Below are 44,393 nucleotides of genomic sequence, written 5' to 3'. Positions count from 1 at the left end.
GGGACGGGGGCGGCCCCCCGTCCCGGGCACCGCCGCCCCCGACGGTGCCCGCCGTGCGCTCATCCCGTCGTCGGCAGCGCCTTCTTCATCACCTTGCCCATGTCGTTGCGGGGCAGTGCGTCGAGGTAGCGGACCACCCGGGGGCGCTTGTGCGGGGCGAGCAGCCCCGCCACGTGGTCGACGAGCTCCGACGCGGCGGGCGGCTTCCGTCCGTCCAGCGGCACCACCCAGGCCACGATCCGTTCGCCCAGGTCCGGGTCCGCCTCGCCCGTGACGGCGGCCTCCCGCACCCCGGGGTGGTCGAGCAGCGCGTTCTCGATCTCTCCCGCGCCGATCTTGTAGCCGCCGCTCTTGATGAGGTCCGTCGCCTTCCGGCCCACCAGGCGCACCCCGCCGTCCTCCTCGCGGACCGCCACGTCGCCGGTGCGGAACCAGTCGCCGTCGAAGGCGGCGGCGGTCGCCTCCGGCCGGTTCAGGTATCCGGAGAAGAGGTTCGGCCCGCGCACCTGCACCTCGCCGACCGTCTCCCCGTCGCGCTCCGCCCGTACGGAACCGTCCTCGTCCACCAGTCGCAGCTCCACGCCCGCCAGCGGGACGCCGACGGTCCCCGGGCGCGGTTCCGCGCCCGGCAGGACGCTCGTGTTCATCAGGGTCTCGGTCATCCCGTACCGTTCCACCACCGTCCGGCCCGTCGCGGTCGTGATCCGCTCGTGGTCGTGCAGGGGCAGCGCGGCCGACCCCGAGACGAGGAGCCGGGCTCCCGCCAGGGCCCGTACGAGGGGCTCGTCCCCGGCGAGCGCGTCCGCGAGCCGGTGGTACATGGTCGGCACGCCGAACAGCAGGGTGCCGCCGTCCCCGAGCTCCCGCGCCACGCCCGCCGTCGAGAACGCGCCCAGGTGCCGCAGCTCGCCGCCCCGCCGCAGCGGGCCCAGGACGCCGAGCACCAGCCCGTGGACGTGGAACAGCGGGAGGGCGTGCACGAGGACGTCGTCCGCCGTCCAGGACCAGGCCTCGGCCAGGGCATCGAGCGAAGCGGCGACGGCCCGGTGCGAGAGCAGGACGCCCTTCGGGGCGCCGGTGGTGCCCGAGGTGTAGACGACCAGGGCGGGGGTCTCCGGATCGACCGGTCCGGGCGGCGGGGCGACGGCGGGCCCGGTGAGCTCCACGGCGATCCGGGGCAGCCCCGCGAGTGCGACGGGCAGTTCGTCCTCCGGGCCGGCGAGCACCGCGTCGGGCGTGCTGTCGCCGATGACGTGCGCCAGTTCCCGCGCGCCGGTGCGCGGATTGAGCGGCACGGCGGGGACCCCGGCGAGCAGGGCGGCGACCACCGCCACCGCCGTACGGGCGGTCGGCGTCGCCCACACGGCCACCCGGCCGGCGCCGCCGATGCGGTCCGCGAGGGCGCCGGCGGCACGGCCCAGCTCCGCGTAGGTCAGGACGTCCGGACCGAAGCGCAGTGCGGGGCGGTCGGACGGGTTCGTCAGGGCGGGGAAGAGCGCACTCACCGGGCGTACTCCTGGGGCGTCGGGGACGGGCCTGCCGGGACGCATTCTGCCCCGCGTCTCCACCAGGGAACGCCGGACTGCTCCGCGCGGGATCCCTCAGGGCCAACTCACCGTGGCGGGAGGGGTGCCGTCGTCCTCGACCCGCAGTCGGGCGCCGTCCGACCCGGCCGACACCTCGACCGTGATGCTGCCGATCCCGGGCCGTCGGTGCGCCGCCGCGAGCGCTCCGCGCAACACGGCGAGCAGTCGTCCCGCGGTCTCCTCGTCCACGAGCGTGTCGACCGCACCGGAGAAGTGCACGGACGGGGGGAAGCCGAGCAGGGCCGCGGCGCCGCCGGTTTCGCGCAGCACCCGTCCCCGGAAGGAGGTCGGTGCCTCCGCCGGCGGCTGCTGGAGCGCGAAGATCGTCGTCCGGACCTCCTGGATCGTGGAGTCGAGTTCGTCCACGGCGCGGCCGAGCAGCGCGTCCTCGTCGGAGGAGTCCGCGGTCCGGCGCCGGGTGGACTCCAGCATCATCTCCGTGGCGAAGAGCCGCTGGACGACGAGGTCGTGGAGGTCGCGGGCGATCCGGTCCCGGTCCTCGAAGACCGCCAGCCGCTCCCGGTCGAGCCGGGCGTCCGCGAGGACCAGGGCCAGCGCCGCCTGCGAGGCGAACTGCGAGGCGAGCAGCCGGTCCACCGCCGAGTAGGGCGGGCCGCCGCGCCGCCGGGGCAGGGCGAGGGTGCCGATGAGCTTCCCGCCGCTCTGCAGCGGCAGCATCATCGACGGCCCGAAGCGGGACCGCACGTGGGTGGTCATCCGCGGGTCGGTCGCGGAGTCCTCGACGAACACCGGTTCCCCGCCGAGGAGCTGGACCAGGACGGGCGAGCCGGGGGCGATCGTCGTGCCGACCAGGTCGCCCGGGTCGCCCGGGGTCGACGCGGCGACGATCTCCATGCCGCCCTCCTCGGTGGGTTGGAGGACCACCCCGGCCGCGGCCCCGGCGAGGATCCGGGCGCGTTCGGCGACGGTGGTCAGTGCGTTCTCCGTGGTGGCGCCGGTGAGCAGGGCCGTCGTCACGGCCGCGGCGCCCTCGATCCACCGCTCCCGCTGCCGGGCCGTCTCGTAGAGGCGGGCGTTGCCGATGGCGATCCCGGCCTGGGAGGCGAGGACCCGCAGCAGGGCCAGGTCCTCCTCGGTGAAGCCGCTCCCGTGCTTCTCCGTGAGGTGGAGGTTGCCGAAGACCTCGGTGTGCACCCGGATCGGCACGTGGAGGGAGGCGTGCGCGCCCGAGGGGGCCCCGAGCGGTCCGGGGGAGTGCGGTGCGTCCGCAGGCCCGCCGGTCCGCGGCGGCTGCTGACCCCGCACCGGGGTGCCGGGCAGCCCGGTGCTCCCGTCCGGGTGGAGGACGATCCGGCCTCGCTCCTCCTCCGTCATGCCGGAGGTGAAGAGGTCCGTGAGGCGGTGCCGCTCGGGGTCGATGACCCCGAGCGCCCCGTGGCGGGCCCCGGTCAGCTCGGTGGCGGAGTCCACGATGTGCTGGAGGGTGCCGCGGAGTTCGAGGTCCGTACCGACGCCGAGGACGGCTTCGAGCAGGAGGGGCAGGCGTGCGGCGCTCCGGTCCGCATCCGTGTCCGCGGCTCCGGCACCCTCATCCATGATCGTCATGGTCTCATTGTCGTATGAATCATCCGTTTTGATGCGGTTCAGTCCTCGTCGGCGAACGGGTTCCGTTCCGCCAGGGGGTTCAGGACCATCGCCTGGACCTTGCCCTCCAGCATCGCGCCGAGGCCCAGCACGGCACACACGTCGGGACGCTCGGCGATGTGGACCGGCATCCCGGTCGCCTCGCGCAGCATCTGGTCGAGGCCCGGGAGCAGGGCGCTGCCGCCCACCATCATGATTCCGCGGTCCGCGAGGTCGGCCACCAGGTCCGGCGGGCAGTCCCGCAGCACCTTCCCGATGCCGTCGAGGACCGCGGTCAGCGGGGTGTGGATCGCCTCCCGCACCGCGGCGGTGTCGACCGTCACGGAGCGGGCCAGGCCCGTCGCGACGTCCCGGCCGTGGATCTCCGTCCACGCCGGCCCGTGTGCCGTCAGGCCGTTCCCGCTCAGGGCGAGCTGCAGCGGACGCACCGACTGGCTCGGCAGCATCAGCTCGTGGTGGTGGCGCAGGTGCTGGATGACGGCGTGGTCGATGGCGTCGCCGCCGACCGGCATCCGCTCCGCCGTGACGATGGCGCCGAGCGAGAGCACCGCGACCTGGGTGGTCGCCGCCCCGCACACCATGATCATGGTCGCGGTCGGTTGCTCGACGGGCAACCCGCAGCCCACGGCCGCCGCGATCAGGGTGTCGACCAGTTCGACCCGGCGTGCCCCGAGGCCGACGAGGGTTTCCACGGCGGCCCGCTGGGCCAGCGGGTCGCTGTCGTGCGGGGTGCAGGCGGCGGCCCGGAGCCGGGGCTTGCGGCGCAGCTGCCGGCGCAGCTTCTCGCCGAGGAGGTGGCGGAGCATGCGCTGGGCCATCTCGATGTCGACGACCGTGCCGCCCGAGACCGGGCGGACGACCCGGATGTAGTCGGGGGTGCGGCCGGTCATCTTCTCGGCGAGTGCGCCGACGGCGATCAGCGCTCCGGTACGGGTGTTGACGGCGGCGACGCTCGGCTCGTCGACGACGAGTCCGGCGCCCTTGACGAAGACCCGGGTGCGGGCGGCACCCAGGTCGACGGCGACATGGCAACGGCGCAGCTGTTCGAGGCTGACGGTCACGGCGGATCCTCCGGAGTGCGGTGCTGGCACGGGCGAGGCGGGTCGCGATGCGCGGTCCTGTTCGCATCGTCCGGCGGTCCGGGGCGCGGCGCGCGTTGGGATGAGCCGCCCGGGGCTCGGGCGCGGGCGTCGGGAGGGGCGCGGCCCGGTCGTCCGCGGGCCGCGGTCCGGTCGTCCGAGGCGGGGCGTCAGGCCGTGCCCGTGCCCAGCATCCGCTTCAGCAGGTCCCGCAGCAGGGTCCGCTCGGCCTCGCTCAGCTCGCCGAGCGGCTCGCGCGCGAAGTCCAGCGACTCGCGCAGGCGGCGGGCCGTGTCCCGGCCCTCGTCCGTGGGGACGGCCAGCTTGACCCGCCGGTCGTCGGGGGCGGGGTGGCGCTCGACCAGGCCGCGTGCCTCCAGGCGGTCGACGATCCCGGTGATGTTGGACGGCTCGCACTTCAGCTTCTGGGCGATGTGGCGCATCGGCAGCGGATCGAGCGAGAGCAGCCCGAGGACGCGGGCCTGGGCGCCGGTCAGCGCGTGTTCCGAGGCCGCCTGCTCGTACTCCTCGTAGTAGCGCGCCACGACCGTGCCGATGAGCTCGACGACTTCGAGGGTCAGGGGGTCCGTGCGTGGGGTGGCCATGGGTCACATCCTACTCAGATACTTGACAACATGAAATATCTAGGAGCATGGTTGTTTTAGCAAGTGAACCTTTGCTGATCTCAAGCTTTTCGAGCTTTCCTGGAGGCCGTGCTCATGTCCGTTCTTCCCGCTTCCAGCCGTGAGTGGCACCTCGTCGCCCGTCCGCACGGCTGGCCCGTGCCCTCGGACTTCGCCCTGCGCGAGACGCCGGTCGCCGCACCCGCGGAGGGGCGCATCCTCGTGCGCAACCTGCACTTCTCCGTCGACCCGTACATGCGGGGCCGGATGAACGACGTGAAGTCCTACATCCCGCCCTTCAAGCTCGACCACCCCATGGACGGCGGCGCGGTCGGCGAGGTCGTCGCCTCCAACGCCGAGGGGTTCGCCGTCGGCGACCACGTCCTGCACGGCCTCGGCTGGCGCGAGTACGCCGACGTCGCGGCCCAGCACGCCACCAAGGTCGACCCGGAGCTGGCCCCCCTCTCCGCCTACCTCGGGGTGCTCGGCATGACCGGCCTGACGGCCTACGCCGGTCTCTTCGAGACGGCCTCCTTCAAGGAGGGGGACGCCGTGTTCGTCTCCGGAGCCGCCGGTGCCGTCGGCAGCCAGGTCGGTCAGATGGCGAAGCTCAAGGGCGCCTCGCGGGTCATCGGCTCCGCCGGCTCCGACGAGAAGGTCAAGTGGCTCGTCGAGGAGCTCGGTTTCGACGCGGCCTTCAACTACAAGAACGGCCCGGTCAAGGACCAGCTGCGCGAGGCCGCTCCGGACGGCATCGACGTCTACTTCGACAACGTCGGAGGGGACCACCTCGAAGCCGCCATCTCCTCGCTCAACGTGCACGGCCGCGCCACCATCTGCGGCATGATCGCCCAGTACAACGACACCGAGCCGGTGCCCGGCCCGCGCAACATGGCGATGATCATCGGCAAGCGGCTGCGGCTCCAGGGCGTCCTCGTCGGTGACCACTACGGTCTGCAGGACCAGTTCGTCCGGGAGGTCGGCGGCTGGCTCGCCTCGGGCCGGCTGAAGCACCGCGAGACCTTCGTCGAGGGCATCGAGAACGGCGTGGACGCCTTCCTCGGCCTGCTGCGCGGCGACAACACCGGAAAGATGGTCGTTTCGGCGACCCGCTAGTCTTCCCTCAGCCGTCGCGATCGTGGGCGCGAGTCGCGGCGAACCGCAGAAGGAAGTACCCAGCATGTCCATCCAGCAGTCCGACGTCCTCTACACCGCCGTGGCCACCGCCGAGAACGGTCGGGACGGACGCGTCGCCACCGACGACGGCCAGCTCGACGTCGTGGTGAACCCGCCCAAGGCGATGGGCGGGTCCGGTGCGGGCACCAACCCCGAGCAGCTCTTCGCCGCCGGCTACAGCGCCTGCTTCCAGGGCGCGCTCGGCGTCGTCGCCCGCAACGAGAACGCGGACGTCTCCGGTGCGACGGTCACCGCCGAGGTCGGCATCGGCAAGAACGACGAAGGCTTCGGCATCATCGTCAAGATCTCGGCGACCATCCCGAACGTGGACGCCGAGACCGCCAAGAGCCTGATCGAGAAGGCCCACCAGGTCTGCCCGTACTCCAAGGCGACCCGCGGCAACATCAAGGTCGAGCTCGCCGTCTGATCCGGACCCGCAGGACCGGACGAGGACCGCGCCCCTTCCCGGGACGCGGTCCTCCTCCGTTTCCGGGACCGTCCCTCCGGTGCCGACGAGGAGGCGGCCGTCGCCGGTGGCGGTCCGGGGCGGAGCCCGAAGGGCGCTCCCCGGACCACCGATAGGGTGGGCCCCATGCGTGATCTCGGGGTGGGCCTCGGCTACTTGGTGCAGGGGCAGAAATGGGTGGGCCGCCACGGGCGGTGGTTCGGGTTCGGGTTGCTGCCCGGACTCGTGACCCTCGTGCTGTACGCCGGTGCGCTCGTCGGCCTCGGTTACGGGGCGGACGACCTGGCCGCCTGGGTGACCCCCTTCGCGGACGACTGGACCTCGCCCTGGCTCGGCATCTTCCGCGGCACGCTGACGGCCCTGCTCTTCGCCTTCGGGCTCTTCCTCGCCGTCATCACCTTCACCGCCGTGACCCTGCTCGTCGGCCAGCCCTTCTACGAGTCGCTCTCCGAGCAGGTCGACCGCAGCACGGGCGGAGAAGTTCCGGAGTCCGGGCTTCCGCTCTGGCGCGAGCTGTGGATCTCGGCCCGCGACAGCCTGCGGATCCTGCTGCGGGTCGCGCTCTACGGCGTGCTGCTCTTCGCCTGCGGCTTCATCCCGGTGGTCGGTCAGACGGTGGTCCCCGCCCTCGGCTTCTGCGTCTCCGGCTTCTTCCTCGCGGAGGAGCTGACGGCCGTCGCGCTCCAGCGCCGCGGCATCGAGCTGAAGGAGCGGCTGGGACTGCTCCGCGGGCGCCGGATGGCCGCCCTCGGCTTCGGCGTCCCGCTGACCCTCGCCTTCCTGGTGCCCTTCGTCGCCGTCTTCCTGATGCCGGGTGCCGTCGCCGGTGCCACCCTGATGGCCCGCGACCTGCTCGGAGGGACGGCCGGGGACGACCGGGCCGGCGACGTCGGACGGAACGACCGGGAAGGCGAAGCCCCCGCCCCCTCCACGGAGGAGCGGACGGGCCACGACCTCCCCCGCTGAGGAAGGGGGCGGAGGACGACGCGACGACGGGCCGGCGGCTTCCCCGGCAGCCCCGCATTCCTGCGGGGAGCCACCGGGGGAGCCACCGGCCCGTCGTGTCCGGTCCGCGGGGCTACGCCCGACGGGCGCGGCGGGCGGCCCGGTTCGGGGTCCCGTTCGGCCACAGCCGGGGGCGCCGCCGCGCCGCGATGTCCTCGATCCAGCCGAACGCGAGGACCGCCAGGGCGATCAGCGGCCAGGTCACGACGAAGCTCCACAGCATGTAGGAGGCGTCGAGCGCCGCGTTCCCCCGGTCGCTGTCCAGGAACGGCAGCTTGTACCCCTGGTTCACGATCAGCTCCGCCACGCCGATCAGGAGGTTGTGCCACAGGTAGATCGTGACCGCGCGGTTGTTGGAGAGGGTGACGAGCGGGTCCCACTTCGCCAGTCGGCCCGGCAGTTGCTGCCAGGACGGGGAGTACTGGAGCAGGATCACCACGAAACCGAACGACCAGGTGGCCTGCGCCAGCGGGATCTCGTTGAGGTCCCAGCCCCCGCTGCCCAGGTGGTTCGAGGCCCACCAGAGGCCGAAGGCCATCGCCAGGAAGGCCCAGGAGACCGCTGCGTACCGCGGGATCCGCTTCAACAGCCCGTCGTGGTGCGCGAATCCCAGCATCCAGCAGGAGGCGTAGACCGCGAAGTCGGTGACGCCCTCGCCGGTCTCGCCGGGAATGGTGACCAGACCGGTTCCGATGACCGCCGTCAGCGCCAGCGGGGCCAGCAACATCGCCCACGGGACGCGGCGGAAGGCCCACAGCAGCAGGGGCGAGGCCACCACGAACCAGAGGTAGGTGCGCAGGTACCAGAGCGGTCCCGCCGCCTGCACCGCCCAGTCGTCTGCGGACGGGTACGGCGGGGCGCCGATCGGCACCAGGTACGTGAACAGCCGGACCAGGCCCCAGGTGCCGCCCTCGTCCGGGTCCTTCAGCGGGTTCCAGCCGTTCATGAAGATCAGCGTCAATGCCACCGCGCTGAACGCCCACAACGGGGGCAGGAGGCGGCGCACCCGACTCATGATCACCTGGCGTGCCGGGCGGTCCAGCGAGCGCGCCATCAACATGCCCGCCAGGGCGAACATCACGCCCATGGAGGGGAAGACGATCGACAGCCAGCCCCAGCCGAAGACGTGGTACGTCACCACGCGGACCAGCGCGATCGAACGCAGCAGGTCCAGATAGCGGTCACGACCCGGCTTCGGGGCGGTCGGGGCGGGGGCGGGTGCGGAGACCGGGCCCGCCCCCTCCGGGAAGTACGTCGGTGCGCCCGCTGTCGTCACCGTCTCCGGGGTCCTCTCGTGCGTCGTCATCCGACGGGCCTCCGCTCGCTCTCCGCGGTGCCCGCGGCCTGCTGTTGCGGCACCGCGCCCGGCGCCGCCTCCACCACTCCGGTGCGCCGCAGCTTCTGCCAACGCAGCCGGCCACCGGTGAGCGCGGTGATCCAGGACTGGAGCAGCACCACGTACATCAACTGTCGGTAGAGGATCTGCTGGAGGGGCAGCGAGATGAGGTGGGTCATCTTCTCCCGGTCCAACTTGAAGGCGTAGGCGGCGCAGACCGCCTGGACCGCCAGGACCCCCAGCCACGCGGTGACGGTCTTTCCGGTGGGGCCGAAGACGAGGCCGTACAGGAGGAACACGTCGATCAGCGGCGCCAGCAGCGGGGCCACCACCATGAACAGCGAGACCAGCGGCAGGCCCAGGCGGCCGAAGCGGCCCGAGGCGCCCCGGTCGATCACGGCGCGGCGGTGCTTCCAGATCGCCTGCATCGTGCCGTAGGACCAGCGGTAGCGCTGCGACCACAACTGCTGGACGGTCTCCGGCGCCTCGGTCCAGGCGCGGGCGTTCTCCGCGTACACGACCCGCCAGCCGTCGCGGTGCAGTGCCATGGTGATGTCGGTGTCCTCGGCGAGCGTGTCGTCGCTCATGCCGCCGACCCGCTCCAGTGCCGAACGCCGGAAGGCGCCGACCGCGCCCGGGATCGTCGGCATGCAGCGCAGCATGTCGTACATCCGGCGGTCCAGGTTGAAGCCCATCACGTACTCGATGTGCTGCCAGGCACCGATCATCGAGTCCTTGTTGCCGACCTTGGCGTTGCCGGCCACCGCGCCGACCCGGGGGTCCGCGAAGGGCTGCACCAGCTCGCGCACGGTGGACGGCTCGAAGACCGTGTCGCCGTCCATCATCACGATCAGGTCGTACTGGGCGTTCACGACGCCCCGGTTGAGCGCGGCCGGCTTGCCCGCGTTCATCTGGCGCACGACGCGCACGTTCGGCAGGTTCATGTCCTCGACGATGCGGGCCGTTCCGTCGTTGGAACCGTCGTCGATGACGATGATCTCGATCGGGTGCTCGCTGTCCATGAGGGAACGCACGGTGTTCTCGATGCACTTGGCCTCGTTGTAGGCCGGCACCAGCACCGACACCGGTTCGGTGACCGGGTTCGGCCCCCAACGGAAGCCCTTGCGGCGGACCCGGTGCGCATGGACCGCGGACAGCAGGAGCATCAGGCCGAAGCGGGTGAAGACCAGCACGCCGATGATGGCCAGCGCGACGACCAGGCCGTCGGTGAGGTCGTCGGAGGCCTGCACCATGAAGACCCAGGCCTTGCCCTTCCACAACTCCAGGCCGGTGACCGTGGTGTTCGCGCTGGGTGCGTCGAGCGCCTCGGTGAGGGTCTGGAAGCGGTAGCCCTCTTCCTGCATCCGGGGCAGGAACTTGTCCAGCGCGCGCACGGTCTGGCTGCGGTCACCGCCGGAGTCGTGCATGAGGACGATGGCGCCCTTGCCGTCCTCGGGGGTGGCGTTGCGGATGATCTGGCCGACGCCCGGTCGGCGCCAGTCCTCGCTGTCGGTGTTGTTGACGACGGTGAGGTAGCCGAGGCTGCCGACGTACTCGGTCACCGGCCAGGACGCGTCGTCCATGGCGTCGGCGAAGGAGGAGTACGGCGGTCGGAACAGGGAGGAGCGGATGCCGGCCGAGCCGACGAGCGCCAGCTGGTTCTGGGACAGCTCCCAGTCGATGCGGCGCTTGGACTGGTAGGAGAGGTCCGGGTGGTTGAAGGTGTGCAGACCGACCTCGTGGCCCTCGGCCACCATGCGGCGGACGAGGTCGGGGTGGCGCGACGACATGGTGCCGGTCACGAAGAACACCCCGTGCGCGTTGTGCTTCTTCAGCACGTCGAGCACCTTGGGCGTCCAGGTGGGGTCGGGGCCGTCGTCGAAGGTGAGGACCAGGCTGTGGTCGGGCACGCTCCGGCTGGTCACCTGATCGCCGCGGGTGTCGATGATCGGGCCGCCTTCGAGCACCTCTTCCGGCACGGCGTCGTCCGAGGCCTCGGCGCGGACGCGGTGGTCGGCGAGGATCTCGCTGTGCACGTAGCCGCGGAGCATCAGCATGGTGATCGCGGCGACGAGGAGCAGCGAGGGCAGGACGAAACGAAGGGGCAGCGAGCGGCGGAGGCCGGCCGGGACGCTGCGGGGGGACGGGCGGCGTCTGAGGGTGCGCGAGGGGGTCACAGGACGTTCTCTGAGGAGGGGGCGGCGACGTCGGACCCGGTGGGCGCGGGCTGGCCGAGGGCCATGGGGTCGCCTGCGGCGGGGGACGTGGTCGTGTCGGGGGTGTTGGTGGGAGCGGCGGTCGTCGGCGCGGTCGTGGGAGCGCCAGTGGGCGTGCCGCTGGGAGCGGGGGAGGTCGGCGCGGGGGTGGCCGTGTCGGGGGTGCCGGGCTGCGCGCTGGTGGCGGTCGTCTGCGGCGTGGGCGCCCCGGTGGTCGGCGAGGGGGCCGGGCTGCTCGGGGCGCTGGTGCTCGCCGTCGGGCCGGACGTCCTGGACGGCGTCGAGGTGCTCTTGCCGGCGCCGCTCGTGGTCGGCGACGGGGTGTTGCTCTCCGTGGGGGACGGGTCGGTCGACGCGGTGGGGGACGCGGACGCTTCGCCCTGTCCGGCCGGCACGGCCTCCTGCTGCTCGGGCAGCGGCACCCAGGGGGCGGAGGAGTTGCCCGTCAGCAGGGTGGCCACGATGACCACGGCGTAGACCGCGCAGGCGACTCCGACGAGGGTGCCCAGGCGCCGGAAGCGCCGGCTGCGACGGCCGGACTCGTCGACGAAGACGGGGCCGTTGGGTTCGCGACGGGGGTCGGGGACGACCTCGGCCGGCTGGAGCGACCAGTCGCCGTCCCCGCCGCCTATCCGTACGGCGTCGAGCTGGACGGTGACCTCGTTGGGGTCGTGCGCCTGGTCGGCCGCGTCGGGGACCGGGGCGGGGGTCACGGAGAGCGGTCGGGTCCGGTCCGTGTCGGCAGCCGGGCGCAACGCGTCCCGCCGCGTGGCCTCGGGCCCCTGCTTCCGGACGTCCACCCCTGCGGACGGGACGGGCCCGGACGCAGCGCCGGCCCCGGAACCGTCCGCGGCTCCCGGCAGTCGCGCCGTGTCGGTGTCATGCGGCATTCCGCCTCCGTTCGACGCGATGCCGTGATCCCGGAGATCGGTGTCGCGGGCACCCTTGTGACCGGCATCCTGTTGATCAGGTTGGCCGTGATTGAGCCAGTTCTCCACTGCGGCGCACTTCCCCATGGACAAGTTTCGGGCGCGCGTACGCTCCCGGGTCGACGTACCTGCTCACAGGATCGAACCCGCGTTGGCTCGAACGCCCCCTCTGTCACACTGTGCCCGGGGGCCATGAGGGTAGCGCATGCGTCCGTCGAGAAGACGTTCCCGCAGGCTATGGATTTCCTGTGAAGCTTGAGACCTGGCTGAAAGTAGCCCAACCGAAAATGGTTACCGATGCGTAGCTCCCGGGGTCATCCATATGGACGGCACATCGACTTCCCTTCGCCCTCCCGGTTCGACCGGAGGGTTGCCGTCCGCCCCGTGACACGCTCCGGCGGGCGGTCCGGTTCCCTCCGTCGCATGCCCGTGCGAGACCCGCGATTACTCTGTCCGCCATGAAACGCGCCGGATGCCTGTTCCTCGTCACCCTCCCCGTCGTCGTGACGGCGGTTGTCTACTTCTTGGGGCCGGTCCATCCGGACGGTCGTGAGCCCCTCGGATCGACCGTGTCCGCGGCGCCGAAGTCGCGCCAGGAGGCGAAGGCGGTGGCCGAGGGCTCGGCGGACGACGCCGCGATCGCCGATGCGCCGCCCGGCCTGGCCGCGCCGGAGAAGAAGGAGTTGGCGGGGAAGATCGTGGCGAGCGCCGTGAACTCCACCGTGGACTGGCGCAGCACGTACGGCTCCATCAAGGACATCGGGGACGGACAGGGCTATACGGCAGGAATCGTCGGTTTCTGCACGGGCACCCATGACCTGCTCAGCCTCGTCGAGCGCTACACCGAGGGCCACCCCGACAACGGACTGGCCCGCTACCTCCCCGCCCTGCGCGACGTGGACGGCAGCGACTCGCACGAGGGTCTGGACCCCGGCTTCACCGCGGCCTGGCAAGCGGAAGCGGAGGTCGAGGCCTTCCGCAAGGCCCAGGAGGAGGAGCGGGACCGGGTCTACTTCGACCCCTCGGTGCGCCTGGCCAAGCTCGACGGCCTCGGCACCCTGGGGCAGTTCATCTACTACGACGCGATGGTCTTCCACGGCCCCGACACCACCGCGAACGGCTTCTACGACCTGAGGGAGCGCGCCCTGGCGGAGGCGGACACCCCGGCAGAGGGCGGAACCGAAGAGCACTACCTCGACGTCTTCCTCGACATGCACCGCAAGGCCATCGAGGCGAAGCGGTTGGACAACGACACCAGTCGGGTCGACAAGGCCCTGCGCAAGTTCCTTGAGGACGGCAACTACGACCTCGACACCCCGCTGCAGTGGCAGATGTACGGACGGGCGTACCAGCTCTAGGTCCAGGGGGCCGGCGCGCCCTTCCGCGGTGTGATCCGACGGTCGTGCGCGGCACGGAAGCCCCCTCACGTCCTCCGCCGCCGTGAAGCGCGAGCCGAAGCGCGAGCCGAAGCGGAAGTGGAAGCGGAACCAGAAGCGGAATCGGAAGTGACCGGTCCGCGCCGGCCGGCCCGGTCCTCCCGGCCCCGGTCCGCTCAGGCGTCGAGGACCGGGTGCAGCTCCGGCCGGGCGTCCCACCACGCCCGGTGGAAGGCGTTGTTGTCGACGTTCGCCACATAGGCACGGGCTGCCGCCCGGTACAGCAGTTCGGCGTGCCGGGCGGACACCGCCGCCTTGTTCCAGGCCAGCCGGATCCGGCCCGTCACCGGGTCGCCCTCCAGGGGGCGCAGCACCGTGCCCTCCGCCGCGGGGGCCGTCGGCTGGCTGATCGAGATCGCCCGACCGGCTGCGATCAGGTCGTAGTGCATCTTGCGGTCGGCCACCCGGTGCCGCAGCAGCGGAGTGAACCCGGCCTTCTCACAGGCGCTGACCAGGGCCTCGGGGCCGCCGTCGTCGTCCTCCACCAGGGTCATCCAGGACTCGCCGGAGAGCTCGGCGAGTGCGATCCGGTCCTTGCCGGCCAGCGGATGCGCTGCCGAGAGGCGCACGCAGAACGGCTCCTTCGGCACGAGGGTGCGCGCGGAAGTGCCCTGGGGCAGCGGCACTTCGTGGTCGTTGACCTCTCCGAACAGAACGGCGTCGTACCGTCCCACGCCGAGCTGTCGGGTCAGCGTCGTCGCGGAGTGCTCCACGGCGACCGCGATCTCCTGTCCCGCCATCACCTGTTCCAGCTCCCCGAGCAGCCGGTCCACCAGGACCAGCAGGATGCAGCCGAGCCGCAGCGGGGTGTCCGGGGAGACGGCGCGCGCCCCGGCGGCCAACGCGTCCATCTCGCCGAGCACCAGCCGCGCCTTGGAGAGCACGAACTCGCCCAGCGGGGTCGGCTCCACGCCGTGCGGACCGCGGAGGAAGAGCTCTCCGCCGGCGACCTTCTCGATGCGCCGCAACTGTGCCGAGAGCGCGGGCTGCGAGACCCCGAGCCGCCCGGCCGCCCGGCCCAGACTGCCCGCTTCCGCTATCCGGCAGACGGCCTCAAGATGCCTCAACTCCAGCTGCATTTCAGCAGCGTACGCAGCGCGGTCCGGCCGCACCATAACCCGCGTCTTATGCCCGGTGAGATGTCCCGAACTGGCCATGTCCACGCCCATACTCGGCGCGACGATCCGTCTCCCCCACCACGATCCCCACCCGATCGGAGCAGATGTTGCACCCCACCAGACTCACGGCGACCGTGGCCGCCCTGGCGCTCTCGGCGAGCCTCGCGACCGCCCTCGCCGGCCCCGCCGCAGCGGCCCCGCAGGCGCAGCCCGCACCTCCCGGCCACGGCAAGTCCCTCGCCCTGGCCGCCGCCGACAAGGCCGCCGCGAGCGGTCTCGACGAACTCCAGCACGGAGCCGACGAAGAGCTCGTCCGGACGTCCGTCACGCCTTGGTCGAACGGCCTCTACTACGCCTCGTACGAGCGCACCTACCGCGGCCTCCCGGTCGTCGGCGGCGACGCGGTCGTCGTCTCCGACAGCTCCGGCAAGGTCCGCGAGGTCACCGGCGCCCCGGCGCCCGCCCTCAAGCTCTCCACCAAGGCGAAGGTGACCGCCGCGAAGGCCCTCGCCACCGCGCGGAAGCAGCTGGCCACGGTCGAGAGCGCCAGCGCCCCGGAGCTGACCGTGCTCCTCAAGGGCAACAAGGCCGTCCTGACGTGGCACACCCGGGTCATCGGCCGCACCGCCAAGGACGCGCCGAGCGCCCTCGACACCTATGTCGACGCGCGCACCGGGGCGATCGCCCGCGCCACCGACAAGATCCTGCACGCCGACGGCCGCGGCTACCACAACGGCAACGTCACCATCGACACCGCCGCCACCTCCATGACCGACACCAGCCGCGGCGGCTTCAAGTGCGGCGGGCAGAACGGCAGTGCGTACACCGGCTCCTCCCCGTGGGGCAACAACGGCGCCAACGACCTGGTGACCGCCTGCGTCGACATCATGTACGCGGCGCAGAAGGAACACTCCATGCTCAAGGAGTGGTTCGGCTACAACGGCCAGAACGGACAGGGCGGCATGGTCCCGGCCCGCGCCGGACTGAGCGAGGTCAACGCGTACTACGACGGTACGAAGACCACGTACGGCCGCAACCAGAACGGCACCAACCAACTCACCGGCATCGACGTCGTGGCCCACGAGTACGGCCACGAGATCTTCGACCGGACACCGGGCAGCGCGGGCTCGTCCAACGAGAACGGCGGCCTGAACGAGTCGACGGGCGACATCTTCGGCGCGCTCACCGAGTACTACGCCAACAACCCGAACGACACCCCGGACTACACGGTCGGCGAGAAGCTGAACTTCCTCGGCGACAACAAGCCGATCCGGTACATGTACAACCCCTCGCTGCACAACAACGACCCCAACTGCTACACCCAGTTGAACTCGGGGACCGAGGTGCACGCGGCGGCCGGGCCGCAGAACCACTGGTTCTACCTGCTCGCGGAGGGCTCCAACCCGGGCGGCGGCAAGCCCAACAGCCCCATATGCTCCGGCGGTCCCTCCTCCGTGACCGGCATCGGCATCCAGAAGGCCGGCAAGATCTTCATGGGCGCCCTGCTCATGAAGACCTCTTCCTGGAACCACCTCGCGGCCCGCAAGGCGACCCTCTCCAGCGCCAAGAACACCTACGGCAGCGCCGAGTGCAACGCGGTCAAGGCGGCCTGGAACGCGGTCGGCGTGCCGGCCCAGTCCGGCGAGACCGACTGCGGGGGCACCACGACCCCGGACTTCTCGCTCGCCCTGAACCCGTCCTCGGGCTCCGTCCAGCCGGGCGCTTCCGTCACCTCCACGGTGAACACCTCCACCACCGGTGGCAGCGCCCAGACGGTGCAGCTCTCGGCCGGCGGCGCCCCGAGCGGGGTCACCGTCTCCTTCAGCCCCTCCTCGGTCACCTCGGGCGGCTCGTCCACGATGACCGTCCAGGTCGCGGCGGGCACCGCCAACGGCACGTACCCGATCACCGTGACCGGTACGGGCTCCGTCACGCACACCGTGACCTACCAGCTGTCGGTCGGCACCACGACCCCGCCGCCCAGTGGCTGTGACAACACCGAGTACACCTACCAGGGCACCCTGGCGTCCGGGCAGGCCGCCGCCCAGCCCGACGGCTCGTACTACTACTCGGCGACCTCCGGCACCCACGTGGGCTGCCTGCGCGGTCCGGCCGGCAGCGACTTCGACCTCTACCTGCAGAAGTGGAACGGGTACGGCTGGTCGGACGTGGCGGTCGGCGGCACGGCGAGCGCCGACGAGGACACCAGCTACTACGGCACCCCCGGCTACTACCGCTACGTGGTCCACGCCTACAGCGGCTCCGGTGCGTACACGCTGGGGTTGAGCGCCCCGTAAGGGGTTGAGCACCCCGTCAGGGGGCGGGGCGCCGTTGCGGACCGGGGGTTCCGCGACGGTCTCCCCGGAGCCGGGTCGCCGCATGTCCCGCGGCGACCCGGCTTCCCGCGCGTCAGCGCAGCTCGGCCAGGGCGAACCCGGGGAGCTCCGGCCCGGCGTCCGAGAGCAGCCCGCCGTCCGGGCCCCAGGTCCCGGCCCTCCCGCCGGCGGTCCCGTCCTCGTTGGGCCCCAGGACGTTCCCGAGCACCACGTACAGCCCGAAGTCCCGGGCCCGCACCGGGTACACCTCCTCGAACGAGTCGTTGTCGGCGCCGAGGACCGAACTCGCCAGGTAGGCCGTGCAGCCGTCTGCGGCGGCCCGCTCGGCCAACCCGGGGAACCGGTTGTCGTAGCACGTGGCCGTCGCGAACCGGACCCCGTCGAGGACGAAACGCCCGTCCGTCGAACCCGACGCGAAGACCTCGGCCTCGATCCCGTACAGGTGCTGCTTGTCGTAGCGGGTGAGGAGCGTGCCCTCCGGGCCGATCACGAGGGTGGTGATCCCGGGCCGCCCTCCGGCCGTCCGCACCGGCCCGTTGACCACGGCCGCCGCACCGACGGCCCGACAGGCCTCCCGCACGGGGTCCAGCCGGGGGTCGTCCTCGGTCAGGAGCAGGTCGGGGGAGTCCCGGATCAGGCTCGGCTCGTACCCGGTGAGGCAGAGCTCCGCGAAGACCACGACCCGCGCCCCCGCGTTCCCGGCTTCCCGGACGAGACCGGCGACGGTGCGGGCGTTGGCGTCGACGTCCCCGGCGACCGGGGCGAACTGGGCGGCTGCGACGATCATGGAGATCATCCTCCCGCCCGTCCGCGTAAGGGTCAATGGGGGTCGGGGACCCTGAGCTCCCGGGTGGTTTCGTGCAGCACGGACAGGAACGCGCCCGCCGCGACCGTGGGGGCGGGCGGGACGGCCGCGCAGACCCGGCGGTACGGCACGTCATCCGGGTGGACCGTGATCAGGGTCACGTCGGGGCGCACCGAGGCCGCCGCGAGCGCCGGCACCAAGGTGACGCCGAGACCCGCCGCGACGGCACCGAGCTTGGCGATCCAGTCGTGCGCGCGCAGCCCGGTCCGCGGTCGGAACCCGGCCGCGGCGGCCGGCCGGACCAGGGTGTCCTCCAGGCGCTCGGGGCCGACGATCCACTCCTCCCCGGCGAGTTCGGCGAGCCGGACCGCACGCCGCCCCGCACACCGGTGTCCCCGCTCCAGGGCCACCAGCATCGGCTCGTCGAGCAGGTGGTGCAGCACCACGCCCGGCGTCGGGGGAGCGTCCCGGGGCGGGCTGACCACCGCGAGGTCCTCCTCCCCGGCCGCCACCAGGCCCAGGTGCTTCGCGGAGGGCCCCTCCACCCGACTGACCCGTACCCCCGGGTGCCGCTCCCGGAAGGCGGCCTGGGCGCGCGGCACGAGGCTCGCCGTGGCGCTGGAGAAGCTGCCGAGCCGCAACAGCCCGCCGCCGAGGGAGCGCAGCGCCTCCAGTTCGGCGCGGGCGGTGGCGAGCCGGTCCCGGACGGCCTCCGCGTGGGGGACCAACACCCGCCCCGCCTCGCTCAGGCGCACCCCGCGCGGCAGGCGCTCGAAGAGCTCCGCCCCGACCTCGTCCTCCAGGGACCGGATCTGGCGCGAGACCGCGGACTGGGTGTAGCCGAGGAGCTGCGCGGCGGCGGTGAAGGACCCCGCACGGGCGACGGTGAGGAACGCCTCGTACGGGCCGGGGGGAGCGGGCATGGTCGCCATGCTAGGCGCGGGCCCGTCGCCCTCCCGGCCCGACCGGGCGCCGGGACTCCCGTCCCCGTTCCTCAGGTCCCGTCGGGGCGGTCGCCGCGCAGCAGGCGCAGGAAGTCCCGGAAGGCGCCGGGCATGTCCACCGCCGACGGATCGAGGAGCCACTGGTACTGGAGGCCGTCCATCACGGCCGTCAGCAACGGGGCCGCGCGTTCCGGGGTGAGGCCGCCCGGCAGGCGCTCGCCGAACTCCAGGCGCAGCACGTCCGCCATGTTCGCCCGCACCTGTGCGTACCGCTCGGTGAAGAACTCCCGTGCCGGGTGGCCCTCCGTGACGCTCTCGCCGAGCAGTGCGGAGAAGGTCTGCACGATTCCGGGTCGCATCGCGTTGTACTCGACGAGGGACTCCAGGAGGTCGAGCCGCCACCCCTCGCGGTCCCGGCCCCCGCTCGTGTCCCAGCGGTCCCGTTCCTCCAGGACCGCGACGAGCAGGGCCTCCTTCGTCGGGAAGTAGTGGAGCAGTCCCTGTTGGGTCAGTCCGACGCGCTCGGCCACGGAGCCGAGGGTGGCGCCCCGGTAGCCCCGCTCGGCCATCACTTCGAGGGCGGCGCGCAGGATGTCCGCGCGTCGCTCTTCGCTCTTGGCCCGCACCATCGCCGTGGTCCCTTCCGCAGGTTCGTCCCGACAGGACCGTACTCCCTCGTCCCGCCCTTGAAGTAACGAAAAGATAACGTCACCTACCGATCTACAGGTAGGTGGGGGCACGATGGGCGCATCGGGGTCATTCCAGTACGTCAACGAGGAGGTACGGCCATGGCGGAGAACAGCGCGGAGACCGCGAGGGAAGCGGCCGTCGAAAAGGCGCTCGGCGCGCTCGACCTGGACGCCAAGACCCGGTTGCTCGCCGGCCAGGACATGTGGTCCCTGCCCGCCCTGCCGCAGATCGGACTGGAGTCCCTGGTCATGTCCGACGGGCCGGTCGGCGTCCGCGGCGTCCGCTGGACCGCCGACGACCCGTCCGTCGCGCTCCCCTCGCCGACCGCCCTCGCCGCGGCCTGGGACCCCGAGCTGGCCCGACGGGCCGGTCGGCTCCTCGCCCAGGAGGCCCGCCGCAAGGGCGTCCACGTCCTCCTCGCCCCCACGGTCAACCTGCACCGCAGCCCGCTCGGCGGCCGTCACTTCGAGGCCTACAGCGAGGACCCGTACCTCACCGGCGTGGTGGGCACCGGCTACGTCCTGGGCGTCCAGGACGGTGGCGTCGGCACCACCGTCAAGCACTTCGTCGCCAACGACGCCGAGACCGACCGCTTCACCGTCGACAACAGGGTCGCCCCGCGCCCGCTCCGCGAGCTCTACCTCGCCCCCTTCGAAGCCATCGTCAAGAACGCCCGCCCCTGGGGCATCATGACCGCCTACAACCAGGTCAACGGCGTGACCATGACCGAGCACCACCACCTGGTGAACGAGGTCCTGCGCGGCGAGTGGGGCTTCGACGGCTTCAACGTCTCCGACTGGATGGCGGCCCGCTCCACCACCGCCGACATCGAGGGCGGCCTCGACGTCGCCATGCCCGGACCCCACACCGTCTACGGCGAAGCCCTCGCCGCCGCGGTCCGCGCCGGAGAGGTCGCCGGGTCCACCGTCGACACGGCCGTGCGCAACGTCCTGCGGCTCGCCGCCCGCGTCGGCGCGCTCGAAGGCGCCCCGCCGGTCGTCGCCGATCCGCCCGCCCCCGTCGACGGCGACGCCCTCGCCCGCGAGATCGCCCGCCGCGGCTTCGTCCTCGTGCGGAACGAGGGCGGTGCGCTGCCCCTCGCGGCCGGTCGGACCGTGGCCCTCTCCGGCGCCGCCGCCCGTGACGCCCGGGTCCTCGGCGGCGGCTCCGCCCAGGTCTTCCCCGAGCACGTCGTCTCCCCGCTCGACGGCCTGGCGGCCGTCCTCCCCGAGGGCGCCCTGACCTATGCGGTCGGCGCCGACCCCAGCGACGAGCTCGCCCCCGCCGACCGGGGCTTCAGCCTCCGGGCCCGCTGCCGCGACGCCTCCGGAAACGTCATCGGCGAGGGCAGCCTCCCCAACGGCCAGGTCCAGTGGATCGGCGACGACCTGCCCGAGGGCGTCACCCACGACGCCCTCGCCTCCATCGAGGTCATCGGCACCTTCACCCCGCGCGAGTCCGGTGGGCACGCCTTCGGCACCCGGGGTCTCGGGGCCTTCTCCCTCGCCGTCGACGGCGAAACCCTCTTCGAGGGAACACAGGCCATGGGGGCCGAGACCGACCCCTTCGAAGCCTTCTTCGGCTCCCCGGTCGAGCGCGCCACGGTGGAGCTCACGGCGGGGGAGACCGTCGAGGTGTCCCTGCTCCACACCCTGGACAAGGGGTTCGCGACCCCGCTGCCGGCCGTCATGTTCTCCTTCGTCCACCTCGGTCCCCGCCGTGACCCCGACGAACTGATCGCCGAAGCCGTGGAGGCCGCCCGCACCGCGGACACCGCCGTCGTGGTCGTCGCCACCACCGAGCGCGTCGAGTCCGAGGGCTTCGACCGCAAGGACCTCGCCCTTCCCGGCCGCCAGGACGACCTGGTCCGGGCCGTCGCCGCGGTCAACCCGAACACCGTCGTCGTCGTCAACTCCGGCTCCCCGGTGGAACTGCCCTGGCGCGAGGAAGTGGCCGCGGTCCTGCTCGGCTGGTTCCCCGGTCAGGAGGGCGGAGCCGCCCTGGCCGACGTCCTCACCGGCGTGGAGGAGCCCGGCGGTCGCCTCCCCACCACCTGGCCCGGGACCCTCGCCGAGGTCCCCGTCACCGAGGTCACCCCGACCGACGGTGCGCTGCACTACGCCGAGGGCATCGCCATCGGCTACCGCGCCTGGGACGAGGCCGGCGCCGCACCCGCGTACCCCTTCGGCCACGGCCTGGGGTACACCGACTGGTCGTACGACTCCCTGCGCGCGGCCCCCGGCGCGGTCACCGTGCGGATCACCAACACCGGCACCCGGGCGGGCCGCGAGACGGTCCAGATCTACCTGCTCCCCGTGGACGACGCGGTGGAGCGCCCGGCCCGCTGGCTCGCCGGCTTCGCGAGCGTCCAGGCCGCTCCCGGAGAGACCGTCGAGACCGAGATTCCGCTGCCCCGCCGCGCCTTCGAGATCTGGGACGAGGAGCAGAACGACTGGGCCCTCGTCGCCGGTTCCTACGAGGTCGTCGCGGCCCGCTCCCTCGTCGACGTCCGTTTGACGGCGACCCTCGACGTCTGACCCGGACGTCCTCGCGAACCGGCCCCGGGGCGGAACCCGACGACCGCCCCGGGGCCCTCACTCCTCGGTGATCCGCCGGTACGCCAGCTCGGCGAGGCGCGCCTGCCCGTCCTTGCTCGGGTGGAACCAGTCCCAGGGGCTCAACTGGCTGCCGTCGAAACGGAAGGAGAACACCGCCCCGTCGTCGTACCGGCAGCGCGCGTCCCCGGCGCAGACCTCCGCCAGGGCCCCGTTGTACGCCACCACCCGGTCCCGCACCGCCGAACGCCGCCGCTCCGCGGCCGGCCCCAGGTCCTCCGCGTCCGTCAGCATCGCACCGCAGATTCCCAGCTTCCACACCTTGAGCCCCATGGGGCTCAGTCGCCCCGTCGACCACAGGTGCTTGAGGTCCGGCACGCTCGCCACGTACACCTGTGCCTGCGGCGCGCCGGCCCACAGCCGTGCGAGCGCCGCTTCGAAGGAGGCGCGGAAGTCCTCGACCGGGGTCATGAGGTCAGGGGTGGCCCGACAGGCGTCGTTCGCCCCCATCGTCACGGTCACCAGGGCGGGATCCTCGGCCGCGGCCCCGGCCATCTGCTCCGGGAGCTCCGCCATCCGCGCCCCCGTCCTGGCCAGGTTCCAGCTGTGGGTGGCCGCCTTCTCCGGGCCCAGCAGCCGCATCGCCAGACTGTTGACGGCGGTGTCCGTCCCGGTGGCCCACGAGGCCTCGGGGCAGTCCGACAGGACCGAGCAGGCGTCGAAGGCGCGGGTCATCGAGTCCCCGACGGCCGCGACGGAGGCGGGGGAGACGTCCCACCGCGACGTCGGGCTCGGACTCGGTGCCGGACCCGGTGCGGATCCGGCGCCGGGAGCCGCCGCCTCCGGAGTGTCGGAGGTGCAACCGGAGAGCGTTCCGCCGCACAGCAGTGCCGCCGTGGCGACGGCGGTGCGGAAGCGGTGTCGACCGCGCATCCCCGGCCCCTCCTTCGACGTCCTGGCGAGTGAAAGCTTCGTGTCCACCCGCCCCCGGAGCGACCGTACGTCATCCCGATGACGGTGCGGCACGGTAGCTTTTCCCCGTCGAACCAGAGGCGCCTTTGCCAACCGGTTCCGGTAAATTACATCACGTCACATGCTGTCCGCTTTTTGATGGTTTGCGACGTTCTGCTCCTGATGCTGTTTACTGAGGCCGCTGGGAAAAGGCGAACCTCGTCCCACACTGGAGGTCCCGGTGACGACACGTGGAGTCCTGTACGTTCATTCCGCACCGCGCGCGCTGTGCCCGCACGTCGAATGGGCGGTCGCGGGTGTCCTCGGTGCGCGGGTCCAGCTCGACTGGATCCGCCAACCCGCGTGCCCCGGCACCTGGAGAGCCGAGCTCTCCTGGAAGGGGCAGACCGGCACCGCCTCCACACTCGCCTCCGCGCTCCGCGGCTGGCAGATGCTCCGCTTCGAGGTGACCGCGGAGCCCTGCCCCACCGCCGAGGGCGAGCGCTACAGCGCCACTCCCGACCTGGGCATCTTCCATGCCGTCACCGGGATGCACGGGGACATCCTGATCCCGGAGGACCGCCTCCGGGCCGCCTTGGCGCGCTCGGCACAGGGCGAGACCCAACTGGAGGCGGAGATCACCAAGCTGCTCGGGAAGCCCTGGGACGACGAGCTGGAGCCCTTCAGGTACGCCGGCGAGGGCGCCCCCGTGCGCTGGCTGCACCAGGTCGTCTGAGGCTTCCCGGCGAAGCGCGGTGGACCCGCGCCGGTGCGCCCCGCGCACCGGACGGGAGAGCGATCACGCATGCCGGCACGGCGGCTGTCGCCTCCGGTGCCGCCGACGGGGGCCGTGCGCCGAACCCACGGGAAAGGCCCGCCCCCGAACCGGGGGCGGGCCTTCGCGATCAGCCGGGCGTCACACCGTGCGGAACGCCAGGACCACGTTGTGGCCGCCGAAGCCGAAGCTGTTGTTGATCGCGGCGATCGTGCCCTGCGGCAGCTCGCGGGGCCCGTCGCGGACGATGTCGGCCTCGACCTCGGGGTCCAGGTCGTCGACGTTGATCGTCGGCGGGGCCAGGCGGTGGTGGAGCGCCAGGACCGTCGCGACGGTCTCGATGCCGCCCGCGCCACCGAGGAGGTGACCGGTCATCGACTTCGTCGCGGAGATCGCGACGTGGTCCAGGTCGTCGCCCAGGACCTTCCGCAGCGCCTTGATCTCGGCGACGTCGCCCTGCGGCGTCGACGTGGCGTGCGCATTGAGGTGGACCACCTCGGACGGCTTGAGGTCCGTGGAGTCCAGCAGGTTCTGCATCGCGGCGGCGATGCCCCGGCCGGTCGGCTCGGGCTGCGCGATGTGGTGGCTGTCGGCCGACAGGCCCTGGCCGAGCACCTCGCAGTAGATGCGGGCGCCACGGGCCTTCGCGTGCTCCTCGGACTCCAGGATCACGACGCCGGCACCCTCGCCGAGCACGAAGCCGTCGCGCTCGGTGTCGTACGGGCGCGAGGCCTTCGTCGGCTCGTCGTTGTTCTTGGACATCGCCATCATGTTGGCGAAGGCGGCGATGGGCAGCGGGTGGATCGCGGCCTCGGTGCCGCCGGCGACGACCACGTCGGCACGGCCGGTGCGGATCATCTCGACGGCGTAGCCGATCGCTTCGGCCCCCGATGCGCAGGCGGAGACGGGGGTGTGGACGCCCGCCCGGGCGTTCACCTCCAGACCCACGTTCGCGGAGGGGCCGTTGGGCATCAGCATGGGAACGGTGTGCGGGGAGACGCGGCGTACGCCCTTCTCCTTCAGCACGTCGTACTGGTCGAGCAGCGTGGTGACACCGCCGATGCCGGAGGCGATGACGGAGCCGAGCCGCTCGGGCACGATCTTCTCGTCCTCGCCGGCCGGGCCGGTGTAGCCCGCGTCGGCCCAGGCCTCGCGAGCTGCGATCAGCGCGAACTGCGCCGAACGGTCCAGCCTGCGGGCGAGCGGGCGGGGCAGGACGTCGCCCGGGTCGACCGCGGCGGTCGCCGCGATCTGGACGGGCAGTTCGGCGAAGCGCTCGCCCTCCAGGGGCTTGACGCCGGAACGTCCCGCGATCAGACCTTCCCAGGTCGATGCGGAATCGCCACCCAGCGGTGTGGTTGCGCCGAGACCGGTGACGACCACGGTGCGATTGGTCGAGCTCACAGGAATTCTTTCTCCACGTGTGTGATGGTCGAAGTACGGCGCCACCGCCGGGTGGCGTACCGAGTCAGCGAGGGCTGAATCAGCCCTGGTGCTTCAGGATGTAGTCGGCAGCGTCGCCCACGGTCTTGAGGTTCTTGACGTCCTCGTCCGGGATCTTGACGTCGAAGCGCTCTTCGGCGGCGACGACGACCTCGACCATGGACAGGGAGTCGACGTCCAGGTCGTCGGTGAAGGACTTGTCCAGCTGGACGTCCTCGACCGGGATGCCGGCGATCTCGTTGACGATCTCGGCGAGGCCCTTGACGATCTCGTCCTGGGTGTGAGCCATAGTGGCGCTCCTTCTTGCGGTTACTTCGGTACGGGGGCTTCCGGGGGATCCGGTGTGCCTAGGGGAGGGTAACGACCGTCGCGGCGTAGACGAGACCCGCCCCGAAGCCGATGACGAGCGCGGTGTCGCCGCTCTTCGCCTTCCCGGTCGCCAAGAGCCGCTCCATGGCGAGCGGGATCGAGGCGGCCGAGGTGTTGCCGGTGGTTTCCACGTCGCGGGCGACCGTGACGTGCTCCGGCAGCTTCAGGGTCTTCACCATCGAGTCGATGATCCGCATGTTGGCCTGGTGCGGGATGAAGACGTCCAGGTCGTCCGCCGTGATGCCGGCGGCGTCCAGCGCCTGCTGGGCGACCTTCGCCATCTCGAAGACGGCCCAGCGGAACACCGCCTGGCCCTCCTGCGTGATGGCCGGGAACTTCAGTTCGCCGTGCTCGTTGACCGGGAGCTGCGAGACGTCGCCGACGCGGAAGTCGTTCCACGGCACGGTCTGCTTGATCGTCTCGGACTTGTCGCCTTCGGAACCCCAGACGGTGGGGCCGATGTGCGGCTCCGCGGAGGGGCCGACGACCACGGCGCCTGCGCCGTCGCCGAACAGGAAGGCCGTCGCGCGGTCCTCCAGGTCCGTCAGGTCGCTGAGCCGCTCGACACCGATGACGAGCACGTACTCCGCAGAACCCTCGACGATCATGCCCTTGGCGAGCGTCAGGCCGTAGCCGAAGCCCGCGCAGCCCGCGGAGATGTCGAAGGCGGCCGGCTTCCCGGCGCCGATCTTGTCGGCGATCTCGGTGGCGACGGCAGGGGTCTGCTTGAAGTGCGAGACCGTCGAGACGATCACGGCACCGATCTGCGCGGGGGTGATCCCGGCGTCGGCGATGGCCTTGCCCGACGCCTCCACCGACATGGCGGCGACCGTCTCCTCCGGGGAGGCCCAGTGGCGGGTGGCGATGCCGGAGCGCGAGCGGATCCACTCGTCGGAGGAGTCGATCTTCTCGAGGATCACCTCGTTCGGCACGACCCGGGTGGGACGGTAGCCGCCGACCCCCAGGATCCGCGCGTACGGGGCGCCCTTGCTGGGCTTGATCTTCGACATGCTTCTCGACACTCCTTCTCAGGCGGCCGCGTGCTCGGCGACGAGCGCACGGGCCGCGTCGAGGTCGTCGGGAGTCTTCAGGGCGACCGTGGCCACACCCGGCAGGGCGCGCTTGGCGAGGCCCGTCAGGGTGCCGCCCGGGCAGACCTCGACGAGCGCGGTCGCGCCGAGCTCCTTGAAGGTCTCCATGCACAGGTCCCAGCGGACCGGGTTGGCGACCTGACCGACCAGGCGGGCCACGACCTCGGCGCCGTCGGTGACGACCTGCCCGTCCCTGTTGGAGACGTAGCGGGTGGTCGGGGCTGCCGGGGACAGCTGCTTCGCCGCCTCCTCCAGCTTCGCCACGGCCGGGGCCATGTGGTGCGTGTGGAAGGCGCCGGCGACCTTGAGCGCGACGACCCGACGGACGCCCTCGGGCTTGTCCGCCTCCAGGGCGGCCAGCTGCTCCAGGGTGCCGGCGGCCACGATCTGGCCGGCGCCGTTCACGTTCGCGGGGGTCAGACCGAGCTTCTCCAGGTGCGGGATGGTCACCTCGGGGTCGCCGCCGAGCAGTGCCGACATGCCCGTCGCGGTGATCGCGGCGGCCTCGGCCATCGCGAGTCCGCGGGTACGGACGAGTCGCAGCGCCGCAGTGTCATCGAGGACGCCCGCGAATGCGGCGGCGGTGAACTCGCCGACGCTGTGACCGGCGACGACGCCGGGCGCACCGGCGTCGAGCGCAGCGGCGGACAGCAGTCCGGCGGCGACGAGGAGCGGCTGGGCCACGGCGGTGTCACGGATCTCGTCCGCGTCCGCCTTCGTGCCGTAGTGGGCGAGGTCGAGCCCGATCGCGTCGGACCAGGCCGCGATGCGGTCGGCGGCGCCGGGGAGTTCGAGCCAGGGGGTCAGGAAGCCGGGCGTCTGGGCGCCTTGGCCGGGAGCGACGAGTACGAGCACCCTCACACTCTCTCTTGGGGACGGCTTCGAGCGCCCGTGGGGACAAGGACGAAGAACCGTCGGGGGAATTGTTGGTGTTCGACAAAAGTCTAGGACTGCGAATCTCCGTCGGCCAAGCGTCCCAGGATGAGGGCGATCCGCAGAGTGAAGGCGGAGCGCACGTCGGAGGGTGACCAGCCGGTGACGTCGGTCACACGTCGAAGCCGGTAGCGCACGGTGTTCGGGTGGACGAAGAGCATCCGGGCCGCGCCTTCCAGGCTGCTCGCCTGCTCCAGGTAGACACTGAGAGTTTCGAGCAGCGCCGACCCGGCCTCCTCCAGCGGTCTGTAGATCTCCTCCACCAACTGCTCGCGTGCCGAAGGGTCGGATGCGATGGCGCGCTCCGGGAGGAGATCGTCCGCCAGGACCGGGCGGGGCGCGTCCTGCCAGGCCGAGCACGCCTTGAGGCCGGCCGCGGCGGCCTGCGCGGAACGCGTTGCGGCGAGCAGGTCCGGGACGACCGGGCCGGCCACGACCGGCCCCTGCGCATACGGCCCGATCAGGGCCTTCGCCACGGCGAGGGGGTTGTCGTTGCCGCCCGCGATGACGACGAGCCGGTTGCCGAGGACACCGGTGAGGACCTGCAGCTTGGCGTGCCGGGCGGCGCGGCGGATCGCTTCCACGGTCAGCTCGCTGTCCCCGTCGGGAGCCGTGCCGAGGACCACGCACACGTGGTCCGGGGAGTTCCAGCCGAGGGCCGCAGCCCGGGAGACGGCGCCCTCGTCGGCCTCGCCGGAGAGCACCGCGTTCACCACCAGTGACTCCAGGCGCGCGTCCCAGGCGCCCCGGGCCTCGGCGGCCTGCGCGTACACCTGCGCGGTGGCGAACGCGATCTCCCGCGCGTACACGAGGAGCGCCTCGCGCAGCACGGACTCGTCGCCGGGGGCCGCGACCTCTTCGATCGCCGACTCCATGACCTCGATCGTGGTGCGGACCATCTCCACGGTCTGGCGCAGGGTGATCGCGCGGGTCAGTTCGCGGGGCGCGGTGCCGAAGACGTCCGTGGAGATCGCCTGCGGGGTCTCGGGGTGCCGGAACCACTCGGTGAACGCGGCGATGCCGGCCTGCGCGACCAGGCCGATCCACGACCGGTTCTCGGGCGGCATCGCGCGGTACCACGGCAGCGTCTCGTCCATGCGGGCGATGGCGCCGGCGGCGAGCCGTCCGGAGGACTGTTCGAGGCGCTTCAGGGTCGCGGCGTGCGGATGAGCGGCGTTCACGGGTTCAGGCACGGGGACAAGACTGCCTTATCCGGACGCCGGCGTGCGGGGCCGGGGCGGTTTCGCCCCGACGGGGCCGCGGCGGGGGACTACGGTGGCCCCCGTGATCCGCATCCAGCGCGCCGGCGAGCGCTACCCCGGGGGCGACCCGGCGGCCGGGATCGAGACCCGGCACGCCCTGTCCTTCGGCCCGCACTACGACCCCGACAACCTCCGCTTCGGCGCGCTCCTCGCCTGCAACGAGGAGCGGCTCGCGCCCGGGGCCGGCTTCGACGAGCACCCGCACAGCCACACCGAAATCGTGACCTGGGTCGTCGAGGGCGAGCTCACCCACCGGGACAGCACCGGCCACGAGACCGTCGTCCGGCCCGGCGACCTCCAGCGGCTCAGCTCGGCGGGCGGCGTGCGCCACGTGGAGCGCAATGACGCCGGGACGCCGCTCGTCTTCGTCCAGATGTGGCTCGCCCCGCTCCGGCCGGGCGGGGAGCCCTCCTACGAGGTGGTGCGGGAGCTCGGGGCGACGTACCGCCTGCCCGGGGCGGGCGCGGTCCTGCACGCGCACCGGCCCGGTGCGGGGGAGCGCATCGCGGTCCCGGCGGCCGACTTCGCCTATGTGCACGTGGTGCGGGGGACCGTGCGGCTGGACGGCGAGGAGTTGGGCCCGGGCGACGCGGCCCGCCTCACCGGTGCGGAGGCGCCGGAGCTGTGCGCGACCGCCGACGCGGAGGTGCTGGTGTGGGAGATGCGCGCCCCCTGACCACCGCCCCGCGGACGCCGTGCCGGGAGGCCGCGACGCGGCGGCCGGCGACGCGTCAGCGCAGGGCGCTCTTCGCCTTCCAGTCCTCCCAGCTGATGTTCCAGGCCCCGTAGCCGTTCCCCTCCGCCACCTCGCCCTTCGTCTCGCGGCCCTTGATCTCGAAGGGGTCACCGACGTGCACCGCGGCGTAGAAGTCCGCCGCGTCCTCGTTGCTCATGCCGATGCAGCCGGAACTCCGGTTGGCCTTGCCGAAGTACGCGGCGTTCCACGGCGCCGCGTGCGCGTACATCCCGGACCAGGTGAGCCGCATCGAGTAGTCGACCATCTTGTCGTAGGCGTCGCCGAGCCCGACCGTCTCGGAATTCATGTTGATGGTGCCCTCCTTGGCCATCAGCACGGCCGTCCCCCGCCAGGACCGCTTGTCGCCCCCCGGAGTGCCGCCGGAGACCGGGATGGTGCGGACCGCCTTCCCGTCCCGCTCCAGCACCAGCCGGTGCGCGTCGAGGTCGACCTTCACGACCTGCGCCGCGCCGACGGCGAAGCCGGTGCGGTAGTCCCGCACGAACCATCCGCTGCCCGAGTCGGTGCCGTTGAGGTCCGCTTCGAGGGTGACCTCGGTGCCCGGCTTCCAGTACTCCTCGGGCCGCCAGTCCACCCGGTCCCGCCCCGAGTGGTCCTTGACCCAGCCCCAGGACCCCTCGGTGCCGTTCGAGGTGTGCACCTTCAGCTGCTTCTCGACGTCCGCCTTCCGCGTCACCGGGAGGTCGAAGACGATGGAGAGCGGGTGCCCGATGCCCACGGTGGTGTTCTTGCCGGGGGCCAGGGTCAGCTTGTTGACCTTCTCGGGCGCCGGGGTGGTGAAGGAGGACCGGGCGGTCGACTCCTTGCCGTCGGCGGTGCGGGACGTCGCCTCGACGGTGTAGGTGGTGCCCGGCAGCGCCTTGCGGTCCGACGTCCAGCTCGTCCCGCCCGCCCCCGTACGGCCCTTGAGGGTTCCGCCCTCGGCGTCGACGACCCGCACCTTCGTGAGCGTGCCGCCGGAGGCGGTCACGATCACCGGGCTGCCGGCGCTCTTCGCCGCGACCGCCACCTTCGCCGGGGGCGCCTCCGCGGCCCCGGGCCGCGCACCGGCCGGGTTCCCGTCCGCCGCCTGCGCCGAGCAGGCGGTGAGGGACACGGCCAGCGCCACGGCCGCGAGGGCGGGACGGGACGCACGCCCCGGCAGGCGCCGCCCCTTCGGCAAGGACGCCCGGGCCGGGGGCGAGGTGCGTATCGGCAGCACGGAAGACCTCCGCAGTGGTGAGGAAAGAGGTGGGATGTCCTGGACTGTAGGACGCCGTCACCCCTCCGCGGGGCGCCGGGAGCCCGTGTGACGAAGGCTGCGGCAGAACGGTCACCGTCCTGTCACAATCACCGCGCGCACCGGTCGAATTCGGCTGTGAGCCTGCTGTGCGCCCCACCACCGAGGGGCGGAACAAGGAGGCTCCCCGTTGTGTCAGCCCTGCTCGTGACGGCCGCACCCACCGACCGCCGTGCCCCCGCGGGATCGGTCAGGCTCGGGCCCGTGACCCCCGAGGCCTACCGCGCGTTCCTCGACTCCCGTTTCGGCGCGGACGGGCCGAGCTTCCTCCAACTCCCCTCCTGGGCAAGGGTGAAGGACGGCTGGAGCCACCAACTCATCGGTTGGGGAAGGGAAGGGGCCGATCTGGCGGGCGTCGCACTCGTCCTGCTCCGCCCCTTCCCCGGCACCCGGAAGTACTTCGCCTACCTGCCCGAAGGTCCCGTCGCCGACTGGGCCGACCCCGACCTGGACGGCTGGCTCTCTCCGCTCCTCGGCCACCTGCGCGCCTGCGGCGCCTTCGCGGTCCGCATCGGCCCGGGGCCGGCCCACCGGCACTGGAGCGCCGCCACGGTGAAGGCCGCCACCGGGCCCGGCCGCCGGCTCTCCGACGTCCTGGCCGACGAGGTCGACCCGCTGGGCACCGCCGTCGCCGAACGGCTGCGGGCCCGCGGCTGGCGCCGCTGCGGCGGCGACTCCGAGGACGGCGCCGACGCCCAACCCCGGCACGTCTTCCAGGTCCCGCTCGCCGGTCGCGACACCGACGACCTGTGGTCCGGCCTCAACCAGGAATGGCGGCGCAACGTCCGCAAGGCGCGGAAGTCCGGCGTCGAGGTCGTCGTCGGCTCCGCAGCCGACCTTCCGGAGTTCTACCGGCTGCTCCGCATCACCGAGGAACGCGACGGCTTCCGGCTCGGCCGCTCCCTCGCGTACTACGAGCGCCAGTACGCCGTCCTCAACGCCGAGCACCCGGGCCGCATGAAGCTCTACCTCGCCCGCCACGAGGGCGAGGTCCTCGCCGCGCACACCATGGTCACCGTGGGGGGTCGGGTCTGGTACCAGACCGGGGCCTCCGCCGACCACCGCCGGGAGGTGCGGCCCTCCAACGCCCTCCAGTGGCGCATGCTGCTCGACGCCCACGCCCTCGGCGCCGCCGTCTACGACCTGCGCGGGATACCCTCCACCCTTGATCCGAACGACCGTGCCCACGGCCTCCTCCGCTGGAAGCTCGGCACCGGCGGCCGGGTCGTCGAAACGCTGGGGGAGTGGGAGATACCGATGCACGGCACGACCAACCATGCGCTCTACCGCGCCTTCCACGCCTATCTGGCCCGTCGATGACGACCACGCTCACCGAACGCCCCCGGCCGAAGGCCGCGTCAGCCCTCCGCAGCGGTGCCGTCATGGCCGCCGGGTCGCTGGTCTCACGCGCCACCGGCTTCCTCCGCGCCTCCGTCGTCGCCGCCGCGCTCGGCGCGGGCCTGGTCGCCGACGGCTACGCGGTCGGCAACTCCGTCCCCACCATCGTCTACATGCTGCTGCTCGGCGGCGCCCTCAACGCAGTCTTCGTCCCCGAACTGGTCAAGGCCGCCAAGGAGCACGAGGACGGCGGCGTCGCCTACACCGACCGGCTCCTCACCCTCTGCGCGCTCGCCCTCGCCGCGCTCACGGCCGTCGCGGTGCTGGCGGCCCCGCTCATCGTCGACACGTACACCGACTACGTCGGCGGCCAGCGGGACCTGACCATCGCCTTCGCCCGCGCCTGCCTCCCGCAGATCCTCTTCCTCGGCCTCTTCACCCTCCTCGGACAAGTCCTCAACGCCCGCGGTCGGTTCGGCGCGATGATGTGGGCCCCGGTGCTCAACAACGTGGTCGTCGTCGCCGTCTTCGGCCTGTTCCTGGTCGTGGGGGGCGGCGGCGAACCCACCCCCGGCGAGACGGCGCTGCTCGGCTGGGGCACCACCGCCGGCATCGTGCTCCAGGCCCTCGCCCTCCTGCCCGCGCTGCGTGCCGCCGGCTTCCGCTGGCGGCCCCGGTTCGACTGGCGCGGCAGCGGCCTCGCCACCCCGCTGCGCTCGGCCGGCTGGCTGGTGCTGCTCGTCCTCACCAACCAGGGCGCGTACTGGGTGACCACCTGGCTCGCCACCTCCGCGGGCACGACGGTCAGCGGCGGGGGCATCACCGCCTACAACAACGCCTATCTGCTGTGGACCGTCCCGCACGGCATCATCACGGTCTCCCTCGTCACCGCGCTGCTGCCCCGGATGAGCGCCACCGCCGCCGACGGCGACCTGACGGGCGTCCGGCGGGACGTCTCCTACGCCCTGCGGACCAGCTCCGCGGCCGTCGTCCCCGCCGCCTGTGCGCTCCTCGCGCTCGCCCCGCCGCTGATGACGCTGGTCTTCCGGCACGGGGCGACCACCAGCGACGACATCCGCGCGATGTCCTGGACCCTGATGGCCTTCGCCCCCGGCCTGATCGCCCTCTCCGGCCAGTACGTGTGCACCCGCGCCTTCTACGCCCTGCGCGACACCCGCACCCCCTTCCTCCTCAACCTGGTCATCGCCGCCCTCAACGCAGGGCTCTCCCTGACCGCGTACCACGTCCTCCCGATCCGCTGGGCGGTCACCGGCATGGCGGCGGCCTACTCCCTCGCGCTCTGGGCGGGGTGGGCGGTCACGGCACACGCGCTGCGGCGCCGGCTGCGGGGCGGCCCGGAGACGACGCCGGAACGGCCACGGGACGGGGCCGGCAGCGCTGCGGCCCTCGGACGGCTCCTGGTCGCGGCGGTGCCGGCGGCCGGCTACGGCCTGTTCGTCGTCGACGCGACGGAGGCGGCGGGCCCGCTCGTCACCGGCCCCGCCGGAGCCCTCACGATCCTCGCGGTCTTCGCCCTGCTCGCCCGCCCCCTGCGCCTGGCCGAGGTGGAAACCCTCCTCGCCTCCACGGCGAGCCGGCTGCGCATCCCGGTGCGCCGCACCTGACGACGCCTCCGCACTCCCGTCCGGCGGGGGCCTTCCGAGCCGCCCCGCCGCTCAAGGCCCCGATGCGACCGGTGACCTCCCCGACCGGGGACGAAAACGACCTTGGGATACTCCACACATGCCCCGTCTGCTCCTCATCGAAGACGACCCCTCCGTCCGCGAGGGCGTCGAACTCGGCCTCCGACGGCGCGGCCACGAGGTCCGGACCGCACCCACCGGCGAGGCGGGGCTCGCCGCGCTCGGAGCGTTCCGGCCCGACCTGCTCCTGCTCGACCTCATGCTGCCCGGCATGAACGGCGTCCAGGTCTGCCGGCAGGTCCGGGAGACCAGCCAGCTGCCGATCATCATGTTGACCGCCCGGGGCGATGACTTCGACGTCGTCGTCGGGCTGGAGGCCGGCGCCGACGACTACATCGTGAAGCCCGCCCGCACCGAGGTCATCGAAGCCCGGATACGGGCCGTGCTGCGCCGCATCGAAGACGTCGGGACCGGCCGTCCCGCCGTCGAGTTCCACGGGGAGCTCGCGATCGACCGGGTCGGCCTCACGGTGGCGAAGGCCGGCGAGCGCCTCGCCCTCGCGCCGTCCGAGCTGAAGCTGCTGCTCCACCTCACGGCCGCCCCCGAGCAGGTCTTCAGCCGGCAGCAACTCCTCGAACACGTCTGGGAGCACAGCTACCACGGGGACGCCCGACTGGTCGACGCCTGCGTCCGCCGGCTGCGGAACAAGATCGAGGACGCTTCGGGCGCCCCCCGCTACATCCAGACCCTGCGGGGCTTCGGCTACCGCTTCGGCCCGCTGTGAAGGCCTGCGTGAGCCCGGAACCGACCACCCGGGCGGAGGCGGAGCCCGGGACGCCACCGGGCCGGGAACGCCTCGCGGCCCCGGACGCCCCGCGGGGCCGTCGCCGGGCCCGCGGCCCCCGGCTGCGCCCCTTCGGCCTGCGGACCCGGCTCGTCCTCGCCTTCCTGCTCGTCGCCGCCGTCGGCTGCGGCACCACCGCCGCGCTGACCTACCGCGCCGCCCGCAACGCGATCCTGGAACAGACCCAGGACACCGCCGTCTCCGCCTTCCGGGGCCAGGTCGACGCGCTCTCCATCGACCTTCCGGTCGTCCCCGACTCCCTCCGGAGCAACCTCCTCGCCATCGCCCGCCAGGGCAAGCCGCGCCCCTGGCGGGTCTACGCGGAGTACGGCTCCGTCCGCATCTCCTCCACCGACCGCCCCACGTCCACCGTCATCACCCCCGAACTGCGCGCCCGCGCGCAGGCGGGTTCGACCCGTCCGCACGGCAGCTTCCAGCGCGTCGTGAAGGGCGGCACCCCGTACCTGACGATCGCCGTCCCCGCCGTCTTCCGGACGCACGCGACCCGAGGCACGGCCCAACCCACCGGACTCGTGCTGTACGCCGTGATGGAGCTCGACGAGGAGGAGGCGAACATCGAGGCCATGGTCAGCGCCGCCCGGGACGGAGCCCTCCCGGCCCTGGCCATCGCCCTGATCCCCGCCCTCGTCGCCTCGCGCGGAGTGCTCCGCCCGGTACGGGAACTGCGGCGCGCCGCCCAGAGCATGGGGCGCGGTCGGCTCGACACCCGGATCCACGCGAAGGGCAGTGACGAACTCGCCGATCTGGCACGCACGTTCAACGAGACCGCCGCCCAGCTGGAACGTTCCGTGGCGGAGCTCCGCAGCGCCGAGGCCCGCGCCCGCCGCTTCGCCTCCGACGTCTCGCACGAACTGCGCACTCCGCTGGCCGGAATGCTCGCGGTCACCGAGCTCCTGGACGAGGACGCCGATTCCCTCGACAGCGACACCGCCCGCGCCGTGCGGCTGATCAGCGCCGAGACCGGCAAACTCGCCGTGCTCGTCGAGGACCTGATGGAGATCTCCCGCTTCGACGCCCGTGCCGCCGAACTCCACCTCGACGAGGTCGACGCCGCCGACTGCGTCCGCAAGACCCTCCAGCACCGGCACTGGACGGACCCGGAGCAGGTCCTCCCGCACCTCACCGAGGGCGTCCGGGCCCGCCTCGACCCGCGTCGCTTCGACGTCGTCGTCGCCAACCTCGTCGGCAACGCCCTCCGACACGGCGCGGCACCGGTCACGGTCCTGCAGTACGTGGAAGGGAACGAGCTGGTGACGGAGGTCGCCGACCGGGGGCCGGGCATCCCGCCGGACGTCCTCCCGCACGTCTTCGACCGCTTCTACAAGGCGGACCTGGCCAGGACCCGTTCGGTGGGCAGCGGCCTCGGCCTCGCGATCACCCTGGAGAACGTACGGTTGCACGGCGGCACCATGAGGGCCGCCAACCAACCGACGGGCGGCGCCGTCTTCACCGTGCGGACGCCGCTGTGAGGCGCCGGACGGTCGCGGCCGCCCTGCTCGGTGCGGTGACGCTCGCCGCCTGCGGCATCCAGGAGACCGACGTCGTCGAGGCGGGCGGCGCCGCGACCGTCATCGTCGCCCCGCCGCCCGAGTTCCGGATGGTGCTCTACTTCCTCGGACCGGACGGACGGCTGGTTCCGGTGATCCGCGACCTCCAGCGGCCGTTTCCCGAGGAGACCCTGCCGCCCGGCGTCATCCGGACGCGACCGGAGCCGGGGGAGACCGGCGGCGTGGGCCCGACCGAGACCTCCCCGGCCCGGGGGACCAGCACGGTCGCCACCGACAAGGTGCTTGCCGTGCTGCTCGCCGGCCCCAGCGAGGCCGATGCCTCGGCGGGCCTGACCACGGGGATCCCGGGGTTCGACGCCCCGCCGCGCGTCGAGCAGCTCAAGGGGCAGCCGACCACGGGGGGTCGCCGGGTCGTCCGGCTCCGTTCCCCGTTCCCCGTCCGGGACCTCTCCGAGGCCGCCGTCCAGCAACTGGTCTGCACGGCCGTCTACGCCGAGGACCGGGGCGGCGAGGTCGACGTGATCGTCACGGGGATCGACGGCACGCTACCGGAGACCGACTGCGCGATCTGACCGGATCGGTTCAGCGCGCGCGCAGCTCCGCCAGGACCGCGTCCGTGAACGGCGGCCAGGCCTCGATCGCCCAGGGGCCGAAGGGCCGGTCGGTCAGGGCGACACAGGCGGCACCCACGTCCGGATCGATCCACAGGAAGGTGCCGGCCTGCCCGAAGTGGCCGAAGGTCCGCGGCGAGGACGTCGCGCCCGTCCAGTGCGGGGACTTGCCGTCCCGGATCTCGAAGCCGAGCCCCCAGTCGTTCGGCCTCTGGTGCCCGTAGCCCGGCAGGATGCCGGTCAGACCGGGGTGGGTGACGGTCATCGCGTCCAGCACGGTCCGCGCGTCGAGCAGCCGCGGCGCCTGTACCTCGGCGGCGAACCGCACCAGGTCGTCCACGGTCGACACGCCGTCCTTCGCGGGCGAGCCCTCCAAGGTCGTCGAGGACATTCCCAAGGGCTCCAGGACCGCCTGGTGCAGATAGTCGGCGAAGGGGATGTCGGTCGCCTTGGCGACGTGGTCGCCGAGCGCTTCGAAGCCGGTGTTCGAGTAGATCCGCCGGGTGCCCGGTGCGGCCACCACCCGGTTCTCGTCGAAGGCGAGCCCCGAGGTGTGCGCGAGGAGGTGCCGCACGGTCGCCCCCTCGGGGCCGGCCGGCTCGTCGAGGTCGATCGCCCCCTCCTCGTACGCGACGAGGACGGCGTACGCCGCGAGCGGCTTGGTGACCGAGGCCAGGGGGAAGCGCTGCCCGGTGGGGCCGTGGGAGCCGGCCGGGGTGCCGTCCGCGCGGACGACGGCGGCTGCCGCGGTGGGGACGGGCCAGTTCTCGATCGACGCCAGGCTCGGCACGCTGCTCTGCATGCTGCCGAGCCTACTTGCTTCGAGTGCACTCCAAGGTCCTAGCGTGGGGCCCATGAGCGTGACCGCGAGCACGACCACGAGCGCACCGGGCACCAACCGGGCCCCCTACACCATCAGCGAGGTGGCCGCCCTGACCGGCCTCTCGGCGCACACCCTGCGCTGGTACGAGCGGATCGGCCTGATGCCCCACGTCGACCGTTCGCACACGGGGCAGCGTCGGTTCACCGACCGCGACCTGAGCTGGCTCGACTTCGTCGGCAAGCTCCGGCTGACCGGGATGCCGGTCGCCGACATGGTCAGGTACGCCGAGCTGGTGCGCGAGGGCGACCACACCAGGGACGAACGGCGGGAGCTCCTGGAAGCCACCCGACGGGACGCCCTCATCCGGATCACCGAGCTCCAGGACGCGCTCGCCGTGCTCGACGTCAAGATCAACCACTACGGGACCGCATGCGGAGGAACCCCTTCATGACCAGCACGACCAGGATCGACACCGTCCGCCTCGGCCAGGACGGCCCCCGGGTCGGCATCCAGGGCTTCGGCGCCATGGGCATCAGCGAGTTCTACGGGGAAACCGACGAGACCGCCGCCCGCGACACCCTCGACGCGGCCCTGGAGGTCGGCGTCACCCTGATCGACACCGCGGACGTCTACGGCCACGGCGCCAACGAGGAGTTCCTCGCCCCCTTCCTCGCCGCCCACCGCGACGAGGTCACCCTCGCCACCAAGTTCGGCGTGGAGCGCCGCGTCGACGACCCCGCCCACCGGGGGATCCGCAACGACCCCGCGTACGTCAAGAAGGCCGCCGAGGACAGCCTGCGCCGCCTCGGCGTCGAGACCATCGACCTCTACTACATGCACCGCCGTGACCCGGAGGTCCCGTTGGCCGACTCCGTCGGCGCGATGGCCGAACTCGTCCGCGAGGGCAAGGTCCGCCACCTGGGGCTGAGCGAGGTCACCGGGCCCGAACTGCGCGAGGCCCACGCCGTGCACCCGATCGCCGCCCTCCAGTCGGAGTGGTCCCTCTTCTCGCGGGACGTGGAACGCAGCGCCGTCGGCGCCGCCGCCGAGCTCGGCGTGACCTTCGTGCCGTACTCGCCGCTCGGCCGGGGCTTTCTGACCGGCGCCTTCGTGAACGCCACCAAGGAGCTGTCGAGCGGGGACTACCGCTTGCACCAACCCCGCTTCACCGGCGAGAACGCCGAGCGGAACGCCGCCCTCCTTGACCCGGTCCGAAAGATCGCCGCCGCCCACGGAGCGACCCCGGCCCAGATCGCCCTCGCCTGGGTGCAGCAGCGCGCCGCCGTGCACGGCCTGACGGTCGTCCCCATTCCCGGCACCCGCAGGCGCGCCCGCCTGCAGGAGAACGCCGCCGCCACCCGCATCACCCTCACCGAAGCCGAACTCGCCGCACTGGAGCCGGTCGCCGGACGGGTCTCCGGCGACCGCTACCCCGACATGGGCGCCACATCGGTGGGCCGGGAGCGGTGAGCGCCCGCTCACCCCAGCCCCAGGGCGAAGACCGCGAAGCCGGCCGCCAGCAGCCCCGCCAGGGCTCGGCGGGCCGGCCCGGTCTCCGCCCAGGGCGACTCGAAGGCGCGCGCGTACCGGCCGATCAGGAGGAGGGCACCGGCGAAGACCGGTAGCCAGGCCAGCCGGGCCAGGATCCAGCCGACCGAGTCCGGCGCGCCGACCAGCCCCGCGACCTCGCCGGTGTACGAGGCGGGGACCGCGGCGGCGAGCATCGCCGTCTGGTGCCAGCACAGCACCGTCATCGCGGACAGGTTGACCACCACGACCGGAGCCCAGAGCGCGGGCCGTGCCAGCAGCCGGCCCAGGCGCTCCCGGAGCAGGACCGCCGCACCGCTCTGGGCCGCGGCGAGGGCGAGGACGAGCAGGGACGGCGGGTGCGAATTGGTGCGGGCCTCGCCGGGCACGCCGACCATCGACGCCGGGTAGCCGAAGACGAGCAGCAGGGCCGCGAAGAGCGCGGCGCCGCCGACCAGCAGCCCCCACGCATGGCGACGGCCGATCCGGCCCCCGCCCCAGGACGCGCCCAGTTGATAGGCGAAGAGCCAGCCCGGCAGGACGTTCACGAGGCCCAGCCAGCCCGGCACGGAGTCGGCGTACGGCCCGTACCGGAGGAAGTCCACGACGGCGACCGAACCGAGCAGCGGTGCCGCGGCCCAGCACCCCAGCCGGTGGGCCGCCCGCGCGCACAGCGGGGTGAGCGCGGTGGCCACCGCGTACACCCCGACGAACCAGAGCGGCTGGACCACCAGGGTGGACGCCGTCCGCAGCGTGTCCACCGGCGCCCCGAGACCGTGGTGGAGGACGGGCAGCAGCACCGCCCAGACGGCGCAGACCCCGAGCACGGGGCGGCCCAGCCGGGCGAGCCGGCCGCCCAGCCAGGCGCGGGTGGAGCCCGCTCGGCGCCGGTACGACAGGACCGAGGCGTAGCCACCGACCAGGAAGAAGATCCCCAGGGTCTGGAGGACCCAACTCACCGGGGCGAGAGCGGCGAAGGCGTTCAGCGGGCTCGCGTTGTGCAGGGCCCCGTCGGCGGAGAGCGTGAAACCGCCGAGCAGCCAGTGCCCGGTCGGCACCGCCAGGAGCGCCAGGGCCCGGAGCCCGTCGACCGCCCGGTCGCGATGGGCCGGAGTGGCCGATTCGATCCTCGTGAGGAGCCCGCTCACCGGACGTCCCCCTCGGCGATCCGGGCGAAGGCGCGGAGCGAGGAGGTGCCGGGCGCGAAGTAGCCGCCGTGGCCGCGGGCGTCACCGGCCGGGACCACCCGTGCCCCGAACGCCGGATCGGTGGGGTCGGTGCCGTGCCCGAGCCCCGCGAACTCGACGTTCGGCACCCGGTCGATCCAGTCGGTGGGTGCCTTGGCCGCCCAGACCCGTGCGGAGGTGTCGAGCGCCGGGGCGTTCTCGGCGCGCATCCCGGGCGAGCCGAAGACCACCAGGTCCTTGGCCTTCAGCCGGTGGGCGGCGAGGCCGCAGACCACGGAGCCGTAGCTGTGGCAGAAGACGGACGGCTCCGCGGCCCCGACCGCGGCCAGACCGTCCGCGAACCGGGCCAACCGGTCCGCCCCGACCCCGGCGAGCCGATCGGTGGCCGCGTCCAAGCCGACTCCCACGGGGGTCGTGTACCCCGCCCAGGCGACCACTGCCGTCCGGCCGCCGGTCGCCCGGCGCAGGGCCACCGCCATGTCCGCGAGCGGCTGCACGCGGTTCGCGTCGACGTCGGACCCGGGCACCAGCACGGCCACGTGCTCGGCCCGCGCCAGGTCCCCGTACACCAGGACCACCTGTCCCCGGCCGCGCGGGTCGTGGGCGAGGACCCGCGCTCCACCGAACTCCCCGTGCACCGAACGGGCATTGGCCGCGTACCGCAGGTCGAGGGGAGCTCCGTCGAGGTTCCCGACGACCGTCGGGTGGGTGGCCGCCAGTTCCCGCCGGCGTACGGGACTCAGCCCGGCGAAGAAGCGCGCGACCCCGGCCGGGTCCATCCGCTCCGGGTCCGGTAGGCCCGCGGCCCGCCACGCCTCCGTCCCGACCGGCGCCCCGGTCACGGCCTCCTGGCCGGTCCCGGACGCCCAGCCCGCCGTACCTGCGACCACTCCGGCCATCACGGCGGTGGTGATCAGGGTCCTCGACATGCGGCCCATCGGTCCGCCCTCCCTCGCTCTCGTCGTCGGCGAGAAGAAGGTAGGAAGGGGGTGGGCGGGGACACGTCACACCGGGGAGCCAACTCCCCCCTGGTACCGCAGTAGGGGGTGGAGGAACGGTCACCCCCCTGCGAGGGGTGGGGGTTTCCCCCGGAGCGCCGGTCGGACCGGTCGACGGAGCGCCGCCGGCTCCTGCCGCGGAAGGCCCTGGCCGGACCCTGCCGGGGCCCCGCCCGAGGACGCCTCCCGGGGGAGGCGTCCGCCCGGTGCCTCCCGCCGGGTCAGCGGCTCCCGCCCGGGGTCACCAGGCCCGACTCGTACGCGAAGACCACCGCCTGCGCCCGGTCGCGGAGGTCCAACTTCGCGAGCACCCGCCCGATGTGGGTCTTCACGGTCTGTTCCGCGAGGACCAGGTCCTCCGCGATCTCCTGGTTGGACAGGCCCCGCGCGATCAGTTCGAGGACCTCCGTCTCGCGCGGGGTGAGCCCGTTCAGTCGCAGTGCCGTGGCGTCCCGGCGCGGTGCCGGCCGTGCGGCGGCGAAGTCGGCGATGAGCCGCCGGGTGACGGAGGGGGCGAGCAGTGCCTCGCCCGCGGCCACCACCCGTACCGCCGCGATGAGGTCGGCCGGTGGCGCGTCCTTCAACAGGAAGCCGGAGGCACCTGCGCGCAGCGCCTCGTACACGTAGTCGTCCACGTCGAAGGTGGTCAGCATCAGGACCTTCGGCCGGTGCGCGGCGGCGACCGGGGGGTGCAGGATCTCCCGGGCCGCCGCGAGCCCGTCCAACTCCGGCATCCGCACGTCCATCAGGACCACGTCCGGGAGGGCCGACCGCGCCACCTCCACGCCCTGCCGTCCGTCCGCCGCCTCGCCGACCACGTCGACGTCGGGCTGCGCGGCGAGCAGCGCGGCGAAACCGGCCCGCACCATGGCCTGGTCGTCGACGATGATCACGCGAATGGTCACGCGGTGTCCTCCGTGCGCAGGGGAAGCCGGGCCGCGACCCGGAAGCCGCCGTCCGGCAGCGGCCCGGTGTCGAGCGAGCCGCCGGTCAACCGTACGCGTTCCCGCATGCCGACGAGTCCGTGGCCCGTGCCGTGGGCACCCCGCTCCACGGCGGAACCCTCCTCCAGCGAAGGGCCGTTGACGACGAGGACCGTCAGCCACCCCCCGTCCGCGCGGATCGACACCCGGGTCGACGCCCCCGGCGCGTGGCGCACCACGTTGGCGAGGGCCTCCTGCACGATCCGGTACGCCGACAGGTCCACGGCCTGCGGCACGTCACCGAGGTCGGCGGCGAGCCGCAACTCGGCCGGCACCCCCGCCCGCACGGTCGCCTCGACGAGTTGCTGGACCCGGTCGAGCCCCGGCTGGGGGGCCCGTTCCCCCTCCCCGCCGTCGCTGCGCAGCACGGACAACAGCCGACGCATCTCGGCCAACGACTCGCGTGCGCTCGTCGCGATCGACCCGAACTCCTCCCGCGCCGCGTCCGGGAGGTCGGGGATGCGGTACGGGGCCGAGTCCGCCTGCACGGTGATCACCGACATGTGATGGGCGACGACGTCGTGCAGTTCGCGCGCGATCCTGGCCCGTTCCTCCAGGAGCGTGCGGCGGGCCCGCTCCGCCTCGCTGATCGTCTCCTGCTCCGCGAGCCGCCGCTGTGCGTCCCCCCGGGCGCGGACCCCCGAAACGAGCAGCAGCAGCACCCCGCTCAGGACCAGCAGCAGGGCGTGGATGCTGGTCTGACCGGCGGGCCGGAAGACCTCCAGCACGTATCCGGCGGTGCCGGTGGCCAGCCACACGCCGAACAATGCCCGGCGGGACTCGCGGAGCCCCAGCGCGACCATGAGCGCGCAGTAGCCGACGAGCAGCGGCGGGGGCCAGGGCCAGTACTCCGCGCGGGGCCCGTCCGAGCCGAGCAGGACGAGCGCGCCGAACACGTCGGCGGTGAAGACGATCCACCAGGCCTGGAGCGGGCGGGTGACGGCCAGCAGCAGCGGCGCGGTCTGGGCGGTGCCGAGGGCTCCGGCGAGGGCGCCGCTGACGCCGTAGTCCTGGACGAGGAGCACGATCGTGGAGGGGAGGAGCGAGGCGGTCAAGGCCAGGGCGACCAGGTACGGCAAGAGCCGTGCCCACCGCGGGGACGCGCCGGCGAGGAGCGGCTCCCCCGGCGCGGTCGGGGTGGTGAGCGCCAGCCCCGTGTCCTGGAACAGCGCGCGCACCCGGTCGACCGACCGGGGGAGTTCGGACCGGCGGGATCCGGACCGGCGGGTGTCGGTCGGCGGAGGGGCGGGCGGCTCGGGCCGCGGTGCGATAGCCATGATCCGCTCAGGGTAGGCAGCGCCGTCCGGCGCCGGCGTCATACCGGGGACCGGGGTCGGATCTGCTACCCGGGTATGACGAGCAGCCCTGCCGGACAGGGCGAGGCCCCGTGTCCGGCCGGGGCGAGGGGTCCCGGCCCGTGCCCGTGGCGAGGCACTCCCGGGGGCCGGTCCGGCGCCGCCCTCACAGCTCCGCCAGGAGCTCCGCCTTCTTCGCGGAGAACTCCGCATCCGTCACCAGGCCCGCCTGGTGCAACTCGCCCAGGTGCCGAATCCTTTCAGCCACGGCTCCGGGGTCCCGGTGCGCCGTGCTCCCGGCCGCCACGGGCGCGGCGGCCGGCACGGGAACCCGGTCCTTGGCCCGGATCGCACCGAGCACCGCCGCCGCGAAGGGCAGCGACTCGTGCACCGGTCCGTAGCGGCCGAAGACGAGGGACGCCGGGTCCTGGTCCGGCTGGATCTCCCGGGACCCGCCCCCCCGGGGCACCAGCCGCAGATGGCCGTCGAGGCCGTCCGGCGAGCGCCACTCGACCCCACAGAGGTCCTGGACCGAGAAGACCTGGTCGCCGGCCTTCCACTTCTCCGAGGAAGCCCCCGTCGAGGACCAGCGGAACGCGACCTCCGAAGCCCCGTCGAAACTCGCCTTCCCGTCGTACGCCTTGAAGGACAACGGTCCCGGCGGCGGTTCCACCAGGAAGCGCTCGACGGGCGCGAAGTCCTCGCTGCCGTTCGGCGCGGACCCCTCGTGGCCCTCGTACCCGTGGCCGCCGGGGCCCCCCCCGGCCCCCCGCGGGGCCGGGGGGCGGCACCCCCGCCCCGCCCCGGGGTGGCCCGGCCCCGCCCCCCGCGCCCCCCGCCCCACCCCGCG

39 protein-coding genes are annotated in these 44,393 nt (G+C 72.9%); 15 read left to right on the top strand and 24 right to left on the bottom strand.

Annotated elements, in window-relative coordinates:
• Positions 1 to 59: 59 nt before the first annotated feature.
• From ACFW22_RS14615 to ACFW22_RS14600, 4 genes are all read right to left on the bottom strand, one after another.
• Positions 60 to 1,505, bottom strand: a complete 1,446-nt coding sequence (locus ACFW22_RS14615) for an acyl-CoA synthetase (RefSeq protein ID WP_386403216.1) — start codon at positions 1,503 to 1,505, stop codon at positions 60 to 62.
• Positions 1,506 to 1,601: 96 nt separating this feature from the next.
• A complete protein-coding gene (locus ACFW22_RS14610; protein WP_386403213.1) occupies positions 1,602 to 3,152 on the bottom strand; it encodes a GAF domain-containing protein in 1,551 nt (516 codons plus the stop codon).
• Positions 3,153 to 3,190: 38 nt separating this feature from the next.
• Positions 3,191 to 4,252 (bottom strand): rod shape-determining protein, encoded by a 1,062-nt coding sequence (locus ACFW22_RS14605; protein WP_386403210.1) that lies wholly within the window; start codon positions 4,250 to 4,252, stop codon positions 3,191 to 3,193.
• Positions 4,253 to 4,440: 188 nt separating this feature from the next.
• On the bottom strand, positions 4,441 to 4,875 hold the full coding sequence (locus ACFW22_RS14600; protein WP_386403207.1) for a MarR family winged helix-turn-helix transcriptional regulator: 435 nt from the start codon (positions 4,873 to 4,875) through the stop codon (positions 4,441 to 4,443).
• Positions 4,876 to 4,989: 114 nt separating this feature from the next.
• Between ACFW22_RS14600 and ACFW22_RS14595 the strand changes: the two genes are divergently transcribed.
• From ACFW22_RS14595 to ACFW22_RS14585, 3 genes are all read left to right on the top strand, one after another.
• Entirely contained in the window at positions 4,990 to 6,009 is a 1,020-nt protein-coding gene (locus ACFW22_RS14595) for an NADP-dependent oxidoreductase (protein WP_386403204.1), read from the top strand.
• Between the two features lie 64 nt (positions 6,010 to 6,073).
• Positions 6,074 to 6,496, top strand: coding sequence for an organic hydroperoxide resistance protein (locus ACFW22_RS14590; RefSeq protein ID WP_386403201.1), 423 nt, complete (start codon positions 6,074 to 6,076; stop codon positions 6,494 to 6,496).
• Positions 6,497 to 6,661: 165 nt separating this feature from the next.
• On the top strand, positions 6,662 to 7,501 hold the full coding sequence (locus ACFW22_RS14585; protein WP_386403198.1) for an EI24 domain-containing protein: 840 nt from the start codon (positions 6,662 to 6,664) through the stop codon (positions 7,499 to 7,501).
• Between the two features lie 112 nt (positions 7,502 to 7,613).
• Here ACFW22_RS14585 and ACFW22_RS14580 read toward each other — a convergent pair whose 3' ends face one another.
• The 3 genes from ACFW22_RS14580 to ACFW22_RS14570 all read right to left on the bottom strand — a co-directional run bounded on the left by ACFW22_RS14580 (position 7,614) and on the right by ACFW22_RS14570 (position 11,982).
• A complete protein-coding gene (locus ACFW22_RS14580; protein ID WP_386403195.1) occupies positions 7,614 to 8,846 on the bottom strand; it encodes an acyltransferase in 1,233 nt (410 codons plus the stop codon).
• Complete coding sequence (locus tag ACFW22_RS14575) at positions 8,843 to 10,933, bottom strand: bifunctional polysaccharide deacetylase/glycosyltransferase family 2 protein (protein WP_386403240.1); 2,091 nt, start codon at positions 10,931 to 10,933, stop codon at positions 8,843 to 8,845. Before ACFW22_RS14575 ends, ACFW22_RS14580 begins: the two co-directional genes overlap by 4 nt.
• 116 nt (positions 10,934 to 11,049) lie before the next feature.
• Positions 11,050 to 11,982: a hypothetical protein gene (locus ACFW22_RS14570; RefSeq protein ID WP_386403192.1), complete on the bottom strand. Its 933-nt coding sequence runs from the start codon at positions 11,980 to 11,982 to the stop codon at positions 11,050 to 11,052.
• Positions 11,983 to 12,479: 497 nt separating this feature from the next.
• Here ACFW22_RS14570 and ACFW22_RS14565 point away from each other — a divergent pair, with 497 nt between their 5' ends.
• On the top strand, positions 12,480 to 13,379 hold the full coding sequence (locus ACFW22_RS14565) for a chitosanase (protein ID WP_386403189.1): 900 nt from the start codon (positions 12,480 to 12,482) through the stop codon (positions 13,377 to 13,379).
• Positions 13,380 to 13,573: 194 nt separating this feature from the next.
• Here ACFW22_RS14565 and ACFW22_RS14560 read toward each other — a convergent pair whose 3' ends face one another.
• Entirely contained in the window at positions 13,574 to 14,536 is a 963-nt protein-coding gene (locus tag ACFW22_RS14560; RefSeq protein WP_386403186.1) for a LysR family transcriptional regulator, read from the bottom strand.
• Between the two features lie 143 nt (positions 14,537 to 14,679).
• Between ACFW22_RS14560 and ACFW22_RS14555 the strand changes: the two genes are divergently transcribed.
• Positions 14,680 to 16,872 (top strand): M4 family metallopeptidase, encoded by a 2,193-nt coding sequence (locus ACFW22_RS14555; RefSeq protein ID WP_386403183.1) that lies wholly within the window; start codon positions 14,680 to 14,682, stop codon positions 16,870 to 16,872.
• A gap of 112 nt (positions 16,873 to 16,984) precedes the next feature.
• On the opposite strand, the gene ACFW22_RS14550 is transcribed toward ACFW22_RS14555, so the two are convergent.
• The 3 genes from ACFW22_RS14550 to ACFW22_RS14540 all read right to left on the bottom strand — a co-directional run bounded on the left by ACFW22_RS14550 (position 16,985) and on the right by ACFW22_RS14540 (position 19,289).
• Positions 16,985 to 17,698, bottom strand: a complete 714-nt coding sequence (locus tag ACFW22_RS14550; protein ID WP_386403180.1) for a carbon-nitrogen hydrolase family protein — start codon at positions 17,696 to 17,698, stop codon at positions 16,985 to 16,987.
• A 32-nt stretch (positions 17,699 to 17,730) separates the two neighbouring features.
• Positions 17,731 to 18,639 carry a LysR family transcriptional regulator gene (locus ACFW22_RS14545; protein ID WP_386403177.1) on the bottom strand — a complete coding sequence of 303 codons (909 nt, stop codon included), beginning with the start codon at positions 18,637 to 18,639 and terminating at the stop codon, positions 17,731 to 17,733.
• 71 nt (positions 18,640 to 18,710) lie between these two features.
• Entirely contained in the window at positions 18,711 to 19,289 is a 579-nt protein-coding gene (locus ACFW22_RS14540; RefSeq protein WP_386403174.1) for a TetR/AcrR family transcriptional regulator, read from the bottom strand.
• A gap of 159 nt (positions 19,290 to 19,448) precedes the next feature.
• Between ACFW22_RS14540 and ACFW22_RS14535 the strand changes: the two genes are divergently transcribed.
• Positions 19,449 to 21,887 (top strand): glycoside hydrolase family 3 protein, encoded by a 2,439-nt coding sequence (locus tag ACFW22_RS14535; protein ID WP_386403171.1) that lies wholly within the window; start codon positions 19,449 to 19,451, stop codon positions 21,885 to 21,887.
• A gap of 57 nt (positions 21,888 to 21,944) precedes the next feature.
• On the opposite strand, the gene ACFW22_RS14530 is transcribed toward ACFW22_RS14535, so the two are convergent.
• A complete protein-coding gene (locus ACFW22_RS14530) occupies positions 21,945 to 22,838 on the bottom strand; it encodes an SGNH/GDSL hydrolase family protein (protein WP_386403168.1) in 894 nt (297 codons plus the stop codon).
• A gap of 259 nt (positions 22,839 to 23,097) precedes the next feature.
• Between ACFW22_RS14530 and ACFW22_RS14525 the strand changes: the two genes are divergently transcribed.
• Positions 23,098 to 23,592 (top strand): DUF3145 domain-containing protein, encoded by a 495-nt coding sequence (locus tag ACFW22_RS14525; RefSeq protein WP_386403165.1) that lies wholly within the window; start codon positions 23,098 to 23,100, stop codon positions 23,590 to 23,592.
• Positions 23,593 to 23,772: 180 nt separating this feature from the next.
• On the opposite strand, the gene fabF is transcribed toward ACFW22_RS14525, so the two are convergent.
• The 5 genes from fabF to fasR form a co-directional block, all read right to left on the bottom strand.
• Positions 23,773 to 25,035, bottom strand: a complete 1,263-nt coding sequence (gene fabF, locus ACFW22_RS14520; protein WP_386403162.1) for a beta-ketoacyl-ACP synthase II — start codon at positions 25,033 to 25,035, stop codon at positions 23,773 to 23,775.
• Between the two features lie 79 nt (positions 25,036 to 25,114).
• On the bottom strand, positions 25,115 to 25,363 hold the full coding sequence (locus ACFW22_RS14515) for an acyl carrier protein (RefSeq protein ID WP_384877961.1): 249 nt from the start codon (positions 25,361 to 25,363) through the stop codon (positions 25,115 to 25,117).
• A 58-nt stretch (positions 25,364 to 25,421) separates the two neighbouring features.
• Positions 25,422 to 26,453 (bottom strand): ketoacyl-ACP synthase III, encoded by a 1,032-nt coding sequence (locus tag ACFW22_RS14510; RefSeq protein WP_386403159.1) that lies wholly within the window; start codon positions 26,451 to 26,453, stop codon positions 25,422 to 25,424.
• An 18-nt stretch (positions 26,454 to 26,471) separates the two neighbouring features.
• Entirely contained in the window at positions 26,472 to 27,389 is a 918-nt protein-coding gene (locus ACFW22_RS14505; protein WP_386403156.1) for an ACP S-malonyltransferase, read from the bottom strand.
• 89 nt (positions 27,390 to 27,478) lie between these two features.
• Positions 27,479 to 28,660 (bottom strand): fatty acid biosynthesis transcriptional regulator FasR, encoded by a 1,182-nt coding sequence (gene fasR / locus ACFW22_RS14500; RefSeq protein WP_384877952.1) that lies wholly within the window; start codon positions 28,658 to 28,660, stop codon positions 27,479 to 27,481.
• A 91-nt stretch (positions 28,661 to 28,751) separates the two neighbouring features.
• On the opposite strand from fasR, the gene ACFW22_RS14495 reads away from it, so the two are divergent.
• A complete protein-coding gene (locus ACFW22_RS14495; RefSeq protein ID WP_386403152.1) occupies positions 28,752 to 29,405 on the top strand; it encodes a pirin family protein in 654 nt (217 codons plus the stop codon).
• A gap of 55 nt (positions 29,406 to 29,460) precedes the next feature.
• Here ACFW22_RS14495 and ACFW22_RS14490 read toward each other — a convergent pair whose 3' ends face one another.
• Entirely contained in the window at positions 29,461 to 30,687 is a 1,227-nt protein-coding gene (locus tag ACFW22_RS14490) for an Ig-like domain-containing protein (protein ID WP_386403149.1), read from the bottom strand.
• A gap of 210 nt (positions 30,688 to 30,897) precedes the next feature.
• Between ACFW22_RS14490 and ACFW22_RS14485 the strand changes: the two genes are divergently transcribed.
• The 5 genes from ACFW22_RS14485 to ACFW22_RS14465 all read left to right on the top strand — a co-directional run bounded on the left by ACFW22_RS14485 (position 30,898) and on the right by ACFW22_RS14465 (position 36,691).
• On the top strand, positions 30,898 to 32,085 hold the full coding sequence (locus ACFW22_RS14485) for a lipid II:glycine glycyltransferase FemX (protein ID WP_386403146.1): 1,188 nt from the start codon (positions 30,898 to 30,900) through the stop codon (positions 32,083 to 32,085).
• A complete protein-coding gene (gene murJ, locus ACFW22_RS14480) occupies positions 32,082 to 33,728 on the top strand; it encodes a murein biosynthesis integral membrane protein MurJ (RefSeq protein ID WP_386403143.1) in 1,647 nt (548 codons plus the stop codon). Before ACFW22_RS14485 ends, murJ begins: the two co-directional genes overlap by 4 nt.
• A 118-nt stretch (positions 33,729 to 33,846) precedes the next feature.
• Entirely contained in the window at positions 33,847 to 34,530 is a 684-nt protein-coding gene (locus ACFW22_RS14475) for a response regulator (protein ID WP_386403140.1), read from the top strand.
• An 8-nt stretch (positions 34,531 to 34,538) separates the two neighbouring features.
• Entirely contained in the window at positions 34,539 to 36,080 is a 1,542-nt protein-coding gene (locus ACFW22_RS14470; protein ID WP_386403137.1) for an ATP-binding protein, read from the top strand.
• Positions 36,077 to 36,691: a hypothetical protein gene (locus ACFW22_RS14465; protein WP_386403134.1), complete on the top strand. Its 615-nt coding sequence runs from the start codon at positions 36,077 to 36,079 to the stop codon at positions 36,689 to 36,691. The genes ACFW22_RS14470 and ACFW22_RS14465 overlap by 4 nt, the downstream gene beginning before the upstream one ends.
• A gap of 10 nt (positions 36,692 to 36,701) precedes the next feature.
• Here ACFW22_RS14465 and ACFW22_RS14460 read toward each other — a convergent pair whose 3' ends face one another.
• Positions 36,702 to 37,532 (bottom strand): serine hydrolase domain-containing protein, encoded by an 831-nt coding sequence (locus ACFW22_RS14460; RefSeq protein WP_386403131.1) that lies wholly within the window; start codon positions 37,530 to 37,532, stop codon positions 36,702 to 36,704.
• A 52-nt stretch (positions 37,533 to 37,584) separates the two neighbouring features.
• Here ACFW22_RS14460 and ACFW22_RS14455 point away from each other — a divergent pair, with 52 nt between their 5' ends.
• On the top strand, positions 37,585 to 38,004 hold the full coding sequence (locus ACFW22_RS14455; protein WP_386403128.1) for a MerR family transcriptional regulator: 420 nt from the start codon (positions 37,585 to 37,587) through the stop codon (positions 38,002 to 38,004).
• The gene (locus ACFW22_RS14450; RefSeq protein WP_386403125.1) at positions 38,001 to 39,023 is read left to right on the top strand and encodes an aldo/keto reductase; all 1,023 of its coding nucleotides are present in this window, start codon (positions 38,001 to 38,003) and stop codon (positions 39,021 to 39,023) included. Before ACFW22_RS14455 ends, ACFW22_RS14450 begins: the two co-directional genes overlap by 4 nt.
• 8 nt (positions 39,024 to 39,031) lie before the next feature.
• On the opposite strand, the gene ACFW22_RS14445 is transcribed toward ACFW22_RS14450, so the two are convergent.
• The 5 genes from ACFW22_RS14445 to ACFW22_RS14425 all read right to left on the bottom strand — a co-directional run.
• A complete protein-coding gene (locus ACFW22_RS14445) occupies positions 39,032 to 40,228 on the bottom strand; it encodes an acyltransferase (protein WP_386403122.1) in 1,197 nt (398 codons plus the stop codon).
• Complete coding sequence (locus tag ACFW22_RS14440; RefSeq protein ID WP_386403119.1) at positions 40,225 to 41,205, bottom strand: alpha/beta hydrolase; 981 nt, start codon at positions 41,203 to 41,205, stop codon at positions 40,225 to 40,227. Before ACFW22_RS14440 ends, ACFW22_RS14445 begins: the two co-directional genes overlap by 4 nt.
• A gap of 281 nt (positions 41,206 to 41,486) precedes the next feature.
• Complete coding sequence (locus ACFW22_RS14435) at positions 41,487 to 42,170, bottom strand: response regulator (protein ID WP_386403116.1); 684 nt, start codon at positions 42,168 to 42,170, stop codon at positions 41,487 to 41,489.
• A complete protein-coding gene (locus tag ACFW22_RS14430) occupies positions 42,167 to 43,525 on the bottom strand; it encodes a sensor histidine kinase (protein ID WP_386403113.1) in 1,359 nt (452 codons plus the stop codon). The genes ACFW22_RS14435 and ACFW22_RS14430 overlap by 4 nt, the downstream gene beginning before the upstream one ends.
• Positions 43,526 to 43,709: 184 nt before the next feature.
• The coding region (locus tag ACFW22_RS14425) for a DUF4429 domain-containing protein (RefSeq protein ID WP_386403110.1) at positions 43,710 to 44,393 on the bottom strand (684 nt) is incomplete at its 5' end.

This window comes from Streptomyces sp. NPDC058872 (genome assembly GCF_042743065.1).
GTDB lineage: Bacteria > Actinomycetota > Actinomycetes > Streptomycetales > Streptomycetaceae > Streptomyces.
This window is presented reverse-complemented; position numbering and strand designations above follow the sequence as displayed.

What these genes read in the sequence shown, in the direction of transcription:
- ACFW22_RS14610 (WP_386403213.1), bottom strand. Translation starts at nt 3,152, where the DNA reads ATGACGATCATGGATGAGGGTGCCGGAGCCGCGGACACGGATGCGGAC.
- ACFW22_RS14600 (WP_386403207.1), bottom strand. Translation starts at nt 4,875, where the DNA reads ATGGCCACCCCACGCACGGACCCCCTGACCCTCGAAGTCGTCGAGCTC.
- ACFW22_RS14595 (WP_386403204.1), top strand. Translation starts at nt 4,990, where the DNA reads ATGTCCGTTCTTCCCGCTTCCAGCCGTGAGTGGCACCTCGTCGCCCGT.
- ACFW22_RS14590 (WP_386403201.1), top strand. Translation starts at nt 6,074, where the DNA reads ATGTCCATCCAGCAGTCCGACGTCCTCTACACCGCCGTGGCCACCGCC.
- ACFW22_RS14585 (WP_386403198.1), top strand. Translation starts at nt 6,662, where the DNA reads ATGCGTGATCTCGGGGTGGGCCTCGGCTACTTGGTGCAGGGGCAGAAA.
- ACFW22_RS14580 (WP_386403195.1), bottom strand. Translation starts at nt 8,846, where the DNA reads ATGACGACGCACGAGAGGACCCCGGAGACGGTGACGACAGCGGGCGCA.
- ACFW22_RS14575 (WP_386403240.1), bottom strand. Translation starts at nt 10,933, where the DNA reads ATGCTGATGCTCCGCGGCTACGTGCACAGCGAGATCCTCGCCGACCAC.
- ACFW22_RS14570 (WP_386403192.1), bottom strand. Translation starts at nt 11,982, where the DNA reads ATGCCGCATGACACCGACACGGCGCGACTGCCGGGAGCCGCGGACGGT.
- ACFW22_RS14565 (WP_386403189.1), top strand. Translation starts at nt 12,480, where the DNA reads ATGAAACGCGCCGGATGCCTGTTCCTCGTCACCCTCCCCGTCGTCGTG.
- ACFW22_RS14560 (WP_386403186.1), bottom strand. Translation starts at nt 14,536, where the DNA reads ATGCAGCTGGAGTTGAGGCATCTTGAGGCCGTCTGCCGGATAGCGGAA.
- ACFW22_RS14555 (WP_386403183.1), top strand. Translation starts at nt 14,680, where the DNA reads ATGTTGCACCCCACCAGACTCACGGCGACCGTGGCCGCCCTGGCGCTC.
- ACFW22_RS14550 (WP_386403180.1), bottom strand. Translation starts at nt 17,698, where the DNA reads ATGATCGTCGCAGCCGCCCAGTTCGCCCCGGTCGCCGGGGACGTCGAC.
- ACFW22_RS14545 (WP_386403177.1), bottom strand. Translation starts at nt 18,639, where the DNA reads ATGCCCGCTCCCCCCGGCCCGTACGAGGCGTTCCTCACCGTCGCCCGT.
- ACFW22_RS14540 (WP_386403174.1), bottom strand. Translation starts at nt 19,289, where the DNA reads ATGGTGCGGGCCAAGAGCGAAGAGCGACGCGCGGACATCCTGCGCGCC.
- ACFW22_RS14535 (WP_386403171.1), top strand. Translation starts at nt 19,449, where the DNA reads ATGGCGGAGAACAGCGCGGAGACCGCGAGGGAAGCGGCCGTCGAAAAG.
- ACFW22_RS14530 (WP_386403168.1), bottom strand. Translation starts at nt 22,838, where the DNA reads ATGCGCGGTCGACACCGCTTCCGCACCGCCGTCGCCACGGCGGCACTG.
- ACFW22_RS14515 (WP_384877961.1), bottom strand. Translation starts at nt 25,363, where the DNA reads ATGGCTCACACCCAGGACGAGATCGTCAAGGGCCTCGCCGAGATCGTC.
- ACFW22_RS14510 (WP_386403159.1), bottom strand. Translation starts at nt 26,453, where the DNA reads ATGTCGAAGATCAAGCCCAGCAAGGGCGCCCCGTACGCGCGGATCCTG.
- murJ (WP_386403143.1), top strand. Translation starts at nt 32,082, where the DNA reads ATGACGACCACGCTCACCGAACGCCCCCGGCCGAAGGCCGCGTCAGCC.
- ACFW22_RS14475 (WP_386403140.1), top strand. Translation starts at nt 33,847, where the DNA reads ATGCCCCGTCTGCTCCTCATCGAAGACGACCCCTCCGTCCGCGAGGGC.
- ACFW22_RS14460 (WP_386403131.1), bottom strand. Translation starts at nt 37,532, where the DNA reads ATGCAGAGCAGCGTGCCGAGCCTGGCGTCGATCGAGAACTGGCCCGTC.
- ACFW22_RS14455 (WP_386403128.1), top strand. Translation starts at nt 37,585, where the DNA reads ATGAGCGTGACCGCGAGCACGACCACGAGCGCACCGGGCACCAACCGG.
- ACFW22_RS14450 (WP_386403125.1), top strand. Translation starts at nt 38,001, where the DNA reads ATGACCAGCACGACCAGGATCGACACCGTCCGCCTCGGCCAGGACGGC.
- ACFW22_RS14440 (WP_386403119.1), bottom strand. Translation starts at nt 41,205, where the DNA reads ATGGGCCGCATGTCGAGGACCCTGATCACCACCGCCGTGATGGCCGGA.
- ACFW22_RS14430 (WP_386403113.1), bottom strand. Translation starts at nt 43,525, where the DNA reads ATGGCTATCGCACCGCGGCCCGAGCCGCCCGCCCCTCCGCCGACCGAC.